The organism is Kitasatospora sp. NPDC004240 (assembly GCF_053603215.1).
The window spans coordinates 1-42,076 of sequence record NZ_JBSGFD010000070.1; the positions used below are offsets into that span (position 1 = coordinate 1).

The following is a 42,076-nucleotide window of genomic DNA, read 5'->3' on the forward strand; positions in this document are numbered from 1 at the left end:
GCCAGGGCCGCTGGTCGTTCTCGTCGCAGCAGGCAACCTTGCGGCGCCTGGACAAGGCGTTCGCCGCGTTCTTCCGCCGTGTGAAGGCCGGTGAGAGGCCCGGCTATCCTCGCTTCCGGGGCGTCAACTGGTTCGACACCGTGGACTTCCCCAAGGACGGCGACGGCTGCCGCTGGAACTCCACCCCCCACGATCCCGTCACCCGCGTCCGCCTCCAGGGCGTCGGGCACGTCAAGGCCAACCAGCACCGGCCTGTGGTCGGCAAGGTCAAAACCGTGTCGGTCAAGCGTGAAGGCCGGCGCTGGTACGTCATCCTGACCGCCGAGCAGGCCGAGCCCGAGCCGCTTCCCACGACGGGCAGCATGGTCGGCATCGACATGGGCATAGCCAACTTCCTCGCCGACTCCAACGGCGATTTCGTGCCCAACCCGCGCCACGGCCGCAAGGCCGTCGCGAAGCTCGAAGCCGCACAGCGGACACTGTCCCGCTTCCCCCGTGTCCGCCGCGACAAGCGCACCGCCAACCACCAGCGGGCCGTCCAAAAGGTTGCCGATCTGCACCGCAAGGTGCGCCGCCAGCGTCTGGACCACGCCCACAAGACGGCTCTTGACCTCGTTCGCGAGCATGACTTCATCGCGCACGAAGACCTCAAGATCCGCAACATGCTCCGCGCACCCGTGCCCAAGGCCGACCCCGAGACGCCGGGCGGCTTCCTGCCCAACGGAGCCTCGGCGAAGGCCGGACTCAACCGCTCGATCTCAGATGCCGGATGGGGGGTGTTCCTGACGATCCTGCACGCCAAGGCTGAAAGCGCCGGACGAGACGTGATCGCGGTGGACCCTCGCAACACTTCCCGCACCTGCCCCGAATGTGGGCACGTCAGTGTGGAGAACCGGCCCACCCAGGAGACGTTCCACTGCGTTTCGTGCGGCCACAACGCGCACGCGGACACGGTGGGCGCTCTGAACGTTCTACGGGCCGGGCTGGTCCGTCGCGACGCCAACCCGGCATAGCGAGAAGCCCCCGGCTTCAGCCGGGGGAGGAGTCACGGACTCGATCACCGGCTCATGCATGTCACGAATGTACGCGGATGTCCGTCCATGGCGCTCCGGTGCCCGCTTACCCGGGGCCGTGGGTGGGTGCTTCGGGCCTCGCCCACGGCCCCGGGGTGGTCGGTCGGGGTCAGTCCCGTCGGAGGACGGCCAGGTAGGCCTTGAGGGCGGTCGGGTCGCCGAAGGTCTCCAGGTCCTCGGCGGTGCGGCGGCCCCAGAGGAGGAGCAGCAGGTCGGAGGCGGTGCCGCGGACGGCGGCGGCGCCCTTGGTGTGGTCGTGCCCGATCTGCCAGCGGCCGTCCACCGCGCGCAGGGACCACTCGCCGGGGCCGGCGGGACCGTCGGTGGCGTGCAGGTGGAGGCCGGCCTCGGGGAGGTCTGCGGAGATCTCGGCGGGGATCTCGGCGGGCAGGAAGTGGGCGAGCAGCTCGTCGATGCCGTCCGCGGCGAGGGCGTGGTCGAAGGACTCGGCCCCGCCGATCGCATTCTGGGCGTCCCAGCGGTGGACGGCGGCCTCGTGGGCCATCCGGCGCTGGATGAACCCGGCGTCCTTGCGGTCCGACCAGGTCCAGCGCGGCAGTTCCGGGTCGAGCGCCTCCAGGGTGGTGGCGAGCCGCTCGCCCGCCTCGCGGTAGCGGTCCAGCAGCCGCTCGTCGGCGGGGCGCTCGGGGCTGGTGTACTGGGTCTGCGGGTCGGTGATCGCGCCGGACGCGACGCCGGCCCAGAACTCCTGGACCTCGGTGACGTGCCAGACGAGGTCGGCGACGGTCCAGTCGGGGCAACTGGGCACGCGCAGCGAGAAGTTCCCGGTGGCGGCCTCGGCGAGACGGGCGGATTCGCGGCGGAGGACCACGGCGTAGTCGGTTCGGTTCATGGGAACGATCTAACGCACCCGCCCGTCCCAGCTCCACTCATTTGCGGCCCGCCGTGGCCGGCCCGGCAGGGCGGTGCGGCCCGTGCACCAGAGCAGGCCGGCGGTGTCGGTGGAGGGCGCCCCGGGGAAGAGCCGGGCGACCGCCGGGCCGGCCAGTTCGTCGGGCGGGGTCCAGTCCAGCCCGAACGCGGTCGCCAGGTCGTGGCCGTGGACGAGGAGTTCGACGGCGCCCATGGCGGCGAAGCCCGGCCCGTCCGAGTGGCCCCACGGGTGCCAGGCGCGGGCCTCGGGTTCGGCGTCCCGGACCACCGTGGACAGCAGCGAGGCGGCGATCCGCAGCCCCTCCAGGCAGTGCGGTACGGGCGCGGCCGGGTCGAGCGAGCCGAACAGCGTGATGTAGCGGTCCGTGGGCCGGGCGGTGAGCAGCCCCGCGTAGCCGAGCACCCCGAGGGCGAGGTGGTCGAGCGTGGCGCGGGCCGTCCAGTCACTGCCGGCCGGGCGGCGGGACCAGTCGGCGTCGGCGGCCCCGGCGAGGACGGCGGTGGTGACGGCGGCGGCCTCGGTGACCAGGGCCGGCCAGTCCGTGGCGGTGGTCGTGGCGACGTTCGTGGTGGTGCTGGCGGCGTTCGTGGTGGCGGTGGCGCGGGTGGGCGCGCCGGGGGTGGTGTTCACTTCGCGATGGCCTCGTCGGATCGGGTGTGGCGGTCGGCGCCGTGGTGGCGGCGGTGGCGTTCGGGTCTGCGCCTGATGGGCGTTCATCGATCGACGGGGACCACTCTCGTCGCGTCGGAAAGGCCCCGACAGTGGCAGGATTGCCGTTCGGCGAACCATTCCTGCCAGGGGGGAGAGCGGATGCCGAACGGAACGGCGGACGGTCCGGGCACCGTGGCGGTGGCGGTGCTCGACCATGAGGGCATCCCGCCCTGGGACCTGTACGAACTCGGCATCGCCTGCGCGGTGTTCGGCAACGCGCAGCCCGACCTCACCGAGCACTGGTACGACCTGCGGCTGTGCTCCGGGGCACCCGGCCCGCGCTCGGGGGAGCCGTCGGCCGGGGGATTCGGGTTCACGCTGAGCACGCCGTACGGGTGGGAGGCGCTGGCGGGGGCCGACACGGTACTGGTCGCGGCCGTGCCGGAGGAGTGCGTGACCGGCGGGCGCGAGATCCCGCCGGCGCTGATCGCCGAACTGCGGCGGGCGGCCCGGGCGGGGGCGCGCATGGTGTCGCTGTGCACCGGCGCGTTCGCACTCGCGGCGGCGGGCATCCTGGACGGGCGCCGGGCCACCGCGCACTGGGAGCACACCGCGGAACTGGCCCGCCGCCACCCGGCCGTCACGGTGGACGACCGGGTGCTCTACGTGGACGACGGGGACGTCCTCACCAGCGCGGGCGCGGCCGCCGGGCTGGATCTCTGCCTGCACATCGTCCGCCGCGACCTCGGCGCCCACATCGCCAACCAGCTGGCCCGCCGGCTGGTGGTGCCCGCCCACCGGCCCGGCGGGCAGGCCCAGTTCGTCGACCTGTCGGTGCCGGCGACGGACGACGACAGCCTCGCCCCGGTCCTGGAGTGGGCCCTCGCCAACCTCGAACGGCCGCTGACCGTCGAGGACCTGGCGCGCCGGGCCCGGATGAGCCCGCGCACCTTCTTCCGCCGCCTCCAGGCCGCCACCGGCACCACCCCGTTGCAGTGGCTGCTCGACCAGCGGCTGGCCCGCGCCCGGACGCTGCTGGAGGCCACCGATCTGCCGGTGGAGCGGATCGGCGAACGCAGCGGACTCGGCTCGGCGACCAACCTGCGTCGGCACTTCACCGCCCGGGTGGGGGTGACGCCGACCGACTACCGGCGGGCGTTCACCGGCCCGCGCGGCGGCGCGTAGCCGCCCCGCGGCGCGGGAACGGACACGGGCCCGGACGGCGGTGGGCGGTGGCGATGGGCCGGTGGCGGTCAGGGGGCTGGCGGCGACGGTCGGCAGTGGTCGGCGGTGGTCAGGGGTGGGCGACACCGGTCAGCGATGGCACGAACGGCGGACGGCGTCGGGTGGCGGCGGACGGCTGCGGTACGAACGGCCGTGCCGGCGCCCGCGCCACGCCGGTCCCCGCCCCTGTCGTCGGCACCTGCCAGAATGCAGGGCGTACGGGGACAGCGACAGTAGGAGAAGGTGACCGGCTCAGTGAGCACGCCAGCCGAACAGGCCGCCCAGCAGGCGGCCCAGCACGCCCAGCAGGCCATCGAGCGGAAGATCGCCGAGGAGCTGGGCGTCCGCGACGGGCAGGTGAAGGCGGCCGTCGATCTGCTCGACGGCGGCGCCACCGTCCCGTTCGTGGCCCGCTACCGCAAGGAGGTCACCGGCTCGCTCGATGACGCCCAGCTGCGCACCCTGGAGGAGCGGCTGCGCTACCTGCGCGAGTTGGAGGAGCGCCGGACGGCCGTCCTGGAGTCCATCCAGGCCCAGGGCAAGCTGGACGACGCGCTGCGCGCCCAGGTCCTCGCCGCCGACTCCAAGGCGCGGCTGGAGGACATCTACCTGCCGTACAAGCCCAAGCGGCGCACCAAGGCGCAGATCGCCCGCGAGGCCGGCCTGGAGCCGCTGGCCGACACCCTGCTCGCCGACCCCACCCGGGACCCGGCCGCGCTGGCCGCCGGGTACCTCAACGAATCGGTGGCCGACGCCCCCGCCGCGCTGGAGGGCGCCCGCGCCATCCTGGTCGAGCGCTTCGGCGAGGACGCCGACCTGGTCGGCTCGCTGCGCGAGCGGATGTGGACGCGCGGCCGCCTGGTCGCCACCGTCCGCGGCGGCAAGGAGCAGGACGGCGCCAAGTTCGCCGACTACTTCGACTTCGCCGAGCCCTACACCAAGCTCCCCTCGCACCGCATCCTGGCGATGCTGCGCGGCGAGAAGGAGGAGGTGCTGGACCTCGAACTCTCCCCCTACGACGGCGACGACGAGGGCGACCTGCCCGGCGCGAGCGACTACGAGCAGCGGATCGCCGCCCGCTTCGGGATCGCCGACCACGGCCGCCCCGCGGACAAGTGGCTCGGCGACACCGTCCGTTGGGCCTGGCGCACCCGCATCCTCGTCCGGCTCGGCATCGACCTGCGCGCCCGGCTGCGCCAGGACGCCGAGGACGAGGCGGTCCGCGTCTTCGCCGCCAACCTGCGCGACCTGCTGCTCGCCGCCCCGGCCGGCACCCGCGCCACCATGGGCCTGGACCCGGGCTTCCGCACCGGCGTCAAGGTCGCCGTCGTGGACGCCACCGGCAAGGTCCTCGCGTACGAGACCGTCTACCCGCACCAGCCGGCCAACAAGTGGGACGCCTCGATCGCGACCCTCGCCGTGCTCGCCGCCCGGCACAAGGTCGACCTGGTCGCGATCGGCAACGGTACGGCCTCGCGGGAGACCGACAAGCTCGCCGAGGACCTCATCAAGCGGCACCCGGAGCTGGGGCTCACCAAGGCGATGGTCAGCGAGGCCGGCGCCTCGGTCTACTCCGCCTCCGCGTTCGCCTCCCAGGAGCTGCCGGACCTGGACGTCTCCATCCGCGGCGCGGTCTCCATCGCCCGCCGCCTCCAGGACCCGCTGGCCGAACTGGTCAAGATCGACCCCAAGTCGATCGGCGTCGGCCAGTACCAGCACGACCTGAGCGAGGTGAAGCTCTCGCGCTCGCTGGACGCCGTGGTCGAGGACTGCGTCAACGCGGTCGGTGTGGACGTCAACACCGCCTCCGCGCCGCTGCTCACCCGGGTCTCCGGGATCACCGGCACGCTCGCCGACAACATCGTCGCCCACCGCGACGCCAACGGGCCGTTCCGCACCCGCAGGGCGCTCAAGGACGTCGCCCGGCTCGGCCCCAAGGCCTTCGAGCAGTGCGCCGGCTTCCTGCGCATCCCCGACGGCGACGACCCGCTGGACGCCTCCAGCGTGCATCCCGAGGCGTACCCGGTGGTGCGCCGCATCCTCGCGGCCACCGGCGGGAACCTGCGCGAGCTGATCGGCAACGGCACGGCCCTGCGGGCGCTGCGGCCCGGCGACTTCGCGGACGACACCTTCGGCATCCCGACCGTCACCGACATCCTCGGCGAGCTGGACAAGCCGGGCCGCGACCCGCGACCGGCGTTCCGCACGGCGACCTTCAAGGAGGGCGTCGACAAGATCGGCGACCTGGAGGTCGGCATGGTGCTGGAGGGCGTGGTCACCAATGTGGCGGCGTTCGGCGCCTTCGTCGACGTGGGCGTCCACCAGGACGGCCTGGTCCATGTCTCCGCGCTGTCGAAGAACTTCGTCAAGGACCCGCGCGAGGTCGTCAAGCCGGGTGACATCGTCACCGTCCGGGTGACCACGGTGGACGTGCCGCGCAAGCGGATCGGGCTGACGCTGCGGCTGGACGACGAGGTCGGCGGTGGTGGTCCGGGCCGTTCGGGCGGCCAGGGCGAGCGTGGTGAGCGCGGCGGTGACCGGGGTGGCGACCGGGGTGACCGGGGTGACCGGGGTGGCGACCGGGGTGACCGGGGTGGCGACCGGGGCGGTCGTGACCGCGGCCCGCGTCCGCCGCGCCAGGACCGTCGTGGCTCGGGCGGCGGCTCCGGTTCACCGGCCCCGTTGGGCAACAGCGCCATGGCGGACGCCCTGCGCCGGGCCGGCCTCGCGGGTGGTCAGGGTGGTCAGGGTGGTTCCGGCGGCCGGGGCGGCGCAGGTGGTTCCGGTGGCCAGGGCGGTGGCCGGGGCCGGTCGGACGACCGGCGTTCCGGACGGCGCTGAGCGCGTACCGGCCGGGGCGGGCGGGTTGGTGAACCCTCGACGTTCACCGGCCCGCCCGCCGTCCGCTCACGGGTGCGGTCGGCCGCCGGGCGCGGCCGCCCGGTTCAGCGGGCCGGCCGGCTGGCCGCCCCGGGCCGGTCGGCGGTGCACGGGTTCGGGCGGCTGTCGTTCCGGTCCGGCAGCCCGGTGCATAGGTCCGGCCGGTTACCGGGCAGGTCCGGTCGGCCGGGTTGCGGCTGCGGTCAGCCGCGCAGTTCCACGGCCAGCGCGATCAGCTCGCCCCACCAGGCTTCGTGGCTACGGACCAGCAGACGCTGCGCCTCCTCGGGGGTGACCGCGCGGACCTCCACGACCTGCTCGCCGTCGTCCGGGTTGGTCGGTGCGGAGTCGACCGTCACCTCGGCCCAGCCCCAGAGCCAGGCCTTCTCCGGGTGCGGCTGCCACGGCCGGTACGGCTCGGGCGCGTCGGTGACGCAGCGGTGCGCGCCGAGCCAGGACGGCGTGCCGCGCAGTCGCGCGCCGGCCTCCTCGCGCAGCTCGCGGACCAGGCAGGACTCCACGCTCTCGCCGCTCTCCCGGGTGCCACCGGGCAGGAACCAGTGGTCACGGGAGTCGCGGCAGAGCACCACGCGGTCGTCCTCGAAGCCCACCAGGTGGATGTTGGTGATCAGCTCGTCGGGCGGCATCGCGGTGGAGAACTGGGCGTCGTAGGGGCCCCAGGCCCAGTGCTGCGGGGCGTGCAGCTCCGGGAACCGTGCCACCAGCTCGGCCGGTCCGGGTGACCCGGTGGCCTCGGCGGTGACGGCGGATCCCGTGGATCCGGGGAATTCGGCAGGGGAGACGGTCCTGTTGGGCCCCCCGGCCGCCTCGGCGGCTCTGGGGCCCGGTGCGGAGGCGTCCGTCCGGTCCGTGGTGTCGGTCATCTGAGTCCTTTCGTGGATACCCCCGGCTTCAGCCGGGGGAGGAAACGAAACTCCCGTGCAGCGGGGCAGGGGAAGCCGGATCGTCGTCAAGGCGGTCCGGCGTATCGGCAGCTGACGATACGTCACATGGTCACGCGCAGAAGTGCTAACGTGTGAGCCATGGCTGTCGCTCACGTGAGGCGGGCTTTCAAGTTCCGCTTCTACCCGACGGATGCGCAGGCGGCGGAGCTGTCGCGCACGTTCGGGTGCGTGCGGCTGGTCTACAACAAGGCGCTGGCAGCCCGCACCGAGGCGTGGACGATGCGCCGGGAGAGGGTGAACTACAACCAGACGTCGGCGATGCTGACCGAGTGGAAGCGGACCGAGGAGCTGGCGTTCCTGGCCGAGGTCTCCTCGGTGCCGCTGCAGCAGGCGCTGCGGCATTTGCAGGGGGCGTTCGCCGGCTTCTGGGCCGGGCGGGCGAAGTATCCGACGTTCAAGTCGAAGAAGAGGTCCCGCAGGAGTGCGGAGTACACCACCAGTGCGTTCCGCTATCGGGACGGCCGGCTGATCCTGGCGAAGATGGCAGAGCCGTTGGACGTTCGCTGGTCCCGTCCGCTCCCGCAGGGCGCGCCGCCGTCCACGGTGACCGTGTCGCAGGATTCGGCCGGACGGTGGTTCGTCTCGATGTTGTGCGAGGACCGTCCGTCGATGCCCGCGCCCGTCCACGCGGCGGTCGGGATCGACGCCGGGATCACCAGCCTGGTGACGCTCTCCACCGGCGAGAAGATCACCAACCCGAGGTACGAGCGTGCCGACCGCGAGCGCCTGGCCAGGGCCCAACGCGACCTCGCCCGCAAGGCCGTAGGCTCGAACAACCGTGAGAAGGCCCGCCGGAAGGTCGCCCGCGTCCATGCGAAGATCGCCGACCGCCGGCGGGACTTCCTGCACAAGCTCACCACCCGACTCGTCCGTGAGAACCAAACGGTCGTGATCGAGGACCTCACGGTCCGCACCATGCTCAAGAACCACAAACTGTCCCGGGCCATCTCGGACGCCTCGTGGAGCGAGCTGCGGACCATGCTGGAGTACAAGGCCGAGTGGTACGGCCGCGAGCTGGTCACCGTCGACCGGTGGTTCCCCAGCTCCAAGCTGTGCTCGGCCTGCGGAACCCTGCGCGCCACGATGCCCCTGAATGTCCGCGAGTGGGCGTGCGACTGCGGTGCGGTCCACGACCGGGACGTGAACGCGGCGAAGAACATCCTGGCCGCCGGACTGGCGGCAGCGGCCTGTGGAGACGGTGTAAGACCTCAACGGAGCACTCCGGGCGGGCGATCGTCGACGAAGCAGGAAGTCGTCCCACCGCCGCGCTCACGCGCAGCGGCTCAGCTGCGAGGCTGAGGGGAACCCCCCTCCGTCAGGAGGGGGAGGAAGTCAACCGGTGATCGTAGTCCCGCCGGACGCGGTGGCGGGGCTGCGGCGTGAGCGAGCGTCAGATCGGCTGAATCGATCGTGACGGGGATGTCGGACGACGGTGGTGCTCGGCCGGCGCCGAACCAACTGGCGTGTGAAATCTCGGCGGTGATGTCCGGGGCCGGACCCGTGCCCGGGCCGGCCCCGGTCGGCCGGGCCTGGCGCACCCGACCACCGAGGGTGCTACGGCGTCGGCGCGGTCCTCGTCCTCCCCTCCGTCGTCCTTGCCGTCGCCGTTGCCGTGCCCCTCGCCGCCGTCGTCGTCCCCGCCGCCCTCGCCCTCGCCGTCGTGGGCTTCCGGCTCTCCGGCAGCGCCGTTCGCCGCGGGGTCCTGGCCGCACGCCGCGCGCCGTACCGGCGTCGCTGGAGCAGGTGCGGCGGTCTGGTCGCCGTCCCCGGGGCCTTCGCCGCGCAGGCCCCGCCGGCCGCTCGTCCGGGGGCGGCCCTGCGCGGCCCACCGGTGATCCGCGGGCCGCGTCCGGGGTGCGCACCGTACGTGGAGGTCGAGTTCATGAGCCGTCACCTGCCTGTTCTCGGGTTGCGGGGGAACGCGGGCGCTGAGCCCCGCCGGATGCCGGGGTGTTGATCCCGGCATGGCGTGATTGTGCACCGTGACCGCGCGGTTGCCCAGCGCAATCTTCCGGCCTGTGGATAACCTCGGGGATATCGAGTGATCGTCCGATCTTCGTCTGCGGCATCATGTGCTCCGGAGGTGTGGAGAGCCATGAACATGAACGATCGGACCGCGCAGGCCCTTCGGCTGTTGCTCGCCCGGATCGACGAGCCGACCGGCCGTCGGGTGGCCGACCGGCTGAGGCTGGCGTACGACGGGCCGGCCGGGCTCTCGCCGGAGCAGGAACCCCGCTGGACCTTCCCCACGGTGGTCGAGGAGCCGACCACGCCGGTCTCGGTGCTGTACTGGATGCTGCTCAGCGGCGACCGGCCCGTGGCCGAGTGCGTCGTCCGCGGCGAGCGACTGCCGATCGGGCTGCGCCACGACCTCGCCGAGGGGGTGGTGCCCGGGCTCCGGGGGTTCGCGGCGGGTTCCGCGCGGACCGCCCTGCCGCTCGCCGAGGTCGTCGGGCGGCTGCGTGCCCTCGCCGGCTCCGGACAGCTCAAGGCGGCCCGGGCGGTGGTCGGCGAGATCCGTTCCGCCGACTGGCCGGAGATCGCGCGGGAGGACGCCGAGCGGGCGTTCCCCGGGTTCGCGCGCTGGGCGCTGCTCCAGCGGGTGGACTGCCCGGACGGGCTGCGCGAGCGCCTGGGATCCCACCCCCGGTACCGCAACCGGGTGCGCCAGGCCGGGATCTACGTCGGCGGCCCGGTCGAGTACCTGACGGAGTCGGGGCGGCCGGCGGCCGAGGTGCTGAGGGTGCTGGGGCTGGGGGTCCGGGCCTTCCCGGAGCGGCTCGCGGAGACCGACGCGGTACTCGGCCCGCTGGTGACCGGGGAACTCGGCGGGCACGAGGACGCCTGGGCGGTGCTCGCCGAACTGCTGCCGGGGTTCACCGGCACCGTCACCGAGCTGATCACCACGGCCGGCGCGGTCGCGGGCGGGGGCGGCTGGTAGCCCGGCCGTCGCGGGTGGCGATCGGCCTGACCCGGTCGCCACACGTTCATGCTGCGACAGATCAGGTCCGGTACGGGCGGGGTCGGTCGGATTCGAACCGACGTGTTCTGGATCCGGAGTCCGGTGCGCCTGCCTCTGCGCTACGACCCCGCCGTGCCGATCACCATACAACTCCGCCGGACGTGTGAGTTTCTCGAAAACTCGCGCGACCTCTGTCAGTTCGCTCTGCTAACACTTGGCCCAGCCCGCTCCACGGCCGCCCGTACGGCGCCGACCCGGAGCGGGGGAGATCCGACCTGCCACCCCGCGCCCCCGGAGGGAGCCCACCGTGCACCGCACCCGTGTCAGCACCCATGTCGTCGACCTGACCGACCGTCGCGCCCTCCTGGCCTGGCGGCCCGCCCCGCCCGAGACCGTCGAGGAGGCGCGCCGGCTCAAGGAGGCCGCGCTGCTGGACTTCGGGCTCAACCAGTCCGCCGTGGCCTCCTGGCTCTACACCAAGTGCCACCACCAACTGCCCACCACGGCCGTCGACACCGCCGCCGTGGTCGCCTCCGGCGACGGCACCTGCCTGCTGCTCTACAACCCGCGGTTCTTCGTCGACATCGGCCTCGAAGGGGTGCGCTTCGTGCTGTTCCACGAGGCACGGCACCTCATCCAGCGCCACCTCCTGGCGGAGCCCGAGCTACGCGCCGACCCGGTGTTCACCGTCGCCACCGAGGTGATCATCAATCATGTCGCGCTGGCCCGGCTCCCCGGCAGCGGCCTGCCCCGCCGTGACGGGCGTCCGGTCGGCATCGACCCCCGCGAGGTCCACCGCGACTACACCGACGACCTCACCGCGCAGGGCCTGACCCCGCTCGACTACCGGGCGTTCACCGCCACCGACCTGACGGCCTACGGGGAGCTCAAACGGATGCGCAACCCGCCCGTGCCGGCCGGCCACGAGGGCTGCGTCCACCTCGACGACGCCGACCTGCCGCTGGACCAGGGCACGGTCGACGAGATCGCCCACTCGGTGCTGCTCAACACCCTGCTCGCCGCCAGGCGGGGCCACCGCACCGCCGAGCAGGAGCTCGCCGACCTGATGAACAGCACCGCGGGCTCCGAACGGGCGTCGCGGATCTGGGGCGGCCTCGGTGCCGGCGCCGCCCGGGGCCGCACCAGCGGGACCCGCCGGGTCGACTGGTGGCAGCGCTGGCTGGTCGACGTCCTGGCCTCCAAACTGGCCGACGGCGAGCGCCTGGTCTACCCGAAGAAGCGCGGCGCACTGCTCGCCGCCCTCGGGCACGACCCGATGCTCTCCCGCCGGGGCCCGGTCCGGCGCAAGGTGCTGGCCATCGCGTACGACACCTCCGGCTCGATGCCGAACGCGGTCGTCGACTGGCTGACCGAACTCGTCGGACGGATCGACGGCGTGGAGGCACACTGGCTCTCCTTTGATGGCGTCGTGATGCCCTTCAGGCCCGGCGAGCGGGTGTACGGCGGCGGGGGCACCAGCTTCCGGGCCGTGGCCGACTACGTCGAGGGCCGCACCGCCCTGCGCGACGGCGGCCGCTTCGAGGAGATCCCGGACGCCGTCATCGTGCTCACCGACGGCTACGCGCCCGCCATCACCCCGGCCGAGCCGGAGAAGTGGATCTGGCTGATCACCCGGGGCGGCGACGACTGGCCCGAACACCACCACCCGCCCATGGCCTGCCACCGCGTCACCACAGGAGCGACATGACCACCGCGACCCGCGCGAAGGCGTGGCACGCCACCGCCACCTACCCCGAGCCGCCCGAGCGGCGGCCGACCGCCGACGGGTGGCCGGCCGGCCCCGCCAAGCTGACCGCGTTCATCGACGCCATGATCGAGCTCGGCCAGACCGGGCAGATTTTCGGCGAGCACGGCATCGGCAAGACCGCGACCTTCTTCTCGCACGTCCCCGCCGCCCACCCCGGCACCGAGCTGGTCTTCGTCCCCGCCGCCAACCTCACCCCGGACGACCTGCTGGCCAACGCCCCCGTCCGGGACGCCGCCACCGGTGAACTCGTGCTGCGCCAGCTGGTGATGAGCCAGCTCAAGCCCGGCCGTCCGTTCGTGCTGCTGATCGACGACTCGCTCCAGGCGGGCGAGACCATCCAGGCCCAGTTGATGCAGATCGCCTGCAACTGGACGCTCGGTGAGCACGACCTGCGCGCCCTCGGCTGCGTCGGTGTCTTCCTCACCGACAACGAGTCCCTGGCCGAGACCAGTGCCCGGCGCAGCGACCTGGCCATCCTCGACCGGATGGTCACCGTCCGGCTCACCGCCAACGACACCGACTGGCGGCTCGCGCTGGCCGCCCGCCACCCGGACCGCGACCTCAAGCCGGTCTTCGCCGTCTGGGCCTCGCTCACCCCCGGACTGCGGGAGCTGCTCTCCCCGCGAACCCTGGAGCACGTGCTCGCCAACGCCCGCGAGGGCTTCCCCCTCGTCTGGGGACTGCCCCTGGTCAACGGCGAACGGCTGCGGCTGGCCGAGCCCGGCCCGGACGGCCGGCCCGGGAACGACCGCACCCACGAGATCCTCGACCGCATCGCGGCCGCCCTCGGCGTCGCCAATCCGGCCACCGTCACCGACCCGGTCCGCAAGGTGGTGCGGGCCGCGCTGCGCAACCGCTGGGCGGTGCTGCTCCAGGGCCCGCCAGGCTGCGGCAAGACCGAGATCGTCCGGCAGCTGGCCCGGGAGGGGCTCGGCGGGCGCGAGCCGCTGTACTTCTCGCTGCCCGTCACCAACGTCGAGGACCTCTGTGCCCCCATCCCCACCACCGACGGCACGCTGGACAACCTACTGGCGGCGGGCTTCACCGGGGCCGAGCCCAAGGTCATCGTCTGGGACGAGTACAACCGCCCCAAGGACAAGGCCGCCTTCGCCAAGCTGATGGAGATCACCCAGGAGTGGTCGCTGGCCGGGCACCGGATCGAGGGTCTGCGCGCCCAGATAGCCCTCCAGAACCCGCCCTACCACCTCGGCCGCAAGCTCCTGGTGGCCCGCAACAACATCGCCCAGGCCACCAGGTTCACCGTCTCGCTGGAGGTCGACCCGGCCGACATCCCGGCCAACGAGTGGCTGATAGCCACCTACGGCCCGGTCGCCGAGACCGTGCTGGACTGGTGGAAGAACGACATCGACGAGGACGGCCGTGCCTGGATCACCAAGCGCACCATGGAGCGCCTGATCAAGCTGCACCGACGCGGGCTGCCCCTGGAGATGGCGACCGTCTACCTCGGCGACGGGGAGTACGCACCCGTCCCGCTGACCGCGCTCGTCGACCGGCTCGCCCGCCGGAGGGTGACCGGGCTGCGCGAGATCCTGGCCGACGTCCCCGGCTGGGAGCTGCGGCTCAAACGGGCCGCCGGGGAGTCCTCGGAGGGAGGGAACGACACCGACCTGGTCCACCAGGCCATCGCCAACGCCGAGTTCTCCCAGCTGCGCAAGCACCGCGCGGGGATAGCCCGGCTGGTCGCCCTGCTGCCGCCCAAGCTGTGCTCGACCTACCTGGTGGGGGCGCCGGCCGAGCAACAGCGCTACTGGATCGAGGTGTTCGCCAAGATGCCACGCAAACGCTGACGGACGTCCGGGCGTCCGGCGGGTGACCGGGGGAGCGCGGATCGGGGAGCGGCGGCCAGAACCGGACGGGTGTGCGAGGCGTCCGTTGGGGTGTGATCAAAGCCGTACTGGACGCCATCCCGCTGTTCTGGCCGGGGGTGTTGTGCTCGCTGGTGCCGGCCGCGCTGCTCAACCGACCGGTGGGGCGGCTGCTGCGGGCGCACTGGGCGGTCGGGTTCATGCTGCTGCTCGCCCTCGGCGGGGTGGCCACCCTCACCCTGCTGCCCGACACCCGGGGACCGTTCTGGGAGAACTCCCGTTACGCCGTCCAGCAGTGCACGCTGACCGGCGCCGGACCCCGCCCGCTCGCCGAGCTGACGACGATCAGCCAGAACAGCCTCAACGTCGCCCTGTTCATCCCGGTCGGCCTCGCCGCCGCCTGGGCCGGCACCCGGGTACGGGCCGCCGCCGTCCTCGTCGGCGCGGCCGCGCTGCCCTTCGCGGTCGAGTACCTGCAGTACGTCGTCCCGGCGCTCGGCCGCGCCTGCGACGCCCAGGACGTCTGGGACAACCTGTTCGGCCTCGCCCTCGGTGCGACGGCCGGCCTGCTGTCCGGCCCGCTGGTCCGCGCCGGCGTCCGGGCCCACCGGGCGACCGACCCCGGACTCTCCGGCAGGCCGTAGGGGCGGCCCCGGCTCCGTGGCCCGGGCCCGCGCGCCCCACGTCCGCCGCCCGGCTCCCGACTCCCGACCGGCAACCGGCCCCCGCTCCGCCTTCGGGCCGTGCGTCAGTCGGCCTCCGGAGGCGGCGTGCGGTGGACGCTGCGGATGGCGGCGACGGCCGCGGGCACCTCGGGCTCGGGCACATCGGCGCTCAGCGCGTCGAGGCGGCGGCGCACGCTGGTCGCGATGCCCTTGCCCAGGACATACCGGGTCGGACTGCTCGCCCGTTCGGCACCGGCGAGGAGGGGGAGCGCCTCGCGGCTGCGCAGCCCGGTGTAGGCGAGGACCAGGTGGCGCAGCCCGTGCGGACCGGTGGCCAGGGCGTCGGCGATGGCGGCGGTCGCGTCGGCGTCGAGGTGGTTGGCCGCGGCACCGAGGGCGCCGGCCGCCCGGACCCGGCCGAGGTCCAGCAGTTCCACCCCCGCGCCGGCCGCCGCCGCGACCAACCGGGCGGCGGCCGGCGGACCGATGCCCGAGCTGGCCGCCGAGAGCCGGCGCAGCCGCCCGTACGGGGCGGTGGTCAGCGCCTCGGCCAGCACGTCGGCACCGGCGTCACCGAGGCCGGCCGCCGAGACGTACAGCTCCTCGATCGCGCCGGCGGTGATCAGGCGGGCCACCTGGACCGCGCCGGCCGGGCCGAGCGGGTTGCCGCCCAGGTAGAGCCGTTCGAAGGGGCGGCCGGGGTGGAAGCCCACACCGAGGACGGCGTCGACCAGGACACCGAGTCCGGCCGGGTCGAGGCCGGTCTGCACCAGGTCGAGGGTGCGCAGTTCGGCGGCCGCGTGCACCAGGTCGGCGGCGGCGTGCCCGCCCGCGCCGCCCAGCGGGTTGCGCTTGAGCCAGAGCGCGTTGACCACCTGCGGCGAGGCGTGCAGCCGGTCGGCGATCCGGCAGGCGCCGGCCGCGGTGATCCCGTTGCAGCCCAGGTAGAGCGTCTGCACGTCGCTCCCGGCGGCGTGCCCCGTCACGGCGGCCGCGCCGTCGTCGCCGAGACCGTCGGTGCCCAGCAGCAGGTGCCGCACCGGGCCGCCCGACACCTCCGCGCCGGGGGTACCGGGGGTGCCGGCGGTGCCGTCCGCCCGGCGGGGGAGCGCCTGCGCGACCAGGACGGCGCCGTCCGGCCCGAGTTGCTGCTTGCACAGGTCGAGCCGGCCGTCGGGGAGCGCGGTGCCGGCCGGGAAGTCGAGGCGCCGTTCGGCGGTGCGCCCGCTGCGCAGCCAGCCGAGCAGCGGCTCCAGGTCGACGGTCGGGCGCGGGACGATCGAAGGGATCCCCGCGTACGGCGGCAGCGGCGCCGCCGACGACATCGGGCCCTGTGGCCGTGCCTGCGGCCGGTCCTCGGGGTTCACCACTCCGCCTCCCGGTAGTCCTTCAGGAACACGCCCGACACGGGCGCGCCCGCCTCACCCCGGACGATGGGGTCGTAGACCCGGGCGGCGCCGTCCACGATGTCGAGCGGGGTGCGGAAACCCTCCGTCGCGAGGCGGGACTTCTTCGGTGCCGGGTTCTCGTCGGTGATCCACCCGGTGTCGACCGCGCACATGTGCACGCCCTGGGTGGCGAGTTCGGCCGCGCTGGTGCGGGTGAGCATGTTGAGCGCGGCCTTCGCCATGTTGGTGTGCGGGTGACCGGCCGTCTTGTTGCGCACGGCGAACCGGCCCTCCACCGCGGTGACGTTCACGATGTAGCGGTTGGCGTACGGGGAGGCGAGCAGCAGCGGCAGCAGCCGGTCGCAGAGCAGCGCGGGCGCGAGGGCGTTGACCAGCTGGGTCTCCAGCACCTCGGAGGGGTCCAGCCCGCCGAGCCGCGCCGACCAGGAGTTGTCGTGCGCGAGGTCGGGCAGCAGCCCCGCCTCGTCCGTCCCCCACACCGTGCCGGCCCCGCCCACCTCCGGCAGGACCACCCCGGCGCCCGCGGCGGTGCCGCCCATGACGCCCTCGCCCACGGCACCCTCGCCCACTGTGACCTCACCGACCGCGGCCTCGCCCATGACGCCCTCGCCCGCCTCGCCGGTGCCGTCCGCCCGGACCTGGGCACCCTCGCCCGCCGGGGACGCGAGCTCCGCGGCCGGCCAGGCCGGGGAGAGCGCGGGCATCGGGCGGAAGCCGGGGGCGTGCGTGACGGTGCCGGCGTCGGCCGCGGGCAGTTCGGTGTGCTCGCCGGCGGCCAGCAGCGCGTACGACTCGGGCGGCCGCCGCAGGGTCTGCGCGGCGTTGTTGACCAGGATGTCCAGCGGGCGGCCCTCGGCCCGGAGCCGTTCGGAGAGTCCGAGCACCTGGCGGGGGTCGCGCAGGTCGATGCCGACCACCGTCAGCCGGGGCCACCACGTCCCGCTGCCGGGCTCCGCCCGGAAACGGCGCACGGTGTCGTGCGGGAAGCGGCTGGTGACGATCAGTTCGGCTCCGTCGCGGAGCATCATCAGCGCCAGCTGGAAGCCGATCTTGACGCGCCCGCCGGTGAGCAGGGCGCGGCGGCCGTGCAGGTCGGTGGAGAGGCCGCGGCGGGTGGCGTTGTCGGCCGCGCAGTCCGGGCAGAGCAGGTGGTAGAAGCCGTCCACCTGGCGGAACATCGTCTTGCAGACGTAGCAGCGCCGGCCCTGGCGGAACTCGCCGATCGGCGCGGGCCTTCCTCCGGCGGGCAGTTCGAGCGGGGCGTCCTCCCGGCGGTCGCGGTGGCCGGTCGCGGTGGCGGCGACCAGTTCGGCGTCCGTCGTCCGGGCGTCCTCCCGGCGGTCCCGGCGGCGCTGCTTGCGGCCCTCCCGGACGAAGGACTCGGCCTCCCGCTCGGCCCGTAGCCGCGCCGGGTCGTCGGCGGGCAGGGCACGCAGTCGCCCGAGGGTGCGGCTGAAGGCGGTCAGCTCCTCGGCCGGCAGGCCCGTGGCCATGATTCCCTCCGCCGTCACCGCCGGCCGTCCCTTCCCTGTACCCCTCCGCCGGACCGCCCCACGCGCCCCGACCACCCACGCGCCCGATCACCTGTGCGGCCGTGGACCACCCGTGCGCCCGTCATGCCCCGCCGTCCGTACGTGCCCCGTGTCCGAAGGACGTGGACGGCGGCCCGGGCGCGAGTGATCCAGGAGAGGATGACGCCGACCTCGGCGGTCCCGACCGGATTCGAACCGGCGTGTACTGGATCTGGGTTCCAGTGCGACTGCCTCTGCGCTACAGGACCTGGCCTGCCCAGAGGACCGGATTCGAACCGATGTGTCCGCCCTGACAAGGCGGTGCGCCTGCCTCTGCGCTACATCCGGGCATTGCAGCGGACTCTACCGGGTGCCCGGAACGGCAGGTCCGCCCGGGTGGCCGGATTCGAACCGGCGTGGCCGCCTGAGCAAGGCGGTGCGACTGCCTCTGCGCTACACCCGGGCGGCGGACGGGAGTCTACGGGCCGCGGAAACGCCCGTGCGCCCGCCGGAGCCGTCTTCGTAGGATGATCGCCGCCGGTCGATCACCGGCCCGGCCGGCAGCAGGGCCGACCACAGAGGGACCGACCGACCGGACGAACGGGGAACGCAGATGGTGAGCGCAGGGGCGATAGCCGGGATCGCGATGGTGTCCCTGGGCATGGTGCTGACCCCGGGCCCGAACATGATCTACCTGGTCTCCCGCTCGATCGCCCAGGGCCGCCGGGCCGGGCTGATCTCGCTGGCGGGCGTGTTCACCGGCTTCCTGACCTACCTGTTCGCGGCCACGGCGGGCATCGCCGCGGTGTTCGCGCTGGTCCCGGAGGTCTACCTGGCGGTCAAGCTCGCGGGTGCGGGCTACCTGCTCTGGCTGGCGTGGAAGGCGGTCCGGCCGGGTGGCGGTTCGGCCTTCGCGCCCCGGGAGCTGGAGTCGGACCGGCCGGCCAAGCTGTACGCGATGGGCCTGCTGACCTGCCTGCTGAACCCCAAGATCGCGATCCTCTACATCTCGCTGCTGCCGCAGTTCGTGGAGCCGGAGCGCGGGCACGTCGCGGTGCAGAGCCTGCTGCTGGGTCTGACCCAGATCGCGGTCGGGGTGGGCGGCAACGCGATGTTCGTGCTGACGGCCGGCTCGGTGGCCTCGTTCTTCGCGAGCCGGCCGTTCTGGCAGCGGGTGCACCGCTGGCTGATGGGGACGGCGCTGGCGGGCTTCGCCGTCCGGATCGCGGCCGACCGCTCGCGCGCGGTGCTGGTCGCCCCCTGAGTCACGTGCCGCTGCTCCACGTGCCCCTGAGCCATGCGCCGCTGCGCCATGCGAGTTTCTGGGTCACGCGCCGTTGAGTCACCCGAGCCCCTGAGCGACCGGACCCACCGAGCCCCTCCCGTGAACGCGCGGACCCCGGGGCGCCGCAGCCGCGGCCACCCCGGGGTCCGCCGGTCGCACCGGGTCCGCGGCCCCGGTCAGCCGCCGTACTGCGCGAAGATCTTCGCGAACTCGTACGGCTGCTGCGTGATGTTGGTGCACTTGAACAGCGAGCCCGTGCACGCGTTGGCGTCCCGGGTGGTGTCCCAGTAGGCCAGCATGCCGAGGTGGTGCTGCTCGGCGAAGGCGACCAACTGCTGGGCGTCGGCCTGGTTGTAGACCTGGTGGTCGTCGTTCTCCCCGATCATCGGGGTGACGCCGACGGCCGACCACAGCTGCGCGTCGGACTTGGCCGGGAAGAGCGCCTTGAGCTGGCCGTACAGGGCCTGCGCCGCCTGGATCGCGGCGTCGCCGTAGTCGGCGCCGGCCCGGTAGTAGTCCATGGCCATGATGTTGACCAGGTCGACGTCCACGCCGGCGTCCCGCGCGGAGCGGACGATGGCGACGCCCTCCGCGGTCAGGCCCTCGGGCAGGACGGGCAGGGTGAAGGAGACCCGCAGGCCCGGGTTGGCCTTCTGCAGCTTGGCGAGCGCGGCGGAACGGCGTTCGTTGGCGGCGGTGTCGGCGATCGCGGCGCCCTCGATGTCGAAGTCCACGTACTTCAGGCCGTACGCCTTCACGACGGCGTCGTACTCGGCGAACAGGGCGTCCACCGTGCCGCAGGCGGCGGCGAGTTCGGTGCCGCCGGCGCCGCCGAAGGAGACCTTGACGTCACCGCCGGCCGCGCGCAGCGCGTCCACCTGGTCCTTGGCCCAGCCGGTGCGCGGGTCGTAGGCGTTGAACCAGCTGGCCTTGCAGCCGACACCGGTGACGAAGCCCATGGTGAAGGACTTCAGGGTGCCGGCGGTGGCCATCGAGGGCAGCGACGGGGTCGGCCAGGCGCCCATGTCCACGTACGGGGCCACCGGGACGCGGCCGGCCGGGGCCGGGGTGGAGCCGGCGGTCGGCGAGGGCGTGCCGGGGGAGCTCGGCGAGGGGACGCCCGGGGAGGAGGAGGTCGGCAGGTGGGTGGGCCCGGTGCCGCTGGGGCCGGAGAGCACCACGTCGTCGGCCAGGTAGGCGCCCTGCCCGTACCAGCCGTGCAACTGGACGGTGACTGCGGTGGTGTTCGGGCCGGTGGTGAAACTGGTGGACAGTTGCTGCCAGTCGGCGCCGCCCGGGGTCCACACGGTGGGGTCGGTGACACCGCTGCCGCCGGCGCCGAGGTAGACGTACTGGCCCTTGACCCAGGCGCTCAGCGTGTACGTGGTGTTGGGCTGGACGGCGACGGGGTGGCCGCACTGGGCGGTGTCACCGTTGCTCGCCGCTCCCTTGAGCGCGTACGTGCCGCTGTGGGCGCCCGAGTTGACGATGCTTCCGGTGCCGCCGGAACAGCTCCAGCTGCCGAGGGCGCCGCTCTCGAAGCCGGGGTCGCCGAGGAGGTTGCCCTCGGCCGCGCCGGCGTTGCCGGCCAGGGTGGCGAGGCCGCCGGCCGCCAGGGCGCAGACCGCGGCGGCGGCGACCAGCTTGGTGCGGGAGGAGGCGCGACGGCGGTGCCGGCCGGCCTCCTCGGTGTGGGGCGCGCGGGGCATGGGGGTGCCTCTCGGGACGGCGTCCGCCGCCGCGGGGTCGTGGGGTTCGCGGGCGGCGGGCGCGGGGGAGTGGTGTCCGGTGCGGGGGAGGTGCGCGGTGCTGAGCATCAAACTGGACTAGACCAGCTGCATGCGTCAAGCATTGACAGCGGTCGGCGAGTTGGCTTACGCCGGCGCAGGGAGTGGCTTACGTCCGCGTTAAGGGGCGCTCCCCGACAGGTCCCCGCCCGGGGCCCCGACAAGTCCCCGCCCAGGCCCCCGACAGGCCCCTGGCAGCCCCCCGGCGGGGCCCCTGGCGGACGGTCGTCGGGCCCGGGGCTTGACCTAGAGCGCACTCCAAGGGGTTTTCTGGGTCCCGCGAACGAGTCGGGTGAGGGTCCGCGCGGCGGGCCGGATAGCTGAAGGAGCATCAGTCATGCGTACTGCCAAGCTGGGAGTCGACGGTCCCGAGGTCGGTGCGGTGGGTCTCGGCTGCATGGGGATGACCTGGGCCTACGACGTGGAGAACCGCGACGACGAGACCTCGGTGCGGGTCATCCGCAGCGCGCTCGACCTCGGGGTGACCCTGATCGACACCGCCGACGTCTACGGCCCGTACAGCAACGAGGAGGTGGTCGGCGCGGCGCTGGCCGGCCCCTACCGGGAGCGGGCGGTACTGGCGACCAAGGTGGGCCTGGTGCAGGGCACCGGGGGTCGGCGGGTGGACAACAACGGGCGGCCCGAGCACGTGCGGCGCTCGATCGACGAGAGCCTGCGCCGCCTCGGCACCGACCACGTCGACCTGTACCAGCTGCACCGGGTCGACCCCGAGGTGCCGATCGAGGAGACCTGGGGCGCGCTCGCCGAGGTCGTCGCGGCGGGCAAGGCCCGGCAGATCGGGCTCTCCGAGGTGAGCGTCGAGGAGATCGAGCGGGCGCGGGCGGTGCACCCGGTGGCCTCCGTGCAGTCCGAGCTGTCGCTGTGGACGCGGGACGCGCTGGCCGAGGTGCTGCCGTACACCGAGGAGCACGGCATCGCGTTCCTGCCGTACTCGCCGCTGGGCCGGGGTTTCCTGGTCGGCCGGTTCGCCACCGCCGACGACCTGCCGGCCGATGACTTCCGGCGCTCCCTGCCGCGCTTCCAGCAGGAGGCGCTGGCGGCGAACCTGGCGATCGTCGACAAGGTCAAGGAGATCGCCGCACGTGTCGGCGCGACCCCCGCGCAGGTGGCGCTGGCCTGGCTGCTGGCGCAGGGCCGCTACGTGCTGCCGATTCCCGGCACCAAGACGCCCAAGTACCTGGCGGACAACGCGGCGGCCGCCGACGTCACGCTCGGCGCGGACGAGCTCGCCGAGCTCGACGCGCTGCCCGCCCCGACGGGCGGGCGGTACTGACCGACGGTCGGCCGGAGCCGGTCGGTGTGCCGGTGCGGGCCGACCGTCGTGGGTCGACGGCCGCAGGGTCGACGGCCGCGGGGCCGACGCCGCCACAGGCAGGTGCCGCACGGTTGGGTGCCGCCACGGTTGGGTGCCGTCGGGTCAGGCCCCGTCCGGCCGGCGCTCCATGACCCAGATCAGCTGCCGCCCGGTCTCGGCCGGCGCCCGCACCTCGGCGTCGGCCACCCGGTCCAGCCGGTAGCCGAGCTTGCGCGGCACGGCGGCGCTGGGGCCGTTCGCCTCGTCGCAGTGGATCTCCACCCGCTCGACGCCGGGCAGTGCCAGCGCCGCCGAGGTGAGTGCCCGGGCGGCGGCGGTGGCGATGCCCCGGCCGGTGTGGCCGGCGGCGACCCAGTAGCCGATCTCCAGCGCACCGGGGCCGATCCGCCCGTGCAGACCGAAGGCACCGATCACGGTGCCGGGCCCGCCCTCGGTCGCGTCCCCCGCCGGTCCGTCGAGGACGCCGACGTACATGAAGTCGGTGCCGGCGTCCCAGGCGGTGACGCCGGCCCGGGTCAGCTCGACGCAGTGCTCGATGCCGGGGGCCTCGGCGGCCCACTCCATCCAGGGGCGCAGGTGCTCCAGGTTGGCGTGCACCGCCGAGCGGAGCCCGGCGGCGTGCGCGGGGGTGCGGCGGTGCAGGGAGACTCCGCCGGCCAGCGCCAGCAGCTCGGGCGGCCGGCCGGTGCTGACCTGCACCGGGCCGGTGGAGCGGCGGGCGGGGAGGACGGCGGCTCGCCTGCGGGGGTGACGCATGACGTGACTCATGACAGCGATTATGTCGATGGTCCAGACCGGCCACCAGCGACTTTCCCGCAGGCCGAGGGCGCCGCCGGGAGGCGCGTCAGAGGCGCACCAGCACCTCGTCGAGCTCCTTGCGCCGCAGATCCGGAACGCGCGCCCCCTCCGCCGGATAGCCGACCGGGATCACGTACGCGGCCCGCTCCTCGGCGGGCCGTTCGCACACCTCGTTGAGGAACTTCATCGGGCTCGGGGTGTGGGTCAGGGTCGCCAGCCCCGCCTGGTGCAGGGTGGCGAGCAGCAGCCCGACCGCGATGCCCACCGACTCCTTGGTGTAGTACGGGCGTGGCGAGTTCGGGCCCTTGTGCACCTCGAACACCACGATGACCGCGGGCGCGTCCTCCAGGAACGGCTTCTGCCAGTCGGTGCCGATCGGCGCCAGCGCGGTCAGCCACTCCTCGGAGGCCCGGTGCGCGTAGAACTCCCGTTCCTCCGCCTCGGCGGCCTCGCGCAGCCGGCGCTTGCGCTCCGGATCGGTGATCACCACGAACCGCCAGGGCTGCACGTGCGCCCCGCTGGGCGCGGTGTTGGCGGTACGGACCGCCCACTCGACCACGCCGTCCGGGATCGGACGGGTGGAGTAGTCGCGGACCGTGCGGCGCCGGGACATCACGTCGTGGAAGGACCTGCTGCGTGCCTCGGCCTCGTGGGCGGGCACGGTCATCGGGCGGAGCGGGACACTCGGGTACGAGGTCTCGGCCGCCACTGTGCTCTCAACCATGGGCGACAGCACAGCACATGGCGGCGGATCCCGGAAGAGGTCTGGACCTGATCGGTCCTCCGGCCGGGCGGCTATCCGCCCGGCCGGAGCCCGGGCGGCCAACGATCCGCCCACGATCCGTCCGGGACCCGCCTACGATCCGCCCGCGATCCGCCGCCCCGTGCTCGGGCGCGCCCGAGGCGTGCCGGACACGCCCCGGGCCGGGTTCACGCCATGCTCTCGTGCACGCGCCCGTCCCGCACCTCGATCCGCCGGTTGACGGTGACCGCCTCCAGCATCCGCCGGTCGTGGGTGACCAGCAGCAGGGTGCCGGTGTACGAGGACAGCGCGGACTCCAACTGCTCGATGGCGGGCAGGTCCAGGTGGTTGGTGGGCTCGTCCAGCACCAGCAGGTTGACCCCGCGGGCCTGGAGCAGCGCGAGCGCGGCGCGGGTCCGCTCGCCGGGGGAGAGGGTGCCGGCCGGGCGCAGCACGTGCACGGCCTTGAGCCCGAACTTGGCGAGCAGGGTGCGCACCTCCTCCGGGGTGAACTCCGGCACCGCCGCGGCGAAGGCCTCCGCCAGCGGGTCGTCGCCGAGGAACAGCCCGCGCGCCTGGTCCACCTCGCCGACGACCACGCCCGAGCCCAGGACGGCGCTGCCGCCGTCGAGTTCGAGCCGGCCCAGCAGCGCGGCCAGCAGCGTGGACTTGCCGGCCCCGTTGGCACCCGTGATGGCGACCCGGTCGGCCCAGTCGATCTGCAGGTCCACCGGGCCGAAGGCGAAGTCGCCGCGGCGGACGCAGGCCCCGCGCAGGGTGGCGACCACCGAGCCGGAGCGCGGCGCGGTGGCGATCTCCATCCGCAGCTCCCACTCCTTGCGCGGCTCCTCGACCACGTCCAGGCGCTCGATCATGCGCTGGGTCTGCCGGGCCTTGGAGGCCTGCTTCTCGGTGGACTCGGCGCGCATCGCGCGGCCGATCTTGTCGTTGTCGGAGGACTTGCGGCGGGCGTTGCGCACGCCGTGCTCCATCCAGCCGCGCTGCATCCGGGCCCGCGCCTCCAGCGAGGCCTTGGTGTCGGCGTACTCGTCGTACTCCTCGCGGGCGTGCCGGCGGGCCACCGCGCGCTCCTCCAGGTACGCCTCGTAGCCGCCGCCGTACAGGTTGACCTGCTGCTGGGCGAGGTCCAGCTCCAGCACCCGGGTCACCGTGCGGCTCAGGAACTCGCGGTCGTGGCTGATCAGCACGGTGCCGGCGCGCAGCCCCTTGACGAAGGACTCCAGCCGCTCCAGGCCGTCCAGGTCGAGGTCGTTGGTGGGCTCGTCGAGCAGGAAGACGTCGTAGCGGGAGAGCAGCAGCGAGGCGAGGCCGGCCCGGGCGGCCTGGCCGCCGGAGAGCGCGGTCATCGGAAGGTCCAGGGAGACCTTGAGGCCCAACGAGTCGGCGACCTCCTCGGCGCGCTCCTCCAGGTCGGCACCGCCGAGGTCCAGCCAGCGGTCCAGGCTCACCGCGTAGGCGTCGTCGGCCCCCGGGCGGCCCTCGACCAGGCCCTCGGTGGCCTCGTCCAGCGCGGCCTGGGCGCCCGCCACACCGGTGCGGCGGGCCAGGAAGTCGCGCACCGACTCGCCGTCACGCCGCTCGGGCTCCTGCGGGAGGTGGCCGACGTTGGCGTTCGCGGGGCTGAGCCGCAGCGTGCCGCCCTCGGGGGTGTCCAGGCCGGCCAGCAGCCGCAGCAGCGTCGACTTGCCGGCCCCGTTGACGCCGACCAGCCCGATCACGTCGCCGGGGGCGACGACCAGGTCCAGGCCGGAGAAGAGGGTGCGTTCGCCGTGGCCGGCGCTGAGGTCCTTGACTACGAGTGTGGCGCTCATGATGTCCCCGATTCTAAGGAACGCGGCCGGTGCCCCGGCGCCCGGCCGGACAGCGGGACGGGACGCCCGGCCGGGACGTGGGAACCGGACGCCCGGCCGGACAGCGGGAACCGGACGCCCGGCACGGAACGGGGCGCCGGATTAAATCGATTGCGGGAAGGTCCGGGCACTTCCTAACGTTGACCCCGTCAGCCGCCAGAACAGGAGAAGGCCGTTGCTCTACTGAGGTCCCGAGACACCGCCCCGCCGCGCCACAGCATGCGCGGCGCGCGAGCGTGCGACCTCAGTGGTGAGCCGGCCCGGCGACTCTTCGCGCCCAGCCCCGTGCCACCCGCTGCCGTCCCGTCGGCGGTGTCTCCCGTGTTGCTCACCCGACCACGTCAGGCAACCATCCGGGAGGCCATCCATGGCACAACCCACCACCTCCGTCCTCTGCACCGAGCTCTCCTTCGAGTGGCCGGACGGCAAGCCCGTCCTCGACGGCTTCCACCTCGCGGTCGGCCCCGGCCGCACCGGGCTGATCGGGCTCAACGGCGCCGGCAAGTCCACCCTGCTGCGCCTGATCGCGGGCGAACTCACCCCCACCTCCGGCACCGTGAAGGTCGGCGGCGAGCTGGGGTACCTCCCCCAGGGCCTCACCCTCGACACCGGCCTGCGGGTCGACGAGGCGCTGGGGATCCGGGCCGCCCGCGAGGCCCTGCTCGCCATCGAGTCGGGCGACACCGACCAGCGGCACTTCGACGCCGTCGGCGACGACTGGGACGTCGAGGAGCGCGCCCGCGCCACCCTCGACCGGCTCGGCCTGGCCCGGCTGGACCTCGACCGCACCACCGGCGAGCTCTCCGGCGGCGAGGCGGTGCTGCTGCGCCTGGCCGCCCTGCTGCTGCGCCGCCCCGACGTGCTGCTGCTCGACGAGCCCACCAACAACCTCGACCGGCCCGCCCGCGAGCGGCTCTACGAGACGGTGGCCGGCTGGAACGGCGTCATGGTGATCGTCAGCCACGACCGCGAGCTCCTCCAGCACGTCGACCAGATCGCCGACCTGCGGGACGGCTCGGTCACCTGGTACGGCGGGAACCACGCGCACTACGAGCGCACCCTCGCCGCCCAGCAGGAGACCGCCGAGCGGCTGCTGCGCACCGCCGAGGCCGAGGTCCAGCGCCAGAAGCGGGACCTGGTCGACTCCCGGACACGGCAGGAGCGCAGCGCCAGCTACGGGAAGAAGCGCTCCGTCACCCGCAACGACCCGCACATCTTCGCCGGCAAGCTCAAACGCCAGGGCCAGGAGACCACCGGCCGGCTGCAGACCATGCACGCCGAGCGGCTCGCCGAGGCCAAGGAGCGGCTGACCGCCGCCGAGGAGGCGGTCCGCGACGACGCCGAGATCCGCATCGACCTGCCGCGCACCGCCGTGCCGGCCGGCCGTACGGTGCTCACCCTCGACCGGGTCCGGCTGCCGTACGGCGCCCGCGTCGACCTGGACCTGCGCGGGGCCGAGCGGGTCGCCGTGGTCGGGCGCAACGGCTCCGGCAAGACCACCCTGCTGCGCGCGATCGCCGGCGAGGTCGCCCCGCTGGAGGGGGAGATCACCACCCCGGTGCCGATGCGCCACCTGCCGCAGCGGCTGGACCTGCTGGACGACGGGCTCAGCGTCGCGGGGAACGTCAAGCTCTTCGCGCCCTCCGCGGGGGACAACGCGATCCGGGCCCGGCTGGCCCGGTTCCTGTTCCGCGGCGGCCGGGCGGACCAGCCCGCCGGCACCCTCTCGGGCGGTGAGCGGTTCCGGGCCACGCTGGCGGCGCTGCTGCTGGCCGACCCGCCTCCGCAGCTGCTGCTGCTCGACGAGCCGACCAACAACCTCGACCTCGCCAGCGTCCGCCAGCTCACCCAGGCGCTCGCCGCCTACCAGGGCGCGCTGATCGTGGTCAGCCACGACCTGCCGTTCCTGCGCGGCCTCGGCATCACCCGCTGGCTGGAGCTGGACGGCGAGCTGAGGGCGGTGGACCCGATGTGACGGGCCCGGCGGGGGCCGCCCGCCCGGGAGGTCCGGCGTCAGGATCCTCCGAGGAGCCGGCGGGCCCGGGTCAGGGCCGAGTCCTTGAGCCCGTCCAGCTCCTCGGGGGTGAACACCGGGGTGCTCAGCTCGGCCGGGATGCCGGGGCCGTCGAAGCTGGTGCCCTGCGGGGTGAGGAACTTCTCGTTCGGCAGCGTCACCGTGAACTGACAGGAGAGCTTCCTGGTCATCACGTCGGAGAACACCCCCTGGGTGCTCTCGCCGATCCGGGTGACGTGCGGGCCGCGGCCCATCAGCGCCTGGGTGAAGGTCTCACCCGCGCTCACCGTGCTCCCGGAGGTGAGCAGTGCCACCGGGCCGGTGAAGCGCTTCCCGTCGGCGGGCCGGACGCGGAGCGCCTGCGGCCGGGTGTAGCGGGTCGGGTCACCGGGGTCGTTGCGGGCCACCTTGCGGTAGGCGACGTACGGGCGGTCGGTGAGCCGCGCGGCGATCCGCAGGCCGAGCGCGTCCGAGCCGCCGCCGTTCACCCGCACGTCGATCACCAGCCCGCGCAGCCGCGCGGGGTCGGCGAGCAGAGCGTCCAGCGCGCGGTCGAGCTCGGCCTCCTGGTCCTGGTGGCTGCCGCCCTTCACGTAGCCGCTGAAGGTGCTCACCCGGAGGTAGCCGATGCCGTCGGGGAGTTCGCCCACGCCGATGAGGCCGTTGCCGAAGGCGCGCTCCGGACCGGTCAGCTGGGCGGCCACGGGCTTGGCGGCGCGGACCATCAGGTCCGGGGAGGGCCTGACGGTGCCCGGACGCACGCTCGAGAAGACGGGGGCGAGGTCGCCCTCGGCGTCCGGGCGCGCCAGCACGACGTGCGCGTCGTGCAGCGGGGTGAGCATCCGGACGAAGATCTCCTGGAGCTCCTGGTCGGTGGTCCGCGAGGTGACCTGCGGCCGGTAGGTGTCACGCAGGGCGTGCCAGTCGACGCCCTTGGCGGCGAAGAACGGGTAGTTCTCCTCGAAGTTCGCCCAGAACCGGTCGAAGACCGCGACCGCGTCGTCGGGGGCCGACGGCCCGCAGAGGGCCGGAAGTCCGGGCAGCCGCTCCAGCGTGCGGCTGCCGGCGGCCCCGTCCTCCTGGTAGACAGCCCGGTGGCGGCCCTGCGGGGTGACGGTCAGCTCGGCGAAGGCGTTCTCCGGCGCGCCGTAGCGGGTGGCGCCGCCCGGGCCGGCCTCGCCGACCTGGCGCAGCGGGCTCCCGCTGTCGGTGCAGCTCACCGAGGTCACGTCGTAGGCGGTGACCTTCCGGTCGGCGATCGCCAGGACGGTACCGTAGCCGTCCACCCGCCAGACGCCGTCCAGCCGTTCGGCGCCCGGTCGTTCGGCGCCGGGCAGCCCTCCCCCCGGTGGTGCGGCCGGCGCCGGCGCCGCCAGCCCGGCCGTCACCACCAGCGCGACCCCCGTGGCCGCCGCCATCCGCGCCGCGCCCCGAAGTCCCCTGCCCTTGAACCGCATTCCGGCCTCCGCCGTCTCGTGGACCACCCCTGGGCGTTCCCGCGGAACCGTTCCGCCGCCCGTCTCCGACGCTAACGGCGCGGCGTGGTCGTGGGCGTCACACCGCGGTGTGGTCCGGACCCCCTACCGTGGGGGTACGCGGGGCCCGCCGCGGTGGCGCCCCAGGGGTACCGGCGGGGGCGCGGTGACCGGTCCGCGTGCCCCCGCCGGAGCCCCGCCCGCCCCGCAACCCGCCGTGGGACAGGCTCCGTTGACGCCGTTTCGGTTCCCGGGGGCGGTACCGCTCCAGTACCATCGGCGCCATGCCTGCGCTCAACATCGAGTACACGGAGCACGAACTCGCCGCCATCCGCGAGGCCGCCGCCGCCGACGGCAAGAGCGTCAAGGCGTACGTCCACGACCTGAGCGTGCGCGAGCAGCAGCGGCGGACCTTCGTGGAGCACGCGGTGGCGTTCTGGCGCCAGCACCGCGAGGAGTTCGACGCCGCCTTCCCGGACGACGCGCCCCGGCCGCGGACCCCGGCGGCCTGACCGCCGCCCGCCGGGGACGTCCCGCGGTGACGCCGCTCCAGGTCGACCTGCGCTGGCTGCTCGACGTCCAGGAGCGGGCCTCGCCGGAGGACCTCAGCGTGCGTGACTACTCCGCGCTCCAGGCCGCCGTGGCCCGGCACCGGGTCAACACCGCGCAGTTCGGGCACGACGCCGATCCGTCCTGGTGCGCGGCGACCCTGATGCACACCATCGTGCTGCTGCGCCCGCTGCCGGTGCGCAACAACCTGTACGCCTGCGTGACCACGGCCGCCTACATGCACGCCGCCGAGGAGGGCATCGACGCGCCCTACGGCGCGCTGGTCGAGCTGGCCCGGGACATCGCCGGGGGCCGGGCGGACGTGTTCGCGGCGGCCGACCGGATCCGGGCCTGGCGCATCTGAGCCCGGCGGAGCCGAGCCCGCACCGGGGGCCTGGAGTCGGTCGGCCGCCGCGTCGTGGGACGCCGCGTCGTGGGGCGGCGCCGGAGCCGCTACACCTCGGCGGAGGCGGGCTCCGCCGTTCTGCCCAGCTTCCCCGCGACCAGGGTGCCGAGCCGGTCCATGCCGACCACGGCCGCCGCCAGCACCACGAACTCCACGGTCAGCAGCGCGATCTGGGTCCAGACGTAGCCGTAGCCCTTGGTCGTCGGGTCGAAGAAGAAGTACGGGTACGGCATCGGGTAGTCGGCGAACAGCGCGTTGCGGGCCAGCACGATGGCCGCGTAGCCGAGCGGGAAGGCCAGCCAGAGCGGGATGTCCCGCCAGGCCGAGGCGTTGCGCGGCCTGAGGGTCAGCCAGTCGATGATCACCATCACGGGCGTGACGTAGTGCAGGAGGAACGAGGACCAGTGCTGGAGCATGTCCGGTCCGGAGAACAGGCCGGGCAGCGGGTTGGCGCCGTGCTCCAGCAGGATGTGCGACACCAGGCCGGTGATCAGGATGTACAGCGTGGCGGCCCCGCGCAGCCGGGGCGCGGGCGCGTCGACGGTGCCCCGCTTGATCATCCAGTAGACCGCGCCGATGAAGTAGCCGAGCACGATCACATTGCTCTGGATCGTGAAGTACACCAGCGGCGCGGTCTGCAGGATCAGCCCGAGCGCCGCCGAGAGCACGATGCCCATGCGCCACCAGAGCGCGGGGCGGGTCCGGAGCTTCGTCATTCGGCCACCAGTTCGGTTCAGGCGATACGGGGAGGTATCGGACGGCAAAAGGGGAATGCCGCACTCTACTCGCTGGTAGGACCGCCGCCTACCCCGGCAGCACGAAGCCCGATTCGTAGGCCACGATCACCGCCTGGGTGCGGTCCCGGGCGCCGAGTTTGGCGAGCACGCTGCCGACGTGGGTCTTCACCGTCTCCTGGCTGACCACGAGCCGCCCGGCGATCTCGCCGTTGTTGAGCCCGGCCGCCATCAACCGCAGCACCTGGCCCTCCCGTTCGGTGAGCCGGCGGATCGGCCCCTCCTCCGGGCCGGACCGCCGGGCCGGGCGCTGGCGCAGCGCGAGTTCGCGCACGGCGGCGGGGAAGAGCAGCGAGTCGCCGCGCGCGACCAGCCGTACCGCCTGGACCATCTCCTCCGCGCGGGCCCGCTTCAGCAGGAAGCCGGCGGCACCGGCCCGGAGCGCGTCGTACACGTGGTCGTCGTGCTCGAAGGTGGTCACCACCAGGATCCGGGGCGGTTCGGGCATGCCGCCGACGAGCTGTTCGGTCGCCCGGATCCCGTCGATGCCGGGCATCCGGACGTCCATCAGCACCACGTCCGGGCGCAGTTCGCGCACCAGCGGCACGACCTCGGCGCCGTCGGCGGCCTCGCCGACCACGGTGAGGTCGGGTTCGGCGTCGATCACCACCCGCAGGCCCATCCGGACCAGCCGCTCGTCGTCCGCGACCACCACCCGGATCGGCCCACCGGCCGTCCCCGGCCCGTCGACGGCGGCCGTCCCCTGCTCACCGGCCGTCCCCGGCCCCTCCACGGAGGCCCCTCCCGGCCCCTCCACGGCGGCCGTTCCCTCGGTGACGCTCATGTCGTTCCTCCCACCGGTCGCGCTCCTCCCACGGGCAGCCACACGGCCAGCCGCCACGTCGTCCCGTCGGCCGTCGGTCCGGCCTCGCAGCCGCCGCGCAGGGCGGCGGCCCTTTCGCCGATGCCGCGCAGGCCCCGGCCGCCACCGGGGCGGCTGGGTCGGGCGGCGCCCAGCGGACTGGTCAGTTCGATGTCCAGCCGGCCGCCGCCCAGCGTCACCCGCAGCCCGGCCGGCGCCGGGCCGGCGTGCCGCAGGACGTTGGTCAGCCCCTCCTGGACGATCCGGTACGCCTCGCGCGAGACGGTGACCGGCAGCCGGTCCAGACCGGGGGACAGGTCGGAGCGCACCCGCACGCCGGTGCGGTCCAGCTGGCGCAGCAGGTCGTCCAGCCCGGCCAGGGTCGGCCCGGCGGGGGCTGCACCGGATCCGTCCCGGCCCTCCGCCGGGTCCTCCTCCCTCAGCAGCCCGAGCACGGTGTCCAGTTCGGCGACGGCCGCGCGGGCGGTCTCCTCGATGGCGTGGAGCGCCTCGGCGGCGAACGCGGGGTCGGTGGCCAGCACCCGGGCGGCGGCCGAGGCCTGGATGCCGACCGCGCTCAGCGCGTGCCCGACCGAGTCGTGCAGCTCCCGGGCCAGCCGGTTGCGCTGGGCGAGTACGGTGGCCCGCCGCTCGGCGGCGGCGACCCGCTCGTCCGGGGTGGGGCCGAGCAGCGCGGGTGCCCAGCGGGCGAGCAGGGCTCCCGAACCGGCGCTGGTGCCGAGGATCAGCAGCAGCAGCGCGAGGCCGAGCAGCGGTCCGGGCACCTGGGCGGGAAGCCCCCGCTCCTGCCAGAACCGCACCAGTTCCTCGGTCCCGCTCAGGTCGAACACGGTCATCGTCAGGAACACCGAGAACGGCACCCCGGCGAGGGTCATCCCGCTGACCACCCCGCCGAGGAACAGGTGCAGCACGTACCAGCCGGCCGTCTGCCGCTTGGCCGCCCAGGAGCGGGCCGGGCCGCCGGGCAGCTCGCCGTCCGGGGTGTCCAGGGCGCAGAGCGCCCGGGCCGCCACGGTCTCCAGCTCGCGCAGCATCGGCAGCGCGGCGGTGACGGCGGCCATCGGCAGGGCGGCGGCGAAGGCGGCGAGCTGGAGGAGGAAGGCCTGCCCGGGGCCGAGGTCCGGCCGGAACGACCCGGTCGCCACGCTGGCGAGCAGCCAGTACGGCATGAGCAGCGCGCCGCCGAGCACCAGGTGCACCCAGCGCAGCCGGGCCCGCCGTCCGAGCAGCGCACCCGCGGCCCGCCGCAGCACCCGGCCCCGGCCCCGGCCCCGCGCCACCGCCGGATCGCCCACCGCCGAGCCGTCCCCCGCCACCCGCGTCACCCCCGTGATCACCGGGCCGACTCTACGTCAGAACCCGCCCCGCCGAACCCCGCACCGGCGACCGCGGCCCCCGTACCGGCAGCAGCCGCCCCCGCACCGGCCGCCGTCGCCGCCCGCTCGGCCAGCGCGATCGCGCCGGTCATCAGCACCAGCAGGCCGGTGACCACCTGCAGCGACTGCACCAGGGTCAGCAGGCCCGGCAGCGCCCGCCCCGGGCCGGGGTCACCGGCGACGGCCCCGTACGCCACCAGCTGCCAGGCGCCCCAGCCGAACACCGAGCCGGCCGCCGTCCAGGCCACCGCCAGCGGCACCCGGACCCCGCGCCCGGGGCACAGCCGCAGCACCAGGACCAGCAGCGCGGTCACGGCGGCCACGGCCATCACGGCCGTCACCGTGTCCATGACGGTCACCCCGCGGTTGCGCTGTTCGACCCACTCGGCCGGGAGGCCGTTCTCCCCGCCGGCCGCCCAGTACAGGTGCGCCGCCGCGACCACGAGGGCCGGTACGACGGCCGTCCCGGCGAAGGCGCGCTGCACGCCGAGCGTGGGGGAGTGCGGCAGCTCGCCGATCCGGCTGCGCAGCAGCGGGGCCCAGCGCTCCCGGGCGTACAGCAGGAACCCGGTGATCAGCGCGATCCCCTGCACCGTGAACCCGCCGTACACCAGCGGGAAGACCCACCCGGCCGCCGCGCCGTCACCGCTCCCGCCTCCGTCGGAGCCGCCGTCCGCCGGCGGCCCCGGGTCGGGCGGGCCCAGCACCAGGGTGCTCAGCAGGAAGAGCGGCAGGGCCACCAGGATCGTGCCGAGCAGTCCCGTCCCGACCCACATCGGGAAGGCGAGCCATCCGGCGGGTACCCGGCGCCCCCACGGCCGGGCGAAGGCGAGGGAGAGCAGCACCGACACCGAGCCCATGCCGATCGTCAGCAGGTTGACCAGCCACAGCTCGTCCATCTCCGCGGGATCGTCCGTTCCCACGGGCCGTCCGGCCACCCAGAGGAGCTTGAGCACCAGGTACGGCACCGCCGCGGCCACGCCCACGCCCGCCACCCACGCTGTGGTGCCCGGCCGGCGCCGGGCCCTGGGCCCGCCACCGTTCGGGCGGTCCGGCGGCGGCCCGGCGGCCCTGGGCCCGCCGTCGAGGAAAGGAGTCGTCATGCGGTCCAGCCTCCCGGCGCCGCCCCTGTCCGGGCTTCCTCCCCGGACAGGATCCGCCTCCCCCGGCAGGGGGAGCGCGCGGGGTCGGGCACCCTTGTTACCGGCGAGTTGCTTCTCTATGATCCCTGTCATCGCGAGTGTTACAGCTTCACTGTCAAACCGACGGGAGAGGGGCGCGCAGATGGCGGACCCGACCGGCGCGGACCACGGCCCCGGCGGCGCCACAGGCCCAGGCCCAGGCGCGGGCCCAGGCCCCGGCCCGCTGGCCGGCGTGCGGGTGGTGGAGCTCGCGGGCATCGGCCCCGGCCCCTTCGCCGCGATGCTGCTGGCCGACCTCGGCGCCGACGTGGTCCGCGTGGACCGGCCCGACCCGTCCCCACTGGGCGTCGACCCGGCGTACGACCTCACCAACCGCAACAAGCGCTCCGTGCTGATCGACCTCAAGTCCCCCGAGGGCCCCGGCCGGGTGCTCGACCTGGTCGAGCGCGCCCACGTGCTGATCGAGGGCTACCGGCCCGGCGTCGCCGAGCGGCTCGGGGTCGGCCCCGACGCGTGCCTGGCCCGCAACCCCGCCCTGGTCTACGGGAGGATGACCGGCTGGGGCCAGAGCGGCCCGCTCGCCCCCCGGGCCGGCCACGACATCGGGTACGCGGCGGTGGCCGGCGTCCTCGGCATGATCGGCGCGGCGGACGGGCCGCCCGCGATCCCCGCCAACCTGCTCGGCGACTACGCCGGCGGCTCGCTCTACCTGGCGGTCGGCGTGCTGGCCGCCCTGCACCACGCCCGCTCCGGCGGCGCGGGCCAGGTGGTCGACGCGGCCATCGTGGACGGCGCCGCCCACCTCGGTTCGATGCTCTGGGGCCTGCTCGCCGCCGGCCACTGGCAGGACCGCCGGGGCGTGAACCTGCTGGACGGCGGCGCGCCCTGCTACGACGTCTACCGGGCCGCCGACGGCGGGTACCTCGCGGTCGGCGCGCTGGAGCCGCAGTTCTACGCCGAGTTCGCCCGGCTGCTGGAGCTCGGCCCGGACGCCCCCGGCCAGTACGACACCGCCCGCTGGCCCGAGCTGCGCGCCCGGATCGCCGCCCGCTTCGCCACCCGGACCCGCGCCGAGTGGGAGGCCGTGTTCGCCGGCTCCGACGCCTGCGTGGAACCGGTCCTGACGATGCGCCAGGCCGCCGCCCACGAGCACCTGGTGGCCCGCGGGACCTTCCGCGAGGAGGACGGCGTCACCCAGCCCGCGCCCGCCCCGCGGTTCTCCGCCACCCCCGGCACCCTGCGCCGCCCGCCCGCGCGGCCCGGCGCCCACACCGCCGAGATCGCCCGCGACTGGGACGTCCCCGCCCTGCGGGACCGCCCCGCCGCCACCGACTCATCCGCGCCGGGCGGCGCACCTGACACCCCCGCGCGCCCCGCGCCCCGCGGCGCACCCGAGCGCCCCGCCGTGACCGACACGTCCCACCGACCCGACCCCGCCGAAGGCCGCTGACCGGCACCCCTCGAAAGGCACCCACCGTGACCACCGAAGCGTACGTCTACGACGCGATCCGCACCCCGCGCGGCCGCGGCAAGGCCACCGGCTCCCTGCACGGCACCAAGCCGATCGACCTGGTCGTCGGCCTGATCCACGAGCTGCGCCGCCGCCACCCCGACCTCGACCCGGCCGCGGTGGACGACATCGTGCTCGGCGTGGTCAGCCCGCTCGGCGACCAGGGCTCCGACATCGCCCGGATCGCCGCCATCGCCGCCGGGCTGCCCGACACCGTGGCCGGCGTCCAGGAGAACCGGTTCTGCGCCTCCGGCCTGGAGGCCGTCAACCTGGCCGCCGCCAAGGTCCGTTCGGGCTGGGAGGACCTCATCCTGGCCGGCGGCGTCGAGTCGATGTCCCGGGTCAAGATGGGCTCCGACGGCGGTGCCTGGGCGATGGACCCGATGACCAGCTACGAGGGCTACTTCGTCCCGCAGGGCGTCGGCGCCGACCTGATCGCCACCGTCGAGGGCTTCAGCCGCACCGACGTGGACGCCTTCGCCGTCGAGTCGCAGGTCCGCGCCGCCAAGGCCCAGGCGGACGGGCTGTTCGACCGCTCGGTCGTCCCGGTCCGCGACCGCAACGGCCTGGTCGTCCTGGAGCGCGACGAGTTCATCCGCCCCGGCACCACCGTGGAGTCGCTGGGCGCGCTCAAGCCCTCCTTCGCCGCCATCGGCGAGGCCGGCGGTTTCGACGCCGTCGCCCTGCAGAAGTACCACTGGGTGGAGGCCATCGACCACGTCCACCACGCTGGCAACTCCTCCGGCATCGTGGACGGCGCCGCCCTGGTCGCCATCGGCAGCCGGGAGATCGGCGAGCGGTACGGGCTGCGCCCGCGGGCCCGGATCGTGTCCGCCGCGGTGTCCGGCTCGGAGCCCACCATCATGCTCACCGGCCCCGCCCCCGCCACCCGCAAGGCGCTGGCCAAGGCCGGGCTGACCGCCGCCGACATCGACCTGGTCGAGATCAACGAGGCCTTCGCCGCCGTCGCCCTGCGCTTCATCCGTGAGATGGGCTTCAGCCACGAGCAGGTGAACGTCAACGGCGGCGCGATCGCCCTCGGCCACCCGCTCGGCGCCACCGGCGCGATGATCCTCGGCACCCTGATCGACGAGCTGGAGCGCCGCGACCTGCGCTACGGCCTGGCCACCCTCTGCGTCGGCGGCGGCATGGGCATCGCCACCGTCGTCGAGCGCATCTGACCACCCCCCTTCCTGGAGAACCGGACCCATGTCTGACACCACCATCCGCTGGGAGCAGGACCGGGACGGCGTGGTCACCCTCGTCCTCGACGATCCCACCCAGTCCGTCAACACCATGAACGAGGCCTTCACGGCCGACCTCGACGCCGTCGTGGAGCGCCTGGCCGGCCTCGGCGAGCAGCTGCGCGGAGTGGTGATCACCTCCGCCAAGAAGACCTTCTTCGCCGGCGGCGACCTGCGGATGCTCTCCGCGGCCCGCCCCGGGGACGCCGCGGCCGTCTTCGAGAAGTCCCTGCGGGTCAAGCGCGCGCTGCGCCGGCTGGAGACCCTGGGCCGGCCGGTGGTCGCCGCGATCAACGGCAGCGCGCTCGGCGGCGGCCTGGAGATCGCCCTCGCCTGCCACCACCGGATCGCCCTGGACGTCCCGGCCAGCCGGATCGGCCTGCCCGAGGTCACCCTCGGCCTGCTCCCCGGCGGCGGGGGGGTCGTGCGCACGGTGCGGCTGTTCGGCATCACCGACGCCCTGCTGAAGTTCCTGCTGCAGGGCCGCCAGTACCGCCCGGCGCAGGCCCTGGAGCACGGGCTGGTCCACGAACTGGTCGCCACCCCCGAGGAGTTGACCGCCCGGGCGCACGCCTGGATCGCCGCCAACCCGACCGCCGTCCAGCCCTGGGACGTCAAGGGGTACAAGATCCCCGGAGGCACCCCGAGCACCCCCGCGTTCGCCGCCAACCTGCCGGCCTTCCCGTCCAACCTGCGCAAGCAGCTGGCCGGCGCGCCCTACCCGGCCCCGCGCAACGTGCTGGCCGCCGCGGTGGAGAGCGCCCAGGTGGACGTCGACACGGCGATGACCATCGAGGCCCGCTACTTCACCGAGCTGGCCTGCGGGCAGACCAGCACCAACATGATCCAGGGCCTGTTCTTCGACATGCAGGCCGTCAACTCCGGTGCCGGCCGCCCCAAGGACGTCCCTGAGCGCCCGGTGCGCCGGGTGGCGGTGCTCGGCGCCGGCATGATGGGCGCCGGCATCGCGTACGCCTGCGCCAGGGCCGGGATCGAGGTGCTGCTCAAGGACGTCACCGTCGAGGCCGCCGAGCGCGGCAAGGCCTACTCCGCCGGGCTGCTGGACAAGGCCGTGGCGCGCGGCCGCAGCACCGAGGAGCAGCGCGCCGAACTGCTCGCCCGGATCGTCCCGACCGCGGAGGCCGCCGACCTGGCCGGCTGCGACGCGGTGATCGAGGCGGTCTTCGAGAACCCCGAGCTCAAGCACAAGGTGTTCCAGGAGGTCCAGGACGTCGTGGCGCCGGACGCGCTGCTCTGCTCCAACACCTCCACCCTCCCGATCGGCCTGCTCGCCGAGGGGGTCACCCGGCGCGCCGACTTCATCGGCCTGCACTTCTTCTCGCCGGTCGACAGGATGAAGCTGGTGGAGATCATCCGGGGGCCGGAGACCGGTGACGAGGCGCTGGCCCGCGCCTTCGACCTGGTCCGGCAGATCGACCGCACGCCGGTGGTGGTCAACGACTCGCGCGGCTTCTTCACCTCCCGGGTGATCGGCCGGTTCATCAACGAGGGCGTGGCGATGGTCGGCGAGGGCGTCGACCCGGCCTCGGTCGAGCAGGCCGCCGCCCAGGCCGGCTACCCGGCCAAGGTGCTCTCCCTGCTGGACGAGCTGACCCTCACCCTGCCGCGCCGCATCCGCGACGAGTCCCGGCGGGCCGTCGAGGCCGCGGGCGGCAGCTGGGAGGAGCACCCGGGCGACGCCGTCCTGGACCGGATGGTCGACGAGTTCGGCCGCACCGGCCGCAGCGCGGGCGCCGGCTTCTACGAGTACGGCGAGGACGGCCGGCGCGGACTGCTCTGGCCCGGCCTGCGCGAGCACTTCGCCCGGCCCGACGTGAGCGTCCCGTTCGAGGACCTCAAGGAGCGGATGCTCTTCGCCGAGGCGCTGGACTCGGTGCGCTGCCTGGAGGAGGGCGTACTCACCTCCGTCGCCGACGGCAACGTGGGCTCCATCCTCGGCATCGGCTTCCCGGCCTGGACCGGCGGGGTGTTCCAGTACGTCAACGGCTACGAGGGCGGGCCGGCCGGGTTCGCCGCCCGGGCCCGGGAACTGGCCGCCGCGTACGGCGAGCGGTTTGCGCCGCCCGCGCTGCTGGAGCGGATCGCCGCCGAGGGCCGTACCTTCACGGACTGACCCGGCGGTACGTCCACCGGACGGATCACGCCCCCGCGGCCACCCCGGCCGCGGGGGCGCGCGTTCGACCGGCCGTCCGACCGGCCGTTCAACCGGCCGGTCGACCGGTCACCAGCTCGGTCACCGGCCCGGCCGCCGGCCCGGGCGCGGCGGCCGCCCCGGCGAGCTCCTCGCGCAGCGAGCGCTGGAAGGCCGTCACCAGCGCCTGGGCGATCATCGGCTGGATGTGGTCGGTGAGCGAGCGCATCCGCTCCAGCTCCTCCGGGGCCGGCTCGCTCTCCCGGTACGGCCGCCAGACCGTCTCGCGGAACAGCCGCTGCAACTCCTGCGCGGTGGCCCGGCTGTGCTCCAGCACCACGGCCCGCGCCGTGAGCAGGGTCTCCAGCGGGATCGGCACGTCCAGCACCCGCACCCCCAGCGGCAGCAGGCCCGGGTCGACCCGGAACACCTCCGGGTCCGCCGTGCGCTCCAGCGCGCCCATCGCCGCCAGCTGCTCCAGCTGTGCCTCGGACAGCGGCCGCCCGGCCCGCCGCTCCAACTGCGCCCGGGTGGCCTCCTCGGCCGCCTCCGGGGTCCAGGAGGCCACCAGCGCGCGGTGGATCGCCAGGTCGAGCGGGCTGCTGCCGTGCGGCAGCCGGGCCAGGTAGCGCTCGATCGCGGCCAGGGTCAGCCCCTGCCGCTGCAGTTCCTCGATCAGCTCCAGGCGTTCCAGGTGCTCCGGCCCGTACAGCCCGACCCGGCGCGGGCCCAGCTCCGGCGGGGGCAGCAGCCCCTTCGAGGCGTAGAACCGCAGCGTCCGCACGGTCACCCCGGCCCGCGCCGCCAGCTCGTCCACCGTCAGCCGTGACGGCGTCGATCCCGCTCCCACCCGGCGCCTCCAGCACTGTCGCACCACCACTGTGACAGCACCAGTGTGACAGGTGCGCCGTCCGGCCCACCCGTCCGGGAACGCCGCCGGCCCCCGCCTCCTCGGGGGGACGGGGGCCGGCGGGCGGGTGCTCAGCGGGAGCCGGACTCGACGAGGTCCGCGTGGTGGCGGCGGGTGACCTCGGGGTGCGCCCTCGTGTACCCCTTCCACTCGTTCGAACCGAACTCGGCGAAGAGCGGGTTGGCCGGGTCCTGGGCGGCACCCGGCGCGTGGTGGGCCAGCGGGAAGTCCAGCGGCTCGATGTGGGCGTCCAGGCGCGGGTTGTAGAAGAACGGCACGGAGAACCGCTCGCGCGCCCCGGCCGGGCTGACCACCCGGTGGCTGGTGGCCTTCAGGTAGCCGTCGGTGGCCACCTCCAGCAGCTCCCCGAGGTTCACCACGAAGGCGCCCTCCAACGGCGGCACCTCCAGGAAGGAACCGTCCGGGCGCTCCACCTGGAGGCCGCCGACGGTGTCCTGCAGCAGCAGCGTGATGAAGCCGTAGTCCTTGTGCGAGCCGACGCCCTGCCCGGCGCCGTCCGGCGCGGTGCCCGGGTAGCGGACCAGCTTGAGCCGCAGGTGCGGGTGGCCGGCGAAGGCGTAGTCGTAGAAGTCCGGGCGGGCGCCGATCGCGGTCAGCAGCTCGTGCAGCAGCCGGTCGGCGACCGCGCTGAGGCGGTCGATCCAGCCGAGGGCGGCGGTCCGCAGCTCGGGCAGGCCGTCGGGCCACTGGTTGGGGCCCTCCAGCCACCAGTACGGGGGCTCGCCCGGGCCGGGCACGTGGGCCGGGAGTTCGGCGCCGATGTCCAGCTGGTCGCGCCAGTCCCGGCTGCCGCCGGTGCGCTCGTCGCCGGTGCGGGTGTAGCCGCGGAAGTGCGGGGAGTTGAGGTTGCTGATCGCGAGCCGCCGGTCCTCGGGCAGGGAGAAGAAGGCCTTCATCGAGTCGGTGAGGGCGCGCGTCTCGTCCGGGGTGATGCCGTGGCCGACCAGCTGGAAGAAGCCGACCTCGGTGGCCGCCGCCCGCAGCTCGTCGTGCAGGCGGGTGCGGTCCGCCTCGCCGCCGGAGGCGAGGGAGAGGTCGATCACCGGGAGCCCGGTCGCGTCGGGGACGGCGGGGGAGGGGTGCTGCTGCGTCATGGGTGACATCCGCTGTGGTCTCGTCCCGGCCGGACCGGTGGTGACCGGAGGGGCGTCGGGGCCGCGCCGGGTGTGGCGGACGCCCCGAGGGCCGGGAGGGGGATGCGGGCCCGGGTGGGGGCCGCGCGATGAGGGTGGTGAGGGTCAGCCGGAGCGTCGACAGGACATGCTCGTGACGCGGAGCAGGTCCACGTGGCGACGGCTGACGAGAATAAGCACGTCACCAGCGTAGATGACCTTGGCGGGGGCGAGCGAGCCCCCCGGTGTGGGCTGTGCCACGCCGGGATCTTCCGGGCATGTCCCCGCCTCGGGGGGTCGGCCATGGGACCTCCGGCGTCGGGTTCCGGGGGGTCGGGTGGGCTTGATCGGAGTCGGGGTCGGGCCACCGGGCGGCAGGGCCCGGGGCCGTCTCCGGAGGGCTCCGTTGTCATGTCCAGTGTCACCGTGGCCGACCCGGCGTCAAGGGAGCGCGTCGGCCCAGGGGGCGCACCGTGCCGTCACGGGAGCACGAGCGCCGCCGCCGAGTCGTCCTGGGCCAGCAGCGCCGCCTCCACCCGCCGCAGCGAGGGCCCCGGGTCCACCCCCAGCTCCTCGGCGAGCAGCGTACGGGCGGCGCGCAGGCGGCCCAGCGCGTCGCCCTGGCGCCCGGCCCGGAACAGCGCGAGGGCCAGCAGCTCCCAGCCGCGCTCGCCCAGCGGCCGCTCGGCGGTGTGCTTCTCCAGATCGCCGATGATCGCGTGGTGCTGGCCCAGGCTCAGCTGGGCGGCGAACAGGTCCTCCTGGGCCGCGCGCCACAGCCCGTCCAGCCGCGCCGCCTCCGGCCCGGCGAACCCGTGCCCGGCGAACTCCCCGTACGCCGGGCCGCGCCACAGCGCCAGCGCCTCGCCCAGCACGGCGGCGGCCGCGCCCGGGGCGCCC

Annotated in this window: 33 protein-coding genes and 4 tRNA genes; 16 read left to right on the plus strand and 21 right to left on the minus strand. The window is 74.3% G+C overall.

Going from position 1 to position 42,076, the window contains the following annotated elements:
* The coding region (locus ACWEQL_RS20305) for an RNA-guided endonuclease InsQ/TnpB family protein (protein ID WP_452151661.1) at positions 1-1,013 on the plus strand (1,013 nt) is incomplete at its 5' end.
* A 169-nt stretch (positions 1,014-1,182) separates the two neighbouring features.
* On the opposite strand, the gene ACWEQL_RS20310 is transcribed toward ACWEQL_RS20305, so the two are convergent.
* Complete coding sequence (locus ACWEQL_RS20310; protein WP_452151662.1) at positions 1,183-1,926, minus strand: maleylpyruvate isomerase family mycothiol-dependent enzyme; 744 nt, start codon at positions 1,924-1,926, stop codon at positions 1,183-1,185.
* Positions 1,927-1,935: 9 nt separating this feature from the next.
* Positions 1,936-2,598 (minus strand): maleylpyruvate isomerase N-terminal domain-containing protein, encoded by a 663-nt coding sequence (locus ACWEQL_RS20315; protein WP_452151663.1) that lies wholly within the window; start codon positions 2,596-2,598, stop codon positions 1,936-1,938.
* A gap of 213 nt (positions 2,599-2,811) precedes the next feature.
* Here ACWEQL_RS20315 and ACWEQL_RS20320 point away from each other — a divergent pair, with 213 nt between their 5' ends.
* Together ACWEQL_RS20320 and ACWEQL_RS20325 are read left to right on the plus strand one after the other, a co-directional pair.
* Entirely contained in the window at positions 2,812-3,804 is a 993-nt protein-coding gene (locus ACWEQL_RS20320) for a GlxA family transcriptional regulator (RefSeq protein WP_452151693.1), read from the plus strand.
* 294 nt (positions 3,805-4,098) lie between these two features.
* On the plus strand, positions 4,099-6,684 hold the full coding sequence (locus ACWEQL_RS20325) for a Tex family protein (RefSeq protein WP_452151664.1): 2,586 nt from the start codon (positions 4,099-4,101) through the stop codon (positions 6,682-6,684).
* A 242-nt stretch (positions 6,685-6,926) separates the two neighbouring features.
* Here ACWEQL_RS20325 and ACWEQL_RS20330 read toward each other — a convergent pair whose 3' ends face one another.
* Positions 6,927-7,607, minus strand: a complete 681-nt coding sequence (locus tag ACWEQL_RS20330; protein ID WP_452151665.1) for an NUDIX hydrolase — start codon at positions 7,605-7,607, stop codon at positions 6,927-6,929.
* Between the two features lie 159 nt (positions 7,608-7,766).
* Here ACWEQL_RS20330 and ACWEQL_RS20335 point away from each other — a divergent pair, with 159 nt between their 5' ends.
* Both ACWEQL_RS20335 and ACWEQL_RS20340 read left to right on the plus strand, forming a co-directional pair.
* A complete protein-coding gene (locus tag ACWEQL_RS20335; protein WP_452151666.1) occupies positions 7,767-8,987 on the plus strand; it encodes an RNA-guided endonuclease InsQ/TnpB family protein in 1,221 nt (406 codons plus the stop codon).
* Between the two features lie 796 nt (positions 8,988-9,783).
* On the plus strand, positions 9,784-10,629 hold the full coding sequence (locus tag ACWEQL_RS20340; protein WP_452151667.1) for a hypothetical protein: 846 nt from the start codon (positions 9,784-9,786) through the stop codon (positions 10,627-10,629).
* 77 nt (positions 10,630-10,706) lie between these two features.
* Here ACWEQL_RS20340 and ACWEQL_RS20345 read toward each other — a convergent pair.
* Positions 10,707-10,779 (minus strand) — tRNA-Arg (locus tag ACWEQL_RS20345).
* A gap of 178 nt (positions 10,780-10,957) precedes the next feature.
* Here ACWEQL_RS20345 and ACWEQL_RS20350 point away from each other — a divergent pair.
* The 3 genes from ACWEQL_RS20350 to ACWEQL_RS20360 all read left to right on the plus strand — a co-directional run bounded on the left by ACWEQL_RS20350 (position 10,958) and on the right by ACWEQL_RS20360 (position 14,888).
* Entirely contained in the window at positions 10,958-12,358 is a 1,401-nt protein-coding gene (locus ACWEQL_RS20350) for a DUF2201 family putative metallopeptidase (protein WP_452151668.1), read from the plus strand.
* A complete protein-coding gene (locus ACWEQL_RS20355; protein ID WP_452151669.1) occupies positions 12,355-14,226 on the plus strand; it encodes an AAA family ATPase in 1,872 nt (623 codons plus the stop codon). Before ACWEQL_RS20350 ends, ACWEQL_RS20355 begins: the two co-directional genes overlap by 4 nt.
* Positions 14,227-14,318: 92 nt before the next feature.
* Positions 14,319-14,888, plus strand: a complete 570-nt coding sequence (locus tag ACWEQL_RS20360) for a VanZ family protein (protein WP_452151670.1) — start codon at positions 14,319-14,321, stop codon at positions 14,886-14,888.
* A gap of 104 nt (positions 14,889-14,992) precedes the next feature.
* Here ACWEQL_RS20360 and ACWEQL_RS20365 read toward each other — a convergent pair whose 3' ends face one another.
* From ACWEQL_RS20365 to ACWEQL_RS20385, 5 genes are all read right to left on the minus strand, one after another.
* Positions 14,993-16,276, minus strand: coding sequence for a ribonuclease inhibitor (locus ACWEQL_RS20365; protein WP_452151671.1), 1,284 nt, complete (start codon positions 16,274-16,276; stop codon positions 14,993-14,995).
* Positions 16,273-17,811: an SDR family NAD(P)-dependent oxidoreductase gene (locus ACWEQL_RS20370; RefSeq protein WP_452151672.1), complete on the minus strand. Its 1,539-nt coding sequence runs from the start codon at positions 17,809-17,811 to the stop codon at positions 16,273-16,275. The genes ACWEQL_RS20365 and ACWEQL_RS20370 overlap by 4 nt, the downstream gene beginning before the upstream one ends.
* Positions 17,812-18,025: 214 nt before the next feature.
* Positions 18,026-18,098, minus strand: a tRNA-Trp gene (locus ACWEQL_RS20375).
* A gap of 7 nt (positions 18,099-18,105) precedes the next feature.
* Positions 18,106-18,177, minus strand: a tRNA-Asp gene (locus ACWEQL_RS20380).
* Positions 18,178-18,220: 43 nt separating this feature from the next.
* Positions 18,221-18,292 (minus strand) — tRNA-Ser (locus tag ACWEQL_RS20385).
* A gap of 150 nt (positions 18,293-18,442) precedes the next feature.
* On the opposite strand from ACWEQL_RS20385, the gene ACWEQL_RS20390 reads away from it, so the two are divergent.
* A complete protein-coding gene (locus ACWEQL_RS20390) occupies positions 18,443-19,093 on the plus strand; it encodes a LysE family translocator (RefSeq protein WP_452151673.1) in 651 nt (216 codons plus the stop codon).
* A 197-nt stretch (positions 19,094-19,290) separates the two neighbouring features.
* On the opposite strand, the gene ACWEQL_RS20395 is transcribed toward ACWEQL_RS20390, so the two are convergent.
* On the minus strand, positions 19,291-20,931 hold the full coding sequence (locus tag ACWEQL_RS20395; protein ID WP_452151674.1) for a carbohydrate binding domain-containing protein: 1,641 nt from the start codon (positions 20,929-20,931) through the stop codon (positions 19,291-19,293).
* A gap of 307 nt (positions 20,932-21,238) precedes the next feature.
* Here ACWEQL_RS20395 and ACWEQL_RS20400 point away from each other — a divergent pair, with 307 nt between their 5' ends.
* Positions 21,239-22,195, plus strand: coding sequence for an aldo/keto reductase (locus ACWEQL_RS20400; protein WP_452151675.1), 957 nt, complete (start codon positions 21,239-21,241; stop codon positions 22,193-22,195).
* 144 nt (positions 22,196-22,339) lie between these two features.
* Here the strand turns inward: ACWEQL_RS20400 and ACWEQL_RS20405 are convergent, their stop codons facing one another.
* From ACWEQL_RS20405 to ACWEQL_RS20415, 3 genes are all read right to left on the minus strand, one after another.
* Entirely contained in the window at positions 22,340-23,005 is a 666-nt protein-coding gene (locus ACWEQL_RS20405; protein WP_452151676.1) for a GNAT family N-acetyltransferase, read from the minus strand.
* 76 nt (positions 23,006-23,081) lie between these two features.
* Positions 23,082-23,759, minus strand: a complete 678-nt coding sequence (locus ACWEQL_RS20410) for a nitroreductase family protein (RefSeq protein ID WP_452151677.1) — start codon at positions 23,757-23,759, stop codon at positions 23,082-23,084.
* Between the two features lie 206 nt (positions 23,760-23,965).
* Entirely contained in the window at positions 23,966-25,609 is a 1,644-nt protein-coding gene (locus ACWEQL_RS20415) for an ABC-F family ATP-binding cassette domain-containing protein (RefSeq protein ID WP_452151678.1), read from the minus strand.
* Between the two features lie 406 nt (positions 25,610-26,015).
* On the opposite strand from ACWEQL_RS20415, the gene ACWEQL_RS20420 reads away from it, so the two are divergent.
* Positions 26,016-27,623, plus strand: coding sequence for an ABC-F family ATP-binding cassette domain-containing protein (locus tag ACWEQL_RS20420; RefSeq protein WP_452151679.1), 1,608 nt, complete (start codon positions 26,016-26,018; stop codon positions 27,621-27,623).
* Between the two features lie 38 nt (positions 27,624-27,661).
* On the opposite strand, the gene ACWEQL_RS20425 is transcribed toward ACWEQL_RS20420, so the two are convergent.
* The gene (locus ACWEQL_RS20425; protein WP_452151680.1) at positions 27,662-29,080 is read right to left on the minus strand and encodes a S41 family peptidase; all 1,419 of its coding nucleotides are present in this window, start codon (positions 29,078-29,080) and stop codon (positions 27,662-27,664) included.
* 341 nt (positions 29,081-29,421) lie between these two features.
* Between ACWEQL_RS20425 and ACWEQL_RS20430 the strand changes: the two genes are divergently transcribed.
* Both ACWEQL_RS20430 and ACWEQL_RS20435 read left to right on the plus strand, forming a co-directional pair.
* Positions 29,422-29,649: a hypothetical protein gene (locus ACWEQL_RS20430; protein ID WP_452151681.1), complete on the plus strand. Its 228-nt coding sequence runs from the start codon at positions 29,422-29,424 to the stop codon at positions 29,647-29,649.
* A gap of 26 nt (positions 29,650-29,675) precedes the next feature.
* Positions 29,676-30,050, plus strand: a complete 375-nt coding sequence (locus tag ACWEQL_RS20435; protein ID WP_452151682.1) for a toxin Doc — start codon at positions 29,676-29,678, stop codon at positions 30,048-30,050.
* 89 nt (positions 30,051-30,139) lie between these two features.
* Here the strand turns inward: ACWEQL_RS20435 and ACWEQL_RS20440 are convergent, their stop codons facing one another.
* The 4 genes from ACWEQL_RS20440 to ACWEQL_RS20455 form a co-directional block, all read right to left on the minus strand.
* Positions 30,140-30,808 carry a Pr6Pr family membrane protein gene (locus ACWEQL_RS20440; RefSeq protein WP_452151683.1) on the minus strand — a complete coding sequence of 223 codons (669 nt, stop codon included), beginning with the start codon at positions 30,806-30,808 and terminating at the stop codon, positions 30,140-30,142.
* A gap of 88 nt (positions 30,809-30,896) precedes the next feature.
* On the minus strand, positions 30,897-31,670 hold the full coding sequence (locus ACWEQL_RS20445) for a response regulator transcription factor (protein WP_452151684.1): 774 nt from the start codon (positions 31,668-31,670) through the stop codon (positions 30,897-30,899).
* Complete coding sequence (locus tag ACWEQL_RS20450; RefSeq protein ID WP_452151685.1) at positions 31,667-33,046, minus strand: sensor histidine kinase; 1,380 nt, start codon at positions 33,044-33,046, stop codon at positions 31,667-31,669. Before ACWEQL_RS20450 ends, ACWEQL_RS20445 begins: the two co-directional genes overlap by 4 nt.
* Positions 33,043-34,188: a hypothetical protein gene (locus tag ACWEQL_RS20455; protein WP_452151686.1), complete on the minus strand. Its 1,146-nt coding sequence runs from the start codon at positions 34,186-34,188 to the stop codon at positions 33,043-33,045. The genes ACWEQL_RS20450 and ACWEQL_RS20455 overlap by 4 nt, the downstream gene beginning before the upstream one ends.
* Positions 34,189-34,369: 181 nt before the next feature.
* Here ACWEQL_RS20455 and ACWEQL_RS20460 point away from each other — a divergent pair, with 181 nt between their 5' ends.
* Genes ACWEQL_RS20460 through ACWEQL_RS20470 form a run of 3 tightly spaced genes read left to right on the plus strand, consistent with a single transcriptional unit; the run spans position 34,370 to position 39,115 of the window.
* Positions 34,370-35,677: a CaiB/BaiF CoA transferase family protein gene (locus tag ACWEQL_RS20460; RefSeq protein ID WP_452151687.1), complete on the plus strand. Its 1,308-nt coding sequence runs from the start codon at positions 34,370-34,372 to the stop codon at positions 35,675-35,677.
* A 26-nt stretch (positions 35,678-35,703) separates the two neighbouring features.
* Positions 35,704-36,918 (plus strand): acetyl-CoA C-acetyltransferase, encoded by a 1,215-nt coding sequence (locus tag ACWEQL_RS20465; RefSeq protein ID WP_452151688.1) that lies wholly within the window; start codon positions 35,704-35,706, stop codon positions 36,916-36,918.
* Between the two features lie 28 nt (positions 36,919-36,946).
* Positions 36,947-39,115, plus strand: a complete 2,169-nt coding sequence (locus ACWEQL_RS20470) for a 3-hydroxyacyl-CoA dehydrogenase NAD-binding domain-containing protein (RefSeq protein WP_452151689.1) — start codon at positions 36,947-36,949, stop codon at positions 39,113-39,115.
* An 88-nt stretch (positions 39,116-39,203) separates the two neighbouring features.
* On the opposite strand, the gene ACWEQL_RS20475 is transcribed toward ACWEQL_RS20470, so the two are convergent.
* The 3 genes from ACWEQL_RS20475 to ACWEQL_RS20485 all read right to left on the minus strand — a co-directional run.
* Positions 39,204-39,983 carry a MerR family transcriptional regulator gene (locus ACWEQL_RS20475; protein ID WP_452151690.1) on the minus strand — a complete coding sequence of 260 codons (780 nt, stop codon included), beginning with the start codon at positions 39,981-39,983 and terminating at the stop codon, positions 39,204-39,206.
* A gap of 131 nt (positions 39,984-40,114) precedes the next feature.
* Positions 40,115-41,158, minus strand: coding sequence for an isopenicillin N synthase family dioxygenase (locus ACWEQL_RS20480; RefSeq protein ID WP_452151691.1), 1,044 nt, complete (start codon positions 41,156-41,158; stop codon positions 40,115-40,117).
* Positions 41,159-41,655: 497 nt separating this feature from the next.
* Positions 41,656-42,076 (minus strand): AfsR/SARP family transcriptional regulator (locus ACWEQL_RS20485; RefSeq protein WP_452151692.1); only part of this gene is annotated, 421 nt, incomplete at its 5' end.

Coding starts and splice junctions, on each gene's coding strand:
- ACWEQL_RS20390 (WP_452151673.1), top strand. CDS start 18,443: ATGGTGAGCGCAGGGGCGATAGCCGGGATCGCGATGGTGTCCCTGGGC.
- ACWEQL_RS20460 (WP_452151687.1), top strand. CDS start 34,370: ATGGCGGACCCGACCGGCGCGGACCACGGCCCCGGCGGCGCCACAGGC.
- ACWEQL_RS20355 (WP_452151669.1), top strand. CDS start 12,355: ATGACCACCGCGACCCGCGCGAAGGCGTGGCACGCCACCGCCACCTAC.
- ACWEQL_RS20420 (WP_452151679.1), top strand. CDS start 26,016: ATGGCACAACCCACCACCTCCGTCCTCTGCACCGAGCTCTCCTTCGAG.
- ACWEQL_RS20370 (WP_452151672.1), bottom strand. CDS start 17,811: ATGGCCACGGGCCTGCCGGCCGAGGAGCTGACCGCCTTCAGCCGCACC.
- ACWEQL_RS20470 (WP_452151689.1), top strand. CDS start 36,947: ATGTCTGACACCACCATCCGCTGGGAGCAGGACCGGGACGGCGTGGTC.
- ACWEQL_RS20410 (WP_452151677.1), bottom strand. CDS start 23,759: ATGGTTGAGAGCACAGTGGCGGCCGAGACCTCGTACCCGAGTGTCCCG.
- ACWEQL_RS20480 (WP_452151691.1), bottom strand. CDS start 41,158: ATGACGCAGCAGCACCCCTCCCCCGCCGTCCCCGACGCGACCGGGCTC.
- ACWEQL_RS20415 (WP_452151678.1), bottom strand. CDS start 25,609: ATGAGCGCCACACTCGTAGTCAAGGACCTCAGCGCCGGCCACGGCGAA.
- ACWEQL_RS20335 (WP_452151666.1), top strand. CDS start 7,767: ATGGCTGTCGCTCACGTGAGGCGGGCTTTCAAGTTCCGCTTCTACCCG.
- ACWEQL_RS20445 (WP_452151684.1), bottom strand. CDS start 31,670: ATGAGCGTCACCGAGGGAACGGCCGCCGTGGAGGGGCCGGGAGGGGCC.
- ACWEQL_RS20310 (WP_452151662.1), bottom strand. CDS start 1,926: ATGAACCGAACCGACTACGCCGTGGTCCTCCGCCGCGAATCCGCCCGT.
- ACWEQL_RS20425 (WP_452151680.1), bottom strand. CDS start 29,080: ATGGCGGCGGCCACGGGGGTCGCGCTGGTGGTGACGGCCGGGCTGGCG.
- ACWEQL_RS20330 (WP_452151665.1), bottom strand. CDS start 7,607: ATGACCGACACCACGGACCGGACGGACGCCTCCGCACCGGGCCCCAGA.
- ACWEQL_RS20395 (WP_452151674.1), bottom strand. CDS start 20,931: ATGCTCAGCACCGCGCACCTCCCCCGCACCGGACACCACTCCCCCGCG.
- ACWEQL_RS20340 (WP_452151667.1), top strand. CDS start 9,784: ATGAACATGAACGATCGGACCGCGCAGGCCCTTCGGCTGTTGCTCGCC.
- ACWEQL_RS20440 (WP_452151683.1), bottom strand. CDS start 30,808: ATGACGAAGCTCCGGACCCGCCCCGCGCTCTGGTGGCGCATGGGCATC.
- ACWEQL_RS20400 (WP_452151675.1), top strand. CDS start 21,239: ATGCGTACTGCCAAGCTGGGAGTCGACGGTCCCGAGGTCGGTGCGGTG.
- ACWEQL_RS20405 (WP_452151676.1), bottom strand. CDS start 23,005: ATGAGTCACGTCATGCGTCACCCCCGCAGGCGAGCCGCCGTCCTCCCC.
- ACWEQL_RS20455 (WP_452151686.1), bottom strand. CDS start 34,188: ATGACGACTCCTTTCCTCGACGGCGGGCCCAGGGCCGCCGGGCCGCCG.
- ACWEQL_RS20430 (WP_452151681.1), top strand. CDS start 29,422: ATGCCTGCGCTCAACATCGAGTACACGGAGCACGAACTCGCCGCCATC.